The following is a 57,142-nucleotide window of genomic DNA, read 5'->3' on the forward strand; positions in this document are numbered from 1 at the left end:
CAGCGCTGGCTCGCCACGCTGGCCGCCAATCAGGCGCAGGGCCGATCCTGCCCCGCGATCCTCTCGGCCATCGCCGCCTGGATCAAACACCTGCGCGGCCAAAACGGCCCACTCGATGACCCAAGGGCTGCCGAATTGAGCGAAGTGGCAAAGGGCGACGATCCCGTCCCCGGACTCTTCGCGCCGAAGGGGGCGATGGCCGGGCCGTGGCGCCCGACCGATCAGGATGCGGGCACGATCAGGAGCGCTCTCAGCCTTTGACCACCTCGGCATCGGATTGCCGCAGGATCAGCGTGAAATCCAGCCATTCATGGGCCGGAGCCAGTTTCTTGCTGCGCACCATGCGGGCAAGCATCTCCACCGCCGCTCGCGCCATATCGCTGATCGGTTGGTGGATGGTGGTCAATTCGGGCCAGATCGTCGTGGCCAGCGGCGTATCGTCAAAACCGCAGACCGACAGATCGCCCGGCACATCCAGCCGCTTCGCATGGGCCATGGCGACCGTCGCGGCGGCCATATCGTCATTGCTGGCAAAGATCGCGCTAGGCGGCTGGGGCGCGGCCAGGATCGCGGCGGCGGCCTCCAGCCCGGAGCGATAGGTGAAATAGCCTTGGGCTATGATGGCCGGGTCGGGGGCCAATCCGGCCTCGGCCAGAGCGGCGAGATAGCCCTGATAGCGGCGCTCGCTGGCGCTTTGGTCAGGGTTGCCCTTGATAAAACCGATCCGGCGATGGCCGCGCGCGATCAGGTGGCTGGTCATGGCGCGCCCCGCCGCGAAATCGTCGATGCACACCGAGGCGACATCCTCGCGCGGGACTCCCGGCGCCACCGCCACCACCGGAATGCTCTCTGCGGCCAAGGCCGTCAGCATTGCCTCGGATTCACACAGAGGCGGGGGCAGGATGATCCCGCTGATCCGTCCGCGCCGCAAATGGGCGACCATCTCGGACACGCTGGCCTCTTCGCCGAATTTTTCGACCATCAATTGCACATTGAGGCTGCTGGCGCGGTCGAGGCTGCCCATCAGAAATTCGGAGAGATAGGCCGAGGAAGGGTTTGAATAAACAAGGGCAATGCGCGTATCCTCGCCCCCGGCCAATTGCCGCGCGGCGGCCGATGGCGCGTAATCCAGCGCCGCAATCGAGGCCTCCACCTTTTCGCGCGTGGCCGGGCGCACCGCCGCTTCACCATTGATAACGCGCGAAACCGTCATCGGCGAAACACCGGCATGGCGGGCGACATCGGCAATCGTGGGCGCATTACGCTGGCTGCGGGAACGGGTCATGATCCTTGGTAGCGCATATCATCGCCCCGCGGCAACCATGCGCTTATCCCCCGCGCGCGGCTTTGCCTTTGTCGTTCAGAGCCTTCATCTCGGCGGCGGTGATGACATTGTCATGATTGGCATCGGCCACATCAAAGCTGCGCGCCGGTCCGTTGACGAATTCCTCGCGGCTGATCCGTCCATCATGGTTGGCGTCGAATTGCTGGAGCATTGCCTGCAACCGGGGCGCGAAATGGCCGGCCAGCAGGCGCGGCACATCATCGCCCGACACAAACCCGTCGCCATTGCGGTCAAACCGCGCGAATTGCCCGGCGCGATAGGCGAGGAATTCAGCCCGCGTCACCTGGCCATTGCCATCGGCATCGGCCTGCGAAAGGCGCTGGGCCAGATCGGCACGATCACCCCCCATGCCTTGCGCCATAGCGGGCGCGGCAATCAACAGACCAAGACAAAGACCGATGGTTTTCATGGCACACCCCGCCATCAAGAGTTGCGTATCGGATTCGCTCCGTCCGCAACCATCGACGCGTCGGGCTCAATTGGCAATAATGTGAAAGTACTCCATCGCCGCCGGAGTGAAATCGGGCGCCCGCACCGCCTCGCCAATCAGCAGAAGGGTTGGGTCATCATCGCTGATCGTGGCGACCAGGAAAGCCAGCGTCGAGAGCTTGCCCCGGATCAGGCGTTCATCGGGGCGCGAGACATTGACCGCCACCATCACCGGAGTTTCCGGATCGCGCCCCGCCGCGATCAGCCCACGCGCGATCTCGCCCGCCGCCGCGCGGCCCATATAGACGCCAACGGTCTGGCTCTCGCTTGCCAGCGTCGCCCAATCCAGCTTCAATGGTTCGCCTGCGCGCAGATGGGCCGTGACATAGGTGATGCCCCGCGCCGATCCGCGCAGCGTCAGCGAGGCGCCCGCGCTGGCCGCCGCCGCGCTGGCCGTGGTGATGCCGGGGCAGACCTTGGCCACCACGCCGCCCTTTGCCAGATGCTCGATCTCCTCGGCGCTGCGGCCAAAGACCGAAGGGTCGCCGCCCTTCAGGCGCACCACGCGCTGGCCCGCCAATGCGGCCTCCAGCAACAGATCGTTGATCGAACCCTGCGCCTTGCTGTGGCGGCCCGAACGCTTGCCCACGCTGACCATCCGTGTGCCCGGACGGACCAGCGCCAGCACGCCTTCGCCCACCAGCGCATCATAGAACACCACATCGGCGGCGCGGATCAGCCTTTCGGCCTTGCGCGTCAGCAATTCCGGATCGCCGGGGCCTGCGCCCACCAGCCAGACCATACCTGCGGGAAAATCGTGGCTCATTCCGCCGCCTCCATCATCTTTGCCAACATGCGCGCCAAGGCAGGGCGGCAAGAGCCGCAATTCGTGCCCGCACGCGTTTCTTCGCCAATAGCCGCCACGCTGCACGCACCCGCGCAGATGGCTTCCTCAATATCCTTTTCGCCCACCCCGTGACAGACGCAAACAATCGCGCCGCGATCAGGGGCCGGGGTGCTGGGCCGCGCGGCCAGCCATTCGGTGGCCTCGCCATCCGCGCCCAATTGCTCGGCAATCCATGCACGGGCGGGCAAGGTGCCATCGCGCGTCACGAACAAGGCCCCGGCAAGAGCGCCATCATCGCCGCGCACCGCGATGCGCCGCATACCGCGCACATGGTCGGCCACCTCCAGCCTTTCACCGGCGGGCAACAGGCCAACCACCTCGACCGAGCCCATCCCGGCCAGTTCATAAAGCCAGCCACCCTTGACCCGCGACCGGCTCCAGAACAAAAGCCCTTCAGGCGCCGCCGGTTCCTTGAGCAGAAGAAATCCGCGCCATTCGGGGGCCACCGGTTCCACTCTTGCGGGCGTGTTCTTGAAGGCGGGCTGGCCCGAAACCGGGTCCACACGCTGGGCGGGCAGGAGATTGGCGCGCGCGCCGCCCGCCATCACATCGGTCCAGTGCATCGGCACGAATATGTCGCCGCGTCGCTGGCCATCGCTGATCCCAACGCGGAACACCGAGGCGCCATTGGCCGTGGCCACTCGGGCCAAACCGCCATCGTCCAGCCCATAGAGCATCGCGTCATCGGGGTGGATTTCGAGCAGAGCCTCGCGCCGGTGCTGGGCCAGCGTGGGGGCATAGCCGGTGCGGGTCATCGTGTGCCACTGGTCGCGATAGCGCCCGGTGTTGAGGCGCAGCGGATAGGCCGGATCAATCGCCGCCATTGCGGGCGGGCGCACCGAAATCAGCCGCGCACGGCCATCGCTCGTGCTGTAGCCATCGGCCAGCGGATAATCGCCGCCCCATTGAAAGGGCATCATCGTATCATAACCGGCATCGGAAATCTGGGCATGATCGCGCAGATCCAGCCGCCGACCATAACGCACCGCCAGTTCCGTCATCGCGGCATATTCGCGCCAGATTTGCGCCGGGCGATCATAGGCAAAGGCATCGCCCCAGCCCATGCGCGCCGCCACTTGCCCCATGATCCACCAGTCGGCCTTGGCCTCGCCGGGGGCGGGGAAAAGGGTGCGCTGGCGGCTGATGCGGCGTTCGGAATTGGTGACGGTGCCGTCCTTTTCGCCCCAAGCATGAGCGGGCAGGCGGATATGGGCAAAGCGGCCTGTGTCGGTATCGGCAATCGCCTCGGACACCACCACCGTGGGGCAGCGCTCCAGCGCCTCGCGCACGAAACCGGCGTCGGGCATGGAGGCCGCCGGGTTGGTGGCCATCACCCAGAGGAACTTGATCGACCCGTCATGAATGGCGCGGAACATGTCCACCGCCTTCTTGCCGGGGCCGGAGCAGATGTTGGCGGTGTTCCAGAAACCGGCCACATCGCGCAATTCCGCGTCGGAAAAACCCAGATGGCAGGCCAGCATATTGGCCAGCCCGCCCACCTCGCGGCCGCCCATTGCATTGGGCTGGCCGGTCATGCTGAAAGGTGCGGCGCCGGGCTGGTTGATGCGGCCCATGGCAAGGTGCAGATTGGTGATCGCATTGCCCTTGTCGGTGCCGCTGGAGGACTGGTTGGCCCCCATCGAGAACAGCGTGACCATACGCGGATGGGCAGCGACCAGATCGGCCAGAGCGGCGAATTGTTCGGCCGGAACGCCAGGATCGCAGGGCAGGCCCGCCCAGAAACCAAGCGGCACATTCAGCCCCGCATCATCGGTCAGTCCGCGCGCATGCATCTCGGCCAGCAGCGCGTTGAACAAAGCCACATCGCCATCTGGGGCCAGCGCCACATGCAGGTCGGCCTGCTCGGCGGTTTCGGTGCGGCGCGGGTCGATCACGACGATCTTGGTGCCGCGCGCGGCGCGGGCCGCTTCCATCCGCTGCCAGATCACCGGGTGGCACCATGCGGTGTTGCTGCCCACCAGCAGGATCAGATCGGCCTCTTCAAGGTCGCTGTAGCTGCCGGGCACAATGTCTTCGCCAAAGGCGCGATTGTGGGCGGCAACGGCGCTGGCCATGCAGAGGCGCGAATTGGTGTCGATATTGGCGCTGCCGATAAAGCCTTTCATCAGCTTGTTCGCCACGTAATAGTCTTCGGTCAGCAATTGGCCCGAGACATAGAAGGCGACCGCATCGGGGCCATGGGCCTCGATCGTCTCGCGCATCCGGTCGGCCACTTCATCCAGCGCAGCGTCCCAGCCGACCGTCTGATCGCCGATCATGGGTGCGAGCAGGCGCCCGTCCAGCGCTACCGTCTCACCCAGATGTGTGCCCTTGGAGCAGAGGCGGCCGTGATTGGCGGGGTGCTGACCGTCGCCCTGGATGGTGACGGCGCGCTCCCCCGGCACTCCTGCCTGCAGGGGGGCGGCCGCCACCTGAGCGGCGATGCCACAGCCAACGCCGCAATAGGCGCAAGTGGTGCGGATCGCCGCCTTGTTCATGCCATGGCCTCCGGAGCTTTGGCCGAAACCAGCGCGTCGCGCTTGAGATACAGCCGCCCGGCGTCCTCGCGGATGGGGATGGTGGGCACGCAGCCCTTGTCATCGCCCAGCGCCTCGCCGGTTTTCAGGCTGATGTTCCAGCTGTGCAGGGGGCAGGTCACGACATTGCCATGCACGATGCCTTGGCTGAGGGGGCCGTGCTTGTGCGGGCATTTGTTGACCAGCGCGTAGAACTGATTGTCCAGCGTGTGGAAGATGGCGATCTCCTCGCCACCCTGCACCGGCAGGGTGCGGGCATTGCCGGGGCTGATCTGCGTGGTAGGCCCGATATCGATCCAGTCACCAATCATTCTGCGGCCTCCTTCATCTGCATGGTGGGAAAGGGACGGAACTCGGCCAGATGCTGGTGGAGTTCGCTGTCTTCGCCGGCGGCGCGGCGGGCCCATGGGTCGTCCTGCATGAACTGTTGCGAGTAATGGAAACGCTCGGCCAGCTTGGCGACCGCCTCGGGATCGTCGAACAATTGCGCCTTCACGTAATCGAGGCCAACACGTTCGATCCACGGCGCGGTGCGCTCCAGATACCATGCCTGTTCGCGGTAAAGCTGGATAAAGGCGGCGCAGACATCGAGCGCTTCCTGCTCGGTCGTCACCTTGGACAGCAGATCGGTGGCGCGGACATGGATGCCGCCATTGCCGCCGACATGCAGTTCATAGCCCGAGTCCACGCAGATCACGCCAAAGTCCTTGATCGTGGCCTCGGCGCAATTGCGCGGGCAGCCCGATACGGCGATCTTGAACTTGTGGGGCATCCACGATCCCCAGGTCATCTGCTCGGCCTTGATGCCAAGGCCGGTCGAGTCCTGCGTGCCGAAGCGGCACCATTCCGAACCGACGCAGGTTTTGACCGTGCGCAGCGACTTGCCATAGGCATGGCCCGACACCATCCCGGCGGCATTCAGATCGCCCCAGATCGCGGGCAGGTCTTCCTTCTTGATGCCGAACAGGTCGATGCGCTGGCCGCCGGTCACCTTGACCAGACGGGCCTGATACTTGTCGGCGGCGTCGGCAATGGCGCGCAATTCGTCGGGGGTGGTAACACCGCCCCACATGCGCGGGACCACCGAGTAGGTGCCGTCCTTTTGGATATTGGCATGCATGCGCTCGTTGACGAAGCGGCTCTGCTGATCGTCCACATACTCGCCCGGCCATGCGCAGAGCAGGTAATAGTTGAGGGCAGGGCGGCAGGACGCGCAGCCATCGGGCGTTTTCCACGTCAGCTCCTGCATGACCTGCGGAATGGCCTTCAGCTCTTTTTCCACGATCAGGCGGCGCACATCGTCATGGCTGAAGGTAGTGCACTTGCAGAGCGTTTTCGGCCCCGACTTCACATCGTCGCCCAGCGTCAGTTTCAGCAGGCTTTCCACAAGGCCCGTGCACGAGCCGCAGGAGGCCGAGGCCTTGCATTGGCTGCGCACAGCGTCGAGGCTGCAGGCGCCGCCCTTGATGGTCGATACAACGGTTCCCTTGGTCACGCCGTTGCAGCCACACACTTCGGCATCGTCCGAAAGGGCGGCAACGGCGGCATTAGGGTCCGCGAGGGCGCCTCCGCCCTGGGCAAAGGCCTGACCGAAGATCAGGGCTTCGCGGATGTCGGAAACATCTTCCTCGCGCTTGAGCAGGTCGAAATACCATGATCCGTCGGCGGTATCGCCGTAAAGCACCGCGCCGACCAGCTTGTTGTCCTTGACGATCACGCGCTTGTACACGCCGCGCGCCGCATCGCGCATGACGATGTCTTCGCAATCGGCCCCGCCCGAAAAATCACCGGCCGAGAACAGGTCGATCCCCGAAACCTTGAGCTTGGTCGAGGTGACCGAGCCGGTATAGCCCGTGGGCGCGGCCACCGCCGCATCGGCCAGCGAACGGCACATTTCCCACAAAGGGGCGACCAGACCATAGCAGATCCCGCGATGCTGAACGCATTCGCCCACCGCCATCACGGCCGGATCGCTGGTGACCATGTGATCGTCGACCATGATGCCGCGTTCGACTTCGAGCCCAGCCTGACGCGCCAGCGCGGTCGAAGGGCGGATGCCCACGGCCATCACCACGATGCTGGCGGGGATCTCTCGGCCATCCTTCAGCTTGACGCCGACGACCTTGCCGTCCTTGCCCAGAATTTCGGCGGTATCGGCCCCGGTCAGGATCGTCTGGCCCCGGCGTTCCAGCTCGCTCTTCAGCAACCAGCCGGCGGCCTCGTCGAGCTGACGCTCCATCAGCGTGGGCATCAGGTGCAGCACGGTCACGTCCATGCCGCGCAGTGACAGACCATGGGCCGCCTCCAGCCCGAGCAGGCCCCCGCCGATCACCACCGCATGGCCGCCATTGGCCGCCGCGGCCAGCATCTTGTCCACGTCATCCAGATCGCGGAAAGACACCACGCCTGACAGATCCTTGCCCGGCACCGGGATGATGAAAGGTTCAGAGCCCGTGGCGATCAACAGGCGGTCATAAGCCTCGATGCGACCCGAAGCGCTCGTGACCGTCTGTGCGGCGCGATCAATCGCCACCACCGGATCGCCCGAGATCAGCGTAATGTCGTTTTCGACATACCACTCGGCCGTGTTGATCACGATGTCGTCAAACTGCTTTTCACCGGCCAGAACCGGCGAGAGCATGATGCGGTTATAGTTCACCCGCGGTTCGGCGCCAAAGATCGTGATGGCAAAGCGGTCTGCATCGCGGGCGAGAATTTCCTCCACCGCGCGGCAACCGGCCATGCCGTTGCCGACCACAACAAGCCTTTCGCGCAAATCGCCTTCGGGGATTTTCACAAGGTTGGGGGCATTCACCTCGGGCACTCCTGGGTTTTGCGCGCCAAACAGAAAAAAGCCGCAACGAAGCCATCCGTTGGGACGGTTCGATGCGGCTTCATTGCCACGCATATGTTGGATGGTATGCGATGGTTCCGGTCAATCCGCCCGACGCTGGGCGAGGAACCAATGCATGTATGGATGTATCTTACCGCATCGCGTTTCATCTGCAAGAGGTTTTGTGCGGATGCGAAAGATTATGGTCAGTGATATGATTTAAAAGGAATATTCTGCTTGCAGCCAGAACTTTTTGGTGTCCGCGCCAAAGCCCTTGGCCTGATAGTCGGCATATTTGACCAACCATGTGACCTTGCTGATCTTGAAGCCGATCTGGGCGTCCAGTTCATCGCCATATTTCAGGCTGTTCACCGCGCTGCCGAACCAGTGATAGGTCACGCCATAGTTGAGGCCGGGCAGGGCCTTGACCTTGGGAAACTTGCCCGCAACGCCCACATAGGTGTCGGCAAGGCCATTGGCGGGCGTGGTCAGAAAGAGATCCGCCGTGCCGTTGAACTTGTGCAGCGTGGCCATCGGCGTCTGGAATGACCATGTGCCGCCTGCAGCGCCGCGATCCGCGCCCAGCTCTTCATAACCGCCGGTGAAAGTGGTGTTCATGACATTTAGCGCAGCTTCGCCAAAGTAATAGTCGGCATTATAGGTCTTGGCGTTGCGATCGTAATTGCGCTGGTTGGCATAGCTGCCTGTCAGCACGAAATTGATGTTTTTGGCCAGTTTGATCGGCGCCGTATTGCCGCGAATGCCATAGGTCTGCGAGCTATCCAGCGCGCTGCGCGCCGCCGCATTCGAGAAGGCGGTTTTGTCGTAATCAAGGATATAGGCAAAGCCCTTGATCACCCCCAGCGCGTTCCTCAGCCCGCCGTTGAGGAAGATGAAGTGGCCGTTATAGGCTTTGCGCGGGCCGCCATCATTGCCGAAAATCGAACGCTGGCTGATCGCATAGGTGGCGTCCAGCAAAATCGGGCCGCCATTGACGGTGCCGCGCACTGCGTCAAACGTCTGCTCGTTCTGGCGCCAGGCCACCGAGCCGACAAAGCGTTGATCGTCCAGATTGATCCGCTGGCGGCCGACGGTCAGGCCGATGCCCTGCTTTTGATAGGCGATCTGAAAACGGTTGAAGGCGGCGTTCTGCGGATCGGGGATCACGGCCTGCGCGGTGCGATACTGGCTGCTGGCGGGGTTGGCATAGGGGAAGGCGCTGTAATGGTCGTCGAGCGCCACTGTCCCCGTACCCTCAACCAGCGCCGAGAGGCCCGAAGCCTTGTGCTTGATTTCCGCCCCGGCCCGAACGCGCAGCGTGACAGCGTCCGCGCTTTTGGTGGTGGCATCCACATCTTCCCAGCGCAGGCGCGCATCGACAATCGGGTCAAACCTCATCGCGCCATCGGCAAAAGGCACCGGATCCCCAAACTTGGGCGCAGGCGCGGCGGCATAAGCAGTCGTGGCGGCAGTCGTGGCGATTAACGCGACCGGCGCGGCGGTCAGCAGATAACGGATCATGGCTCGTCCCCTCATGGAAAATCTGCCTTTTCGAAGGCAAAGCTCTCCCGTTCCCGCCCGGGCGGGTTGCTGTTCTGTTGGCTGTTTTGTCACGCGCCAGCGCGGGCTCTGTGGGGCAGGGCGTAAAACGCAAAAAGCCGCCTCGGCCTGCTTCCCCCTCCTTGGGGAACAGACCGGGCGGCGCCATTGCCACGAAACTTTTGCTGGCGTTTCGCCTCCGTTGGCCAATCCCGTCTTTGGGTTCGGCCTATCGAAACGCGTGCCGGTTTTACGGCGAGGCGGGAAATTTCGGCAAGCGCTTATTCCCCCTGACGCCCGCGCCTACGCTATTTGGCGTAGGCGTCGCGCGCCAGGTAACCGGCCAGATCGTGCGGATCAAAGATGCGCCCGTCAAAAAACGCATTCTTTTCCAGCGTGATAAGCCCTTGCTGCGTCCCCACCGCCATGGGCTGATGCAGGCTGCCCTCCACCTTGGACGAGGCGCCGGGCAGGGGGGCATCCGTTCCGGTTAGAGCGCTGCGGTAAACATCGGGGCGGAAAACCCGCGCGACCTTGGCCTCATCGTCCGCATCATAGGGCGTGCGATCCCAGCGCAGCATTTGCGAATAGAGCCATTGGGCCTGACTAACCCACGGAAAATTGGCCGCTTCCCGATATTGAAACATGAAATCGGGGAAATGGATCAGCTCGCCGCCCTTGTGCAGCAACAGCCGGTCGCCCAGCGCGCGCTGGATCAGATTGACATCGGCGTTGAGATATTCGGGCCGCGCCAAAATCGCCGCATTGGTGACCAGCGCCTCGGGATCGACGAATTGCCGCGCGGCGCGATGCAGCGCGCGGATCAGAGCTTCAACCTCCCCGCGCCGCGATTCCATCACCGACTCGCGCATGGCCAGCACCTTTTCCACGCCGCGCCGCCACACCTGCGCCGTGGCCAGCACGATCGTGCCCGCGCCCCGTTCCACCGCCACGCTGTTCCACGGTTCGCCCACGCAAATGCCGTCAACATCGCCCGCCTCCAGCGCATCGGCGCAGAAGGGCGGGGGCACGGTGGTGATCTCCACATCCTCATCGGGGCGAATGCCGCAACCGGCCAGCCAGTAGCGCAGCATGTAATTATGGCTGGAATAGCGATGCACCACGCCAAAGCAGAAAGGATGGCCCGCCGCCTTGCGCTCCATCGCAATCTCGCGCAGCGCCGCGCCCACCGCCACCGGATCGCCCAAGGCGCCTTCGGGCGCAACACGCTGCGCAAGATCGGATTTCAGCGTGATCGCATTGCCGTTCAGCCCTAGCACAAAGGGCGCCGACAAAGGCTGGGCAGGGCGCCCGCGCCCCAGCGTCGTGGCAATTGCCAGCGGAGCCACCATATGCGCCGCATCGGTATGGCCATAAAGCAGCCGGTCCAGCACCGTGGCCCAACTGACATCCTTCACCAGTTCGAGGCTGAGCCCTTCCTCGGCGGCAAAGCCATGGACATGGGCCAGAATGGGCAGCGCCGCATCGACCAGAGGCAGAAAACCGATGGAGAATTTGGTCGTCATGCTGCTCCTCCGATCAATTTATGGGCGGTGACCACCGCGTCGGCGATTTCGGCAATGCGCTTGCCCTGGTTCATCGCGGTCTTACGCAATTCGGCGTATGCCTCCGGCTCGCCCAGTCCGCGCGTCTGCATCAGGATGCGCTTGGCCTTGTCCACGGCCTCACGCTCGGCCAATTTGCTTTGCGCAACAGAGAGTTCTGTTTGCAGGCGCGAAAAAGCGTGGAAGCGCCGGATGGCCAGATCGAGGATCGAGCGGATGCGGTGCGGGGCAAAGCCGTCGACCACATAGGCCGAGACCCCGGCATCAATGCTGGCGCCGATGGATTCCTCGTCGGAGTCATCGACAAACATGGCGATCGGGCGGGCCAGAACGCGGCTGACGGCGAAATATTCCTCCAGCACGTCGCGGCTGGGATTCCCCAAGTCCATCAAGACGATATCGGCGTCAATTTCCGAAATCCGGCGCACCAGCCCGCGCCTTTCGGTGATCACGAAGATCTCGCAATCGCCAAGCTGGGCAAGACCTTCCTGCATCACGCTGGCCCGGACCGCGCTTTCATCGATGATGGCTATTCGCATGGATTCTCGATGGCGGCGGACGGGCCGCAACGCAAGGGGCTTTGCGTGATTTTCAATTTGCACTTGCATAAGCGAGACGAATCCGGCATTTTTATTTCGCAGCTGCCGCAAAGGCGCGGTCGGCTATTTGCAAAATCATTTCCACCACCATAGTCGGCAATGGCGCCGCCCCTTTTCAGCAAGGTGCAGCGCCATGTCGAATCGACTTTTATTTCCAGATCAACACCGCAACCAGCGCCGCAAAGAGCAGCGCGGATACGCCTTTCCAAAAGGCGACCGGATGTCGCTCGATCAGCGCGGGTTTGCGCAGGGGCGTGCGCTCGACCGCCGCGCCGCCTTCCAGCGCGCGCAGCAATTCAACCACATCGCCGAACCGGTCCTGAGGCTGGATCGCCACAGCGCGCAGCAGGACAGCGTCGAGCCAACCGGGCAACTCGGGCCGCGTGCGGCTGGGCGGGGCGGCTTCGCGGAAACGCGGGCGGCTGAAGGCTTCGGCCTCGCCATAGGGCCAGACGCGGGCGAACAGGCGCCACAGCGTCACGCCCAGCGCGAATTGATCGCTTTCCTCGCTGCCCGCCTCGCCGGAAAACATTTCGGGGGCCAGATAGGAGGGCGTGCCGGGGATCTCGTCGCCGGTGAAATCCTCGATGCGAGGCAGGCGCGCCACGCCAAGGTCCACCAGTTTCAACCCGCCCTCACGCGGCAGGATGACATTCTCGGGCTTGATGTCGCGGTGAATGATGCCCTGTCTGTGCAGCGCGGCTACCGCGCGGGTCAGGCCGACGGCAATGCCCAGCGCCTCGTCCAGCGCAATGGGGGCTTTCATCCGCTCTTCCAGCGTTTGCCCGTCATAGAAAGGCTGGACCCCGTAAAGGCGCGTCTGGCGTTCGAGCGAAACGGGAATGGCGCCGCCGACGAAGGGGCTGTTCACCCGGCTGCCGATCAGCAATTCCCGAGTGAAGGCCGAGCGGGCGCCGCTTTCGGACAGCAGGGTCGGCTTGGGAAATTTGATAACCACTTCGGCACCATCGGCCGTATCGGTGGCGCGGAACAATCGCGTGTATCGCCCATCGGACAACACGCTTTCCAGCCGAAACCCATCGACGCTTTCGCCCGCCTCGGGCGGTGGCAGGATGGGCAGGCGGGCCAGATCGCCCGCAATCGCATCATGGCCCACAGCGGGCAGGCTGACCACATCGAGCACCAGCGCGCTGGCATTATCCTGTCCGCCCGCATTCAGTGCGGCGGTGGCCAGAGCCTGCGCATCCGCCTCGGCGGATTGCCGCTGACTCAGGATTTTCTCGATTTTTCGCGCCGACAAAACGCCATGCACACCGTCGCTGGTCAACAGCAAACGGTCATGCTCGGCCAGCGCGATCTCGTGATGGTCCAGCCGCAACTCCTCCTCCAGCCCCAGCGCGCGCAAGAGGATATGGCGCCGGTCGGGATGGGAATGGGTGTGATCCTTGGTGATCTGACTCAAGTGTCCATCGCGCAGCAGCCATGCCCGGCTGTCGCCCACATGGCAGACATGCGCACGACGCCCACGCAGAACCAATGTGGTAAACGTGGTCGCGCAATGTGCCATCGTCTCGCTGCGCCCCATCGCGGAGAGCCAGCGGTTATACGGCGCCATCACCCGGTTGACGGCCGCCGCCACGCCGATCGTGTCGCTTTGCGTGAAATATCCATCGAGCAGGCTGGCCACGGCCAGTTCCGCCGCGATCCTTCCGCCCTTGCCGCCCGACACCCCATCGGCCAGCGCGGCCACCATTCCGCGCCCCGCGCGCTCGATTTCCGTGCCGAGGTAAACTCCGGCAAAGTCCTGATTTTCCGCGCGAGGCCCGCATTCGCTGGCCACGCCCGCGCTTACCCACAACCTGCCTTCATCGCGCATGCTCAGCCATCCCTCTCACGTACACACGCGATTGGCAGGCTGGCAAAGGCGCCCGTCAAGCCCTTAAATCCTTTCACCGTGGAGACCCTTTGCGATGACTGACAAATCCTTCTGGCAATCGGGCCATCGGCCCACGCTGATCATGGCCTTCCTCTATTTCGACGTCGCCTTCATGGTGTGGAACCTGCTTGGCCCGCTGGCGCCGATCTTTTCCAAGGCGCTGGCGCTGTCCCCTGCGCAAAAGGGTTTTATCGTGGCTGTCCCCACGCTGGCGGGCGCAGTGCTGCGTCTGGTCAACGGCTTTCTGGTGGATCGCATCGGCCAGAAAGTGACCGGCACGATCGGCCAGATCATCGTCATCGCAGGCCTGATCGCGGCATGGCATTTTGGCGTTTCCTCGATGAACGGCCTGATTGCGGTGGGCATCATCCTTGGCTTTGCCGGGGCCAGCTTTGCCGTGGCGCTGCCGCTGGCGAGCCGCTGGTATCCGCCCCAGCATCAGGGCAAGGCGATGGGCATTGCCGGCATGGGCAATTCGGGCACGGTGCTGGCCGCGATCTTCGCGCCGCTGCTGGCCAAGGCCTATGGTTGGGAAAATGTGCTGGGTCTGGCCGCCATTCCCGTTGCGATCATCTTCGTCGCCTATCTGGTCTTCGTTAAGGACAGCCCGCATCAGCCCCCCGCCAAATCGACCGGCGACTATGTGAAGGGCTATTTCAAAATGCTGGCCGATGGCGATGCATGGTGGTTTATCCTGTTCTACGGCGTGACCTTTGGCGGTTTCGTCGGCCTGTCGGGCTCGCTGCCAAGCTGGTACACGGGCGAACTGGGCTTTACCCCGGTTCAGGCGGGCTATGCCACGGCGGCCTGCGTGTTTGCCGGTTCGCTGGTGCGCCCGATGGGCGGCGCTTTGGCCGACCGTATCGGCGGGATCAAGACGCTCTCGGCCGTCTATGCGCTGGCCGCCGTGCTGCTGGTGGTGATCTCGCAATCCCCGGCCAGTTTCACCGTGATGTTCCCGCTGTTCTTCCTGACCATGGCGACGCTGGGCGTGGGGAATGGCGCGGTGTTTCAATTGGTGCCCCAGCGCTTCCGTCATGAAATCGGCGTGATGACCGGCCTTGTCGGCTTTGGTGGCGGCGTGGGCGGTTTTTACCTCGCCTCTTCGCTCGGCCTTGCCAAGCAGTGGACCGGTTCGATGAGCAGCGGCTTCCTCATCTTTGCCGCCCTTTCGGTGGTAGCTCTGGCGGGGCTGACCGGTGTGAAGAAGCGCTGGCGCACGACCTGGGGTGCGGCGATCAGCGGCGTTCGCATCTAACCTGCGAATTTAACTTTCGGCCAGCCTTCGGGCCAGTTTGAAATCGGCATGGAGCCATGTCCCGAAATCCTGAGGCTTCAGGATCACAGGCATGGCTTCCACCGTCAGCATCGCAAAGCTGGGAATTTCGGAATCGCGCCAGATGCCCGCAGCGGCCAGAACCGGCCTGGCGCGATCCTCCATCCAGCCGCCACGCGCATGAAACGCCGTCATCGGCACAAGACAGCGAAACTGGGTATGGCGCAGAGTGCCAATCCAGAACGGGCTGTCCAGATTGCGGACATGGGTGACGATATGCTCTCCGCGCGGTGGGGGCGGCACGCCCCACAGGCGCGGGACCAGAATGCGCCCGCGCTCTTTATCTCGTATGGCCACGGGCGCATAACCGCCCGGCGCCACCGGCCCGCCCATCCAGACATCGCCCGCCGCATCCGCGCCCAGAACCGCAGCAATCTGCGCGGCATCGGCATCAAGGCGATAGGCGGACGCCAAAAATCAGCCCAGCTTCAGCCCCAGTTCGGCCAGCAATTGTGCGGCTTGCGCGCGCGAAATCGTCGCCCCGCGAAACAGCGCCGCATCGGTCAACCGCAAACCGCCCAGATCCGCCCCGCGCAGATCGGCCTTGTCAAAACGCGCGCCGACAAGGTTGGCATCGCGCAGGCTGCAATCCTCAAAGCTCACATCGCGGAAATCGCATTTGCGCAGGTCGGCCTGCGAAAAATCCACCCGCGCAAAGTGCTGCTTGCGGAAATCCAGCCCGGCCAGCTTGGCCCCCGCCATCAGCGTTTCCTCAAAATGGGCGTCAATAATCCGCGCATCGCCAAGATCCGCCCCGGTCAGCTTGCCCCCGATAAAGCGCAAGCTGGTCATGCGGGCATGGCGCAGATTGGCGTTATTCAGATCGCAGGAGCGGAACACTGCATCGGTCAGATCGGCGTTGAAAAAACTGGCCATGGGCGCGCGGCAGGATTGCCATTGCGTGCGCTCCAACCGCGCCTTGGCCAATTCGGCGCGACGCAGCGTGCAGCGCTCAAACCTCCACCCGGCCAGATCAAGCTCCCCCAGTTCGGCGCCATCCAGATCGCAAGCGACCAGATGGACGCCGCCCTTGTGCGCCCGCGCCAAAGCGGCCACATCATCGCGGCCCAATGGGCGATTTTCGATCATCTCCGACATTTTCTCACTCATGATTTTTGGCGCAGGGCCGCGATGGCATCCATCATCTCGCCATAGGCATCGACCGTGGGATCGACCAGCGATTGCAGTTGCAGGCCATCGGACAAGGCGATCAATTGCCGCGCCCTTGAGGCGGGGTTGACGCTTGCCGGAATGGTCCCCTCGGCCTGTTCCAGCCTTATATGGTGCTCCAGCCTGGCCGAGACGGCTTCAAAGCGTTTCAGAAAGAAATCATGCGCGGGGTGCTGCGCCTCCACCGCTTCGGCGGCAAAGGTCAGATAGAGATGCATGATGCCTGGAATGGTCATGTTGCGCCGGATATGGCGGGCAAAATCGTCCAGCGTGTCGCCTCCTTCGGGCGCCGCGCGGCGGGCATCCTCGTCCCAGCGGATGATGACCTGTTGCAGCAATTCCTCGCGGCTGGAAAAGTAATAGAGGATATGGGCCGGTTCGATCCCCAGCGCCCGCCCGATCTCGCGCAGCGAAGGGTTGCGCAATTCCTGACGGCTCAGCCGGTCCATCAGACCGGTGAGGATCTCCTCGCGCCGCGCCATGCCCTTGGCCGAGGCGCCTGCCGATGATTTTGGCACCGATGATTTTGGCGCCGATCCGGTCGCGCGCTTTTTCGCGCCGGTGCGGGGCGGGGAAGTGGGCAGGCTCATGCCATTCCTTTCGCACACAATGGCGCGGGGCAACAAGGCTAAATGGCGGGAGGAATTAATCCAGCAAGATCAAGGACAGAGCGAGGTTCGTCCCTCGCTGGCCAGCACCACGGCGGCCAGATCCGGCATCGGGATCGCCATGCCGCAATGCGAGAGGAGCGCTCGACAGGGCCCGAAAGCCTGCTGCAGCCCGATCAGCGCGCGCGGCATGGTTCATGCCCTTGTTATAATTTCACGCCGCAGGCGGTCTGCGGCAAAGAAAAGTCTTGGTTGTTCAAAAACTTATCATCGGTTAAGGCGTTCAGAAAGACCTTGATTGCACGCGTCTTGTCCGGCGTGAGGTTCAGCCCGTGGCGTCCGATGGCATCATCAAGGGTCGGGGCCGAACCATCGTGCCAATAAGGCCCGGTGACCGCCACATTGCGCAGGGAAGGGGTGCGGATGCGGCCTCGATCGGCCTGCCTGCCGGTGGTTTCATACAGCCCCTGATCGGGCGCGGCCGGGTCCGGTGGGCTCAGCCGGTGAAAGGTCATGTCGGTAAAATCGGGGCCTTTGTGACACGAGGCGCAGGACCGGCGAAAGGCAGCCCATCCCACGGTGGCCTCGGGCGAGAGCCAGCGGCGGTCAAAGGGCGCATCGCGCGAAATCAGGCTCCGCTCGAAATCGGCCAGCGCGCGGGATATTTTGGCAAAATCCAGTTTCTGATCATGGCCCGGAAAGGCGGCAGCGAACATCTGGCGGTAACAGGGATCGCGCCCCAGCCGCTTGGGGATTTCCTCCTGCATCCCGGCCATGCCCATTTCCACAGGATGCGTCCCGAAAACCGGCACGGCAGCCTGCTTTTCCAGCGTGGTTTGGCGCGGATCGGCCCATGTCAGCGGCGAAAAGCGCCCGACATTGGCAAGGCCGGGGACATTGCGCCGCCCCGGTTCGTCCGTCACGCCGGGGTGGACCCGGTTGCCGTCGCTAAAGCCGTGGCGTTGTTCGTGGCATGTGGCGCAGGACATCGTGCCGTCGCGCGAGAGGTCGGCGTCGTAAAACAACCGCCTTCCCAGAGCCACCCGCGCATCATGGCGATTCTGCGCCAGCACCTGTGGCGGGATAGCCAAGGTCATTAATGCCGTAAATGCAAAGATAGGCTTCATGGGCTGGGCAGGGCCATCACCGTTATCTCGTCGGCGCCATTGGCCGCAATCTGGAGCGTGTAGCGGCCCGGCTGGAGCGGAAATTCCACCACTTTGCGAATGCCGGTACAATCGGGCCCATGCCCATGCGCGGTTGAACGCAAGGCGCCGTCCTTGCCGATGACATCAAGCCACGCCGCCGAGCTGAGTGCAATGCGATAGGGACCATTCTTGGTAATATCCAATATCAGAATACCACCATAGCTGACGGTTCCACCGGGCTTTTCTGGTCTGACTTCATACTTCACCTTAGGCGTTGCGATCAGCGTAACGTGCGCCGCTGTGGCCAACGGCAAAAGGGGCGCCGCGGCCGGATCGCCGCCCGCCTTTATCGCCACCGGATTGGTCCATGGCGCATATTCTCCGCTGGGCGCGACGGGCACTGCGCAGGCAGGGGCAGCGGGTGTCTGGGCCCAAACCTGCCCCGCCCAAAGGGCCAGCGCCGCAGCCAAAAACCCCGCCATGATTACGCCATTTTTCGGCATGATTACGCCCCCGGCATTGCATCTATATCTTCATGGATATAGCTAATGGCGCGAATCACAAGCCATAATCGTGGCGTCCATGAGGGAATTTTCCATGCTTCCGGCCCGTATCCTCCCGCTTCTGGCGGCCACCACGCTTGCCACGCCCGCCCTTGCGCAGGACCAGAGCGCCAGCTTTGCGCTGGGTCAGATTGTGGTAAGCGCCCAGCCGCCCAAGGATCTGGAAATCACCAGTGAACGCCTGAGCGCCAAGGCGATTGAGACTTTCGGCCGCGTCACGCTGGACGATGCGATGGCGCTGGCACCGGGGGTATCGGCGGGCAACAGCGGGGGCACGCGCAATGAACGGCTGATCTTCGTGCGCGGGTTCAACCGTTTTCAGGTGCCGCTCAGCGTCGACGGCATCCGGGTCTATCTTCCCGCCGATAACCGGCTGGATTTCGGCCGTTTCCTGACCAATGACATTGCCGAGGTGCAGATCGCCAAGGGCTATGTCTCGGTGCTGAACGGCCCGGACGGGATGGGCGGGGCGATCAACCTTGTCACCGCCAAGCCGACCAGGGAACTGGAAGCCGAGGTGGGGGCCTCGCTCAATCTGGGGCGGCAGGGCGAATATGCGGGCTATTCGGCCAATGCGCTGATCGGCACGCGGCATGACAAATGGTATGCGCAAGGAAGCTTTGGCCGCAATTATACCGATCACTGGGATCTGGCGGGCGGCTATGCGAGCACGGCCAATCAGCCTGCGGGCCGCCGCAACCTCTCGCAATCGGGCGATTGGCGGGTGAATGTGAAGGCCGGTTTCACCCCCAATGCCACGGATGAATATGTGATCGCCTATACGCGGCAGGAAGGGCAGAAACTGGCCCCGCTGCATATCACCGATCCGGTGTCGTCTCAGCGTTTCTGGACCTGGCCCGCATGGAATACCGAGAGCCTCTATTTCCTCTCGAATACCGCACTGGGCGAGATCGGAACGCTGAAAACGCGGCTTTATCGCAACAATTTCTATAACATGCTGCGCGCATGGGATAATGCGAATGAGAACACCCAGACGCTGGGCCGCGCCTTCAACAGCCCCTATTGGGACGAGGCGCTGGGCGGATCGGGCGAATTGACGCTGCGCCCTTCGGCCCGCGAAAGGATCAGCATCGCGTTCCAGATGCGCTCCGACCGCCACCGTGAGGCGCAGACCAGTTTCCCCAGCGGCGCTGTCGAACCGGTCCAGACCACCCTTGAGAACACCTATAGTCTCGCGCTCGAACACGCCTATCAATTCACCCCGGCGCTGAGCCTGACGCTGGGCGGCGGTTATGACTGGCGCGATCTGAAGCGGGCCGAAGAATATGGCGCGCCGCTGGGCACATCGGGCGCCAGCGTCCTGTATAACTACCCGATGCGCAACACCAGTGCGTGGAGCGGGCAGGGGCGGCTCGACTGGGCGGTCAATGCCGACACGCGCCTGCATGTCAGCCTGTCCTCACGCGCGCGTTTTCCCACGATCTTTGAACGTTTCAGCCAGCGCTTCGGCACCTCGATCCCCAATCCCGGCCTGAAGCCCGAACGCGCGCGCCAGATCGAGGTCGGCGGCTCGACCCGTCTGGGGGCTGTCAAGCTGGAGGCCGCCGCCTTCCACGCGTTGCTCTCCAATGCCATCGTCTCGGAAAGCGTGCTGGGCTATGCCTGCACCGCCAGCACCACGCCGGGCAATTGCGCGCAGAGCGTGATGACCCAATCACTGAACGTCGCGCGGGGCAAATATTACGGCGTCGAACTCGCGGCCAGCGCACAGGTTCTGCCCAGCCTTGCCCTTGGCGGCAATTACACATGGGTGCATCGCGATCTGGTCGATCCGGGCAATGCCGTCTTTCGCCCCACCGACGTGCCCAGCCACAAGGCTTTCGCCTATGCCGACTGGACGCCCATCTCGCGCTTCCACCTGATCCCCAGCGCCGACATCGCCTCCAGCCGCTGGACTGTGACCAGCGCAGCGCCGATCCGCTATTATCGCACCGGCGCCTATGTGAATGCCGCGATCAAGGCCGAGGTGGAATTACGCAAGGGGATCAGCATTGCAGCCTCGGCGCGCAATCTTTTCGACGCCAATTATCAACTGGTCGACGGTTTCCCCGAGGCAGGGCGCAGCTATCAGCTCTCGCTGCGCGCCAGCTACTGATCGCGGGCCTGTTTGATCAGGCGGAAGGCATCGCCCATCAGCGCGGTGACTTCCGCCTCGGTCAATACATGCTCGGGCAAATAGCGCAGCCCGACCCGGCGCGTCATCGACCAGTGATCGACATAGAGCGCTTTGTTCGGCCCAAAGGCCAGATCGACATGCTTGGCCAGCAACGCGGGGGCGTCTGCCGAATAGGCGAGGCGGAACAGGGCGATATCCACCACATAAGGCCCCACCATCAGCCAGCCATAGTCAGGCCCCAGAACCGGTCGGCCTTCCACCGTCAGATGGCCGCGCATGACATGGACCGGGGCGGAAATTGCGCGCTCCACGCTGACGGCCAGCGCGGCGCTCATCATCAGGCTGGCATCGGGCGCGGGCGGAAAGATCGCCAGCAGATCGACCGCGCAGCGTGAAATGGCCGCGCGGTCGGCATCGCTCATCACATAAGATTTAAAGACCTTGGCGGCGGCCCAGCCGTGGCTGGCGGCCACGCGCTTGCTCAATTGCAGAATGTCCTGGCTTGTCGTCATGGCCGCGCCTTAGAGCCTATTTTACCGGCGGGGAAGGGCAAAGGCCGAGTAGCCCGACCCGGCCTGCGCCTTGGCATCGCGCGCATTGCTGGTGGCGATGACCACGAATTGGCGCCCTCCGGCCATATAGGTGATTGGGGTGGCCACGCCCGCCTGCGGCAGGGTGGTCTGCCACAGGACCTTGCCCGTTGCCGCGTCAAAGGCGCGCAATTGGCGGTCATAGACGGTGGCGCCGATGAACAGCAGTCCGCTGGCCGTGACGATAGGGCCGCCGTAATTCTCGCTGCCCGTTGGCTCCATGCCCGATTTCGTCAACTCCGGATATTCGCCCAAAGGCACGCGCCAGAGATAGCGCCCGCTGTTCATGTCGATCGCGCTCAGCGTCCCCCATGGCGGGGCCACGGCAGGATAGCCCTCGCTGTCGAGGAATTTGCGATAGCCGGTAAAGATGAAACGCTGGGTCGAGGGAGTCTTGCCGGCCATTTCCGCGCGGTCGGATTTTGGCGCATCGCCATGGCGCAGATAGTCCATCAGCGCGGTCATCTGCGGCGCCAGATGGCCAAAGGCGGGCATCCGGCCCTTGCCTTGCAGGATCGTGGTCGCCACTTCGCCTTCGAGGCGGCGCGTCATCACCCCTTCCAGCGATGGAAAGGCGCCCGGCGATCCCTTGCGGTCCATGCCATGACAGGCGGCGCAATTCTGCTGATAGGTGGCCTCGCCCTGCGCTCCGGATGCCTGGGCCAGAGAGCCGGTCCATGCGATGTCATTGGCATTGATATAGAGAATGCCGCGACCGCGCCCGATGGCCTGACCGCCCCATTCGGCCCCGCCGTCAAAGCCGGGAAAAACCACCGTGGGTTTGCCCACCTGCATCGGGGCAAAGGGGCCGTTGCTGGTATAGTCGGCAAAGGCCTTGGCGGCTTCATCATGGGCCTGCGGCGTGCGCTGGGTCAGCATGTCAGCGGTCAGGCGCTGGCGTGCATAGGGCGCGGGAAGGGTGGGCATTGGCTGGGTCGGGGAACTCGCCTCGCCCGGTACATTGCTTTGCGGAACAGGCGTTTCCTGAATGGGAAACAAGGGCTTGCCCGTCACCCGGTCAAACAGGAACAGCACGCCATGCTTGGTCGCCTGCGCCACGGCATCGACCTTGCGCCCGTCATGGTCAACGGTCAACAGGACCGGCGGGCTGGGCGGATCGCGGTCAAGCAGGTCGTGGTGGACAAGCTGATAATGCCAGAGCAGCCGCCCGCTTCTGGCATCGATCGCTACCAGCGAATTGGCGTAAAGATTGTTGCCCTTGCGGTCGGCGCCATAGAAATCGCTGACCGCTGAACCCATCGGCGCAAAGACGATCCCGCGCGCGGCATCCACCACCATGCCCGCCCAGTTGTTCGCGCCGCCAGCGGTTTTCCAGGCGTCGGCGGGCCATGTCTCGGCGCCGGGCTGGCCAGTGCGGGGAATCGCGTGGAAGGTCCAGCGAAGGCGGCCTGTGCGCACGTCATAGGCGCGGATGGCTCCGGGCGCGGCGGGCGTGGATTCGGCGGTGCGAAAGCCGACAATCGCCAAATCGCCCCAGATTGCGGGCGGCGAGGTAAGGGCGAGGGCCACCGAGGCCAGCGGGCGGTCAAGCCCGGCGCGCAGATCGATCCGGCCATGCGCCCCGAAAGTGGCAATGGAAGCCCCGGTTTTCATGTTCAGCGCATGCAGATAGGACCCTGCGCCCACCAGCAGGCGGCGCTCCTTGCCCGACGACCAACAGCTGAGGCCGCGCACAGGCTGGAGATTGCTGTCGGGCAATTTGCGCTGCCAGAGTTTGCGCCCGGTTGCGCCGTCGAGCGCCATGACCTGTTGATCGGGCGTCATCGCATAGAGAATGCCGTCAATCACCAGAGGCGTTGTTTGCAAGCCACCGGCGCCTGTGTCGATTCGCCAGGCCGGTTGCAGCGCGGCGACATTGGCCGGGGTGATCTGGCCGAGCGGAGAAAAGTGATCGCCGCCGGGATTGGCATGATAGCTGGCCCAGTTCTTGCCACCCTGCGCGTCCAGCGGTGCGCCGCTGAGCAGGCCGAGCGCGGCGGTGGCGGCGTAAAGCTTTGTCGCGCCGATGCGCATCCTCATCCTCCTTGGGGCTGTTGAGGATGAATTTAACGATATTAAAAAATAAAGCCAGTGGGGAAATCAGGCGCAATTTCAAGGGCCGAAAACCGGGTTTCTGGGCGGGTTATAGATTTACCGATAATGCAGATTATATAAATACTCATACCAAAGCAATCAGTCGTGCCCACTTCCATACTGGTTCCCTCGGACAAAGCAGTCTGTTTAGGGCATTGAATGCAGAGTGTTGAGTAGCGCCGAGAATTGATGGGGTCGTCTAGGGCGTAAACTCATAAACCGTGTTGAGTTTGCGGCCATTGCGTGATTCAGGCGCTACCCAGAAAGGGTAGGCAGGTGGCGCGGCGGCGATACGAACTGACGGACAAGGAACGGGCGATCATAGAGCCCCTGCTGCCTAACAAGCCACGCGGCGTGTCTCGAGTTGATGACCGCCGCGTTTTGAACGGGATCCTCTGGCGGTTTCGATCCGGCTTGCCTTGGGCGGAAGTGCCCGAGCGCTACGGCTCTTCGACTACCTGCTACAACCGGTTCGTGCGCTGGCGGCGGTTTCTGCGGGCTTCAACGGCGAATTGGTGATGATCGATTCCACCTGCGTGCGCGTCCACCAGCATGGTGCACCGCTAAAATGGGGGGCATCCGATCATGGCATGGGAGCGCAGACGCGCAGCCCATCCGGGGGATGGGCGAGCACCGAGCCCCGGGGCGGCCTTACCAGCAAGCTCCATGCTCTTGTCGACGCTGAGGGACGTCCTGTCGGCCTGCGATTGACCGGCGGGCAGGTTCACGATGTCTGCGAAGCCGAAGCCCTGATTGCAGACATTCCCGAGGGTGCCACGCTGCTGGGAGACAAGGGCTATGACAGCAACGCCATCCGCGAGGCCGCCGCGGCGCGAGGCGTGTGGGCCAATATTCCCAACCGCTCCAATCGCAAGCAGCGCTACGGCTTCTCGTCATGGCTCTACCGCCAGCGCAACCTCGTCGAACGCTTCTTCAATCGGATCAAACAGTTCCGAGGCATCGCAACCCGCTACGACAAGCATCACCGATCAAGCGCCGGGTCAACTCGGCGGCGCGTAATCGAATGCTGCACCAGGCATCTAGCAGCGGCATAATGATGGTCGCCAACTCGGAGTTCTCGCTTAGCCTTGCACGGACATTGGCTTCGAACGTGCTGCCTTTGCCTGCAGGGATCACGAGGCCGAACGTCTTCATCAAGCCGCGGATCTGATTTGAGATCTCGGTCTTGATTCTGACCAACTTGGTTCGGCCAGCCACGAGCGTGCGCGTCAGCATGCTGTCAAAGCCCTTTACCCGAACTTCGCGGTAGAAGCCGACCTCGGCCAGATGCGCCAATCCATCGGCATCGTTGGCGTCAGTCTTGTTGGCGGCCATATCCAACGCCGCCTTGGCATGGCGCGCATCAACGCAGATCGCCGGTGATCTTTCACTCTGAAGGGCGTGGTAAAACCAGACTGACAAAGGTCCCGTCTCGAAGATGACCCGCTCTGAGTTTGGCGCATGTTTGCGGATCGTCCGGGCAATCACCTCCGGGTCTGAGGCGCACTTGCCCCGCCAGATCCGCTTGCCTTCTCGCCGAACCGAGATCGCCGTGTCTTTCATCGAAACGTCGAGACCGATATATTCTCCCATGGCTGTTCTCCATCAGATGCCTAGGCCCGGCGTCCTACCGTGAGCCCGTATCTCCATCTTATCGGGGAACAGCCACTTCCATCCATGTCCTACTGACTGGGGCGACTCGCTTCCCGCGATTACCCCATGTGGATGCCCCCTCCCGACGGCATCGAATGTGCCAAAATGATGTTTCCAAAACTTCACTACAGAGGAGAAGGCATCCATGGGCGAAGTTAGCATTATCGGCCTAGATTTGGCAAAGCGGGTTTTCCAGGCGCATGGGAAGTGCTCGAAGGGCAGCGCTGTGTTTCGCAAGAAACTCTCGCGTTCTCAGGTGCTTACGTTTCTGGCTCAGCAGCCGCGTTGCATTGTTGCCATGGAAGCGTGTGGCAGCGCTCATTTTTGGGGTCGTGCCATCAGGGAACTCGGCCATGAGATCCGCCTTATCCCGCCCGTTTATGTGAAGCCGTTCGTCAAGCGGCAAAAGAACGACGCTGCGGACGCAGAGGCGATCGCCGAAGCGGCTGCTCGGCCCAATATGCGCTTTGTTGCGCTCAAATCATCGGGCCAACAGGCCGGCGCGATGGTCTTTCGAACACGGGATCTGTTGGTTCGCCAGCGAACGCAGCTGGTCAATGCGCTTCGTGGTCACCTTGCCGAACATGGCGTAGTCGCGCCGCAGGGCATGACCAACGTACGCGTCCTCGAAGCCGCTATTGAGGACGCTGAGACATCGCTCGATTTGCTCGTTGTCGAGATGGCTAGGCTTTATCTGCAACAAATCGCGTCATTGGCCGAGCAGATCGCGAAGCTGGAAAAAGTTCTCCAGCACGAAGCTGCAAATGCTCCCACCACAGCCCGACTGTTGACGGTTCCGGGGATTGGGCACGTCACCGCCATGGCGATGGAGACATTTGCCCCCTCAATGGAAACGTTTCGTCGCGGGAGGGACTTTGCTGCGTGGCTTGGGCTTGTCCCACTCCAACACTCGACCGGCGGCAAGCAGGTACTTGGCAAGACGGCGAAGATGGGACAGCGAGACATTCGCCGACTGCTGATCGCGGGCGCGATGACAGTTGTGCGTTGGGCTTCGCGCAAATCGCCACCAGAGGGATCTTGGTTGTTCCCCATGCTTGGGCGCAAGCCGAGAATGCTGGTTGCCATCGCGTTGGCCAACAAGATGGCACGGGCTGTTTGGGCCATGCTGACCAAGGGTGAGGATTACAGAAATCCGGCAACCGCTGCGGCCTGATCACACGATCACGCGAGCAGTTCCCGGTACGTCGGGCGGGTGAGAAGTTCGAGGAGCAGTAAGGGCAAAGTGATCGGCCAGATCCGGGTTTGGAAAAGCATTCTGAGTCATGGGGCTTCGAGCCCGCAGAATTGATTTGCACCAACCCCGCGCATCTCCATACCGGCCAGCGGTCGTCAGTCCGCACAACAGGCCTGATACATGACCGCATCCGATCACACCCCGACCCGCTTCAACAACACTTGCACATATGGGGGCATCCATACATGGCGCCTTGCGGTAGCCGGCCACGCGGTCGGCTGCCGTTATGGGGAGTGGCGTCATGTCAGGGAATAGTCCATCCTGACAGCTTGGGGTAGATGGCATCAACGGTCAACGTATCGGCCATGTCAGGGCCACCTTTCAATGGCCTGTTGATCACACCGGCGCTGAGGGCAGGATCAGGAATTTGCTGCCGGTTGCGCGTCTGGTGTAATCTTCGACGGCCTCGCGCGACAGCGCATCTACGAGCGACAATTCGCCCTTGTAATGGCATGCGAAGGTGGTCGTCAGTTCCGTTGCGACGCGGCCATGCATCCGCGCCCGCGCCTCGGGGCCAAGCCGCTCCATCATCGGGGCCAGCAGCCAGCCCGACACATCCCACACAAAGCCCAACGTGCGCGGCAGGGTGATCGGCGCCATATCGAGCGCGCCATAGACATAGCCGCGCTTGGCCTGCGTCGAGCCATAGCGCGAATAGGCGCCGTCTGCGTTGGCGACTTTTTCCATCGTGGTCAGGATCGTGCCCAGCAAAGGCCCGCCGCCGATGGCATCGAAGACCACCCGCGCGCCCGTCTCGCTCAGCGCCTGCGCCAGTTCCTCGGGGAAAGCGGGGCTGGTGCTGTCGAGCACATAGTGGGCGCCAATGCCGCGCAGCAGCGCGACCTGATCGGGACTGCGCACGATGTTGATCAGCGGGATGCCATCGGCCAGACAAAGCTTCACCAGCATCTGTCCCAGATTGGAGGCCGCCGCTGTGTGGAGCATCGCCGACATGCCATCGGCGCGCATGGTCTCGATAAAGCCCAGCGCGGTCAGCGGGTTGACGAAGGCCGCTGCGCCTTCACGCGCGGACACGCCTTCGGGCAGCACCATGCAGCCGGCTGCGGGAATGACGCGATACTGGCTGTACATCGCGCCCGCAAAGGCGGCCACGCGGCACCCCACCAGCGCCCGCGCGTCAGACCCGGCGGCCACCACCAGCCCGGCGCCCTCGTTGCCGATGCCCAGTTGCTGCCCGATGCGATTGGCCAGCGCCTTCATGGCGGCGGGGGGCACCGGGGCGGAAACGCGCCCCTCTTCATAGCTGGCCTGGGCCGTCAGCGCGGGGCCGAACATCAGCCCAAGGTCCGATGGATTGATGGGGGCTGCCTCAACCTGCACCACCACCTCGTCCGGGCCGGGGGCGGGCAGGGCAGATCGGCCAGTTCGACCACCATGCGGGCATCGTCATAAAGGGTGGTCACAAGCGAGCGGGTGGTGGAGGGCAGCATCGAATTTCTCCGAAAAAACGGCGAGATCGGGCGGAATCTAGCACGGGGCTGGCGGGCCGAGGCACCTGAGACACTTGAGAGGTTCGGGCGTGTCGGGATTTGGCTATCATCGCGCAGGAGGCGCCACAACACAAAGCGTCCGAAGCGGGAGAAATGGCGATGGCGCAGGCCGAATATGACCTGATCGTGCTGGGTTCGGGGGCGGCGGGGCTGACGGCCGCCTTGACGGCGGCGGAGGAGGGCCTGCGCGTTCTCGTGGTCGAAAAGGGCGAGAAGATCGGCGGCACCAGCGCTTGGTCAGGCGGGCAGATCTGGATCCCCTGCAACCCCCACCAACAGGCCTATGGCAAGGAGGACAGCCGGGACAAGGCACTGACCTATCTGGAGAGCATGTCGAACGGGTTGATCGATCCGGATATGGCGGCGGCCTATATCGACGGCGGCTTGGCCATGGTGCAGTTCCTTGAAGAGCGCACCCCGGTCAAATTCAGCGTGGTGCCCCATTTCCCCGATTATCACCCCGAACAGCCCGGCGCGGCATCGCGCGGGGGGCGGACGCTGGAATGCCCGGTCTATCCCTATGGCGAATTGGGGGAATGGGCGGAGAAGGTGGAGAAATCGCCCTATTACTGGCCCCATGTCTATTTCACCGTGGGCGAAACTTCGCTGGCGCAGGCGGTGCCGGATCCCTTGCCTGTGGAAGAAGCCGAGCGTCGCGCGGCCAATGATGAGCGCGGGCTGGGTCACTCGCTGGTGGGGCGGTTGCTGCGCGGATGCCTCGACCGGGGGGTGGAATTCCTGCTGGGCGTCGGGGGCAAGGATCTGTTGCTGGAGGAGGGGCGCGTCGCGGGCGTTGAACTGGCCGATGGACAGGTGTTGCGGGCGCGCAATGTGATGCTGGCCACGGGCGGGTTTGAGCATAATGAGGCGTTCAAGAAAGCCTTTCTGCGCGGGCCTTTGCAAAATGCCGTCTCGATCGACACCAACACCGGCGACGGGCAAAAGATGGCGATGCGCGCGGGCGCGATGATGGGTTCGATGCGCGAGGCATGGTGGATGCCGATTGTCGAGGCCCCGCTCAACGCCAAGGGGATGATGCTGTTCACCGGCGAGCGGACCTTGCCCGGTACGATCATGGTCAACCGCAAGGGCCGGCGCTTTTGCAACGAAGCGGCCAATTACAACGCCTTTGGCAGCGCCTTTCACGAGATTGACCAGAACAGCAGCACCTATCGCAACCTGCCGTGCTGGTGCGTGTTCAATCAGGCGTTTTACGACAAATGGGGTTTCCTTGATGCGCAATTGATCGGCACCGGCGATGGCCATCGCAAGGAACCGGCGGACTGGATCGCGCGGGGCGAGACGCTGGGCGAACTGGCCGGGGTGCTGGGGATTCCGGGCGATGCGCTGGCGGCCACGGTCGAGCGTTGGAACGCGATGGTGGACCGTGGTGCCGATGAAGATTTCGGGCGCGGCGAGAGCTATTACGACCTCTATTGGGGCGATCCGGCGCATAAGGGCCGCAAAGCCGCCACGCTGGGCCGGATCGACGGCGGGCCTTACTATGCCGCCGAGGTGAAAAGCGGCGCATTGGGCACCAAGGGCGGGGCGCAGACCGACAGGCTGGGCCGGGTGCTGGATCTCGATATGGTGCCTATCCCCGGCCTCTATGCCGCCGGCAATGCCATGGCCAGCATGATGGGCATGACCTATGGCGGGGGCGGGGGCACGCTGGGGCCGGGGATGGTGTTTGCCTATCTGGCGGGGCGGCACATGGTGGGGCGCAATTGACAGGCTACCGGGTGAGATAGCCCGCCTCGACCCCCAGCGCGTGGCCGGTGACATAGCTGGCCGCATCGGAACATAGCCACGCGCTGGCCTCGGCCACTTCTTCTGGGCGGCCAAACCGGCCGAACAGGCTGAGCGCGGGGGCGAAATCGGCCTCGCTATAGCCGGTGTCGGCGAGCGATTGGCGCAGCATCGGCGTGTCAATGGCGCCGGGCATCACCGCATTCACGCGGATGCCCTTGGGCGCCACTTCGACGCTGCCGGTCTTGGTCAGGCCGATCACGCCATGCTTGGCCGCGACATAGGCCGAATTGCCGGGCAGGGGCCGCACCGAACTGACCGAGGCAATGTTGACGATGGCGCCCGCGTCTCCTTGAGCAAGCATCTGGCGGATCTCATATTTCATGCACAGCATGACCGAGCGCAGATTGACCCGGATCACCCGGTCCCACACCTCCATATCGGCATCGGCAATCGGCAGCAGATCGGGGGCAATCGCGGCATTGTTGACCGCGCAATCCAGGCGGCCAAAGGCGGCGACACAGGCCGCGATCATCTCGGCCACCTGCGCTTCTTCGGCGACATCGCAGGATTGCGCCACCGCCGTCCCGCCCGCGTCAAGAATGGCCTGCACCGTCTCTTGCGCCGCCGCCATATTGCGGTCGGCCACCATCACGCTGGCGCCATAGCCGGCCATCACCTGCGCCGTGGCCGCGCCCATGCCCATCCCGCCGCCGGTCACCAGCGCCACCTTGCCATCGAGCCTGTTACGCATCGCCATTCTCCCGTTTCGCCATCTGCGTGGCCGGGGCCATATTTGCATGGCGCGGCCCGCTTGCCGCCTATCTTTTCAGGCAGTCTTGGCCGGCGGCATCAGCTCGCTACTTCCAGATCAGGGGAAGGCTGGTCAACGTGCCGACATTGCCCGCCTTCATCGTCACAGGCCGCGCCGGATCTATGGTGAATTCAGGCAGCGCCCCCAGCCATTCCTCAAGGAAAACGATCATCTCCATCCGCGCCAGCCCCGCGCCGACACAGCGGTGCGCGCCTGCGCCAAAGGTGGTGTGGTGGATGGGATTGAGCCCGCGATCAAATCGCGCCTCCTCGGGCCGGTCAAAACAGGCCGGGTCGAGATTGTGCAGCATACTGGGCAGATAGACGATGTCGCCCGCCTTGATGATGACGCCGTTGACATCCATATCCGCCACCGCATTGCGCGACACCGAGGCCGAAGGATAGCGCCGCATCAATTCATCCGCCGCCGCCGGGATCAGGTCAGGCTGGCCGCGCAGCAGGCGCTGATCGTCGGGGTAGCGGGCCAGATGCATCGCCACCATGCCGACCATCGCCGCCACCGTATCCAGCCCGGCAAACAGCACATTGCGCGCCATACGCAGCGCCTCGTCCAGCGTCCATGCGCGGCCCTGCACCGGCTCGGCCAGAATACGGCTGAGCAGATCCTCGCCCGGCGCGGCCAGTCTCTGTCGGACATGGGGGCGCAGATAATCGTCCACCGCATCGCGCAATTCGACAACGCTCATCGTGCCGTCGGGCCGGGTCAATTGCGCACCCAGCGGGCGCAGCCTTTCGCGATCCTCCACCGGAACGCCCAGCATCGAGAGGAAGATATGCACCGGGAAGATCTCGGCAAAATCGGGCATGAAATCGCAGGCGCCGCTCGGCGCCAGCCCTGAGATCAACTCCTGCGCCAGCGCGCGCACCGCCGGTTCCAGCGCGGCGATATGACGCCCGGCAAAGCCCTTCATGATCGGGGTGCGAAAGGCCTTATGCTCGGCCCCGTCATTTTGCAGCGGGATGAGCTGCATCACCTCGCCAAGGCCCGGCACCACGGCCAGAACCTGGCTGGACAGGTTGGCGGTATCGGCCCAAAGGCGGCGGATCACCGCGCCATCGGTGGCGATCCAGTGGCCGCCAAAGGCCGGTGTCCACACCAGACCCGGCCCATCGGGGCGCCGCAGAGCCTGCCATGCCGCGATATAGTCCGCGTCGGCGCCGGGCGGATCAAAGATGTTGAAATCAACGACCAGTTCGGCGGGAACATGAGCAGGTATCACGAGGGCAGCTTCCTATATAAAGGAGTGGGCGAGCCGCGCCAGCCTTGGAAAGGCCTGCGCCCTTTGGGCGGCCTGCGCATTGCTGGCATTGCCGCGCAGCACGCGGCCCTTGATGCCATGAAAAATCGCGGCCAGACGGAAGTAGTTGAAGGCCAGATAGAAATTCCAATTCTCGATGCCGCTGCGCCCGGTGCGCCGGCAATAGGCGGCGATGTAATCCTCAAGCGGGGGCAGGCCCAGCGCCACCGGATCGGCCCCGCCCAGCCCGGCGACAATGTCGGGCGGCATCGAATAGACCATCGCGTGATAGGCAAAATCGGCCAAAGGATGGCCCAGCGTTGAAAGCTCCCAATCCAGCACCGCCAGAATGCGCGGCTCGGTGGGATGAAAGATGGCATTGTCGATGCGGAAATCACCGTGGACGATGCTGGTTTCATCGCCATCGGGAATGGCGCCGGGCAGCCATGCCACCAATTCGTCCATCACCGGATCGCGCCCGGCCCGCTCGTCGGCCAGATATTGCCCGCTCCACCGTTTGATCTGGCGGGCGAAATAATTGCCGGGGCGCCCGTAATCGCCAAGCCCCACCGCGCGGTAATCCACCGCATGCAGCGCGGCGATGACGCGATTGGTCTCATCATAACAGGCCGCCCGCTGGGCCATCGGCAAATCGGCAAGGCTCGCGCCCCAGAACACCCGGCCCTCGACCATGTCCATGATGTAGAACGCACTGCCGATGATGCTGTCATCCTCGCACACGGCATGGATGCGCGCGACCGGCACATCGCTGCCCGCCAGCGCCTGCTGGACCCGCGCCTCACGCAATACATCATGCGCACCTTTGAGCACCGGTCCGGCAGGCTTGCGCCGCAGCACATAGCGCGCGCCGGGCGTGGTCAGCCGATAGGTCGGGTTCGATTGCCCGCCCTTGAACTGCTCCACCGTGACCGGCCCGGCAAATCCGTCGAGATGGGCGCCAAGCCAGCCCTCCAGCGCGCCCACATCGAACAGGGTCCGCATCGCGCCCACCCCGCTGTTGGCGGCGACGATATCGGCTCTATCCGCCATGGGCGTGTTTCCACTCGCGCTTGATCTTCTTGGCAAGGCTCCATTTGTGAACCTCGGTGGGGCCGTCATAGATGCGGAAGGCGCGCACCTCGCGGAAGATCTGTTCGACGATGGTGCGGTCGGTCACGCCCGTCCCGCCCATCACCTGAACGCAGCGGTCCGCAATCCGCATCAGCGCCTCGGATACGGCCACCTTGGCCATGCTGCTCTCCACCGTGCCAAGGCTGCCGGTGTCCAGCACGCCCGCACACCAGTCGATCATCACTTCGGCCTGTTTGAGGTCAATCATGTTTTCGGCCAGCATGAAGCCGACGCCCTCGTGGTCGATCAACGGCTTGCCGAAGGCCATGCGGCGGTTGGCATAATCGCCGGCGATCTCCTGCGCCCGGATGCAGCCCCCCAGCCAGCGCATGCAATGCGAGAGCCGGGCAGGGGACAGGCGCACCTGCGCATATTTGAACCCATCGCCCGCATGGCCCAGCAATTGATCGGCGGGCACGCGCAGATTGTCGATGGTCACATCGGCATGGCTGCCGGGCATCGAGGTGTCGATGGTGTTGGGTACATCGTCAATGCGGATCGCCGGATCGGGCAGATCGACAAGGAACATGCAGGCCCCGCCCTTGCTGTCCTCCTCCTCGGATTTGGCCATGACGATGCCGACGCTGGCTCCGTCCGCCCCGGTGATAAAGCGCTTCTTGCCGTTGATGACCCAATGGTTGCCGTCGCGCCGACAGGTGGTGATCATCATCGAAGGGTCGGACCCGGCCCCGCCCAGTTCGGCCGGTTCGGTCATGAAAAAGGCCGAACGCGCCCGCCCCTCGACCAGCGGCGTCAGGAAGCGCGCCTTCAGATCGGCATTGGCGACATGGCCGATCAGATACATATTGCCCTCATCAGGCGCCATCGTGTTGCAGGCCAGAGGCCCCAGCGGCGACAGGCCCGACGCGATCAGCACGGCCGCCGTTTCGCGCTGGGTCAAATGCGTCCCATCGGGCAGGATATGCGGCGTCAGCACCCCGGCGGCGCGGGCCAGATCGCGCATTTCATAGACAAGTTCGTCCAGCGGCGCCCCATGATGGTCGCGTCGCGGGTCGGTTTCAAAAGGAATGATGCGGGTGCGGACGAAATCCTCAACCCTGGCGGCGATGGCGGCGGCGCGCGGGGTCACCATGATCTTCAACCCAGCCTGCGCAGCGGTTCGCTGCCGTCCCAGTCGCGTGCGGCCTCGCGCATCATCGCGAACAATTCCGCCCCGCCTTCCATCAGCTTGACATATTCGATAACATTGCCCGGCCCGCCGCCCGCATCGGCATAGATGACCGCGCCGCTTTCCCCCACCTTGCCCTCGATCAGGATGGTCGCGCCTGCCTCTTTCAACGCCGCGCGGGCCGCATCGATGTCCTCCACCGCCACACAGACATGGTGCAGCCGGTCCTTGACCGCAAAGTCGCCGGTATAGATCGAGGGGGCGTCATTTTCCGCGCGGATCAGCTCGATCTGCATATCGCCCCAATAGCCCCAGGCGGCCGAGATCACCGCATCGGTGGGCTGGCCCAGATAGGTCATCTCGGCGATCCGGATATTTTCCATGATGAAGAAGGGACCGGCGCCAATTACTTCTGTCCAATGGCGCAGGGCGGCGTCAAAATCGGATGGCAGATAGGCCATCTGAAAAATCGGGCCGATATCGGTCAGCGGGCCACGCTTGGCCATGGTCATGGTCCTTTCAGGCAAACAGGGCTTCAGGCGCTTCGATCAGCCCCTTGAGCGTTGCGAGGAATTGGGCCGCCGCCGCGCCGTCAATGGCGCGATGATCGACCGAGAGCGTCAGGGCGAGGCGGGTTTCAAACCCCGCGCTGCCGTCGGGTCTTTCGCACACCGCGCGCGCTGCCGCGCCCACGGCGAGGATCGCGGCCTGCGGCGGGTTGATGATGGCGGTAAATTCCTCCACCCCGAACATGCCAAGGTTCGAAATCGAGAAGGTCCCGCCCTCCATATCGCCCAGCGAGAGGCGCCCGGCCTTGGCCTTGTCGATCAGCGCGGCGGTGGCTTGCGCAATCTGGGTCACGCTCTGGCGGTCGGCCTGACGGACGACGGGCGTGACAAGGCCATTGGGGCTGGCCACGGCGATCGCGACGTCGGCATGGGCAAAGCGGTGGATGGTGGCGCCGTGAACCTGCACATTGACATCAGGGTGGCGGGCCAGCGCAAGGGCTGCCGCGCGCACCAGATAGTCATTGATCGAGGCCCGCGCCCCCAGCACGAGATTGGCCGTTTTTCGCAGGGCCAGCAGTTCATCGAGCCGCGCGCTGGAGCGCAGATAGAAATGCGGGATCTCCTGCTTGGCCTGGGTCAGGCGCTGGGCCACCACCTTGCGCACCCGGTCAAACGGGACGATGGCGGGCGGGTTGGGCACGGGGGCAAAAGCCGCGCCCTGCATGGGCGCAGGCGTGGCCACCAGCGCCAGCACATCGGCCTTGGAAATGCGCCCGCGCGGCCCGGTGCCCTTGACGCCGGACAGGTCGATCCCGTGCTGGGCCGCGATCCGGCGGGCCAACGGCGAGGCAAAGGCCTTGCCTTCCTCGGCCAGCGCCAGCGTACCGACCAGCACCGGGCGGGCGGGCGCGTTCAAGGCCTGCTGGACGTCCTGCAAGGTGATGCGGCCATGGCGGCCCGAACCCTCGATCGGCTCAATGTCCAGCCCGCTCGCCTCGGCCAGCTTGAGCGCTTCGGGGCTGATGGCGCGGTTGGTCTGGATCGGGCGCGGAGCGGGGGCGGGCGCAGGTTCCTCGCGCGTTGCGGCGTTGGGGTTGGTCGGCGCATTGGCGGGGCGGAAGACGGCGATGAAGGCGTCGATTTCCTCGGCGCTGGTCCCGGCCTGTGCGGTCACGGCCAGCAGCGTGCCGACCGGCTGCGCCTCAGCGCCTGCGGGCACCAGCACACGGGCCAGCACCGCGTCATATTCGGCCTCGACCTCATTGGTGATCTTGGAGGTCTCGATCAGGCACAGCAATTGCCCCTTGGCGAACGTGTCACCCTCGGCCACTTTCCAGTCGGCCAGCGTGCCTTCGGTCATTTCGATGCCCCACTTGGGCATGCAGAACGGGCGGATGTCCGGCATCATCGCCTCCCTTATCGCCATGCCAGCACGCGGCGCACCGCCGCCTCGATCTTGTCGACCGAAGGCAGATAGGCGCTTTCCAATTCGCGGGCGAAAGGAATGGGCGTATGCGGCGGGGTGACTTGCAGCGGCGGCGCCTTGAGGCTGGAGAACGCCTTTTCCGCCACCAGCGCGCAAAGATCGGCGCCAAGCCCGCAGCGCGGCGGGGCTTCATCGACCACCACCACCCGGCCCGTCACCTCGACACTGTCGAGAATGGTCTCTTCATCGAGCGGACTTGTGGTGCGCAGGTCAATCACATCGCAGCCGATGCCTTCGCCTTTCAGCTTGTCGGCCACCGCCTCGCACATGCCCAGCAAAAGGCCCGAAGAGATGATCGTGACATCGCCCCCGGCGCGCGACAGGCGCGCATGGCCAAAGGGGATCATGAAATCGCGATCATCGGGCACTTCGCCGGTGGTGGCGTAAAGCGCCTTGTGCTCAAGAAAAATCACCGGATCATCGTCGCGGATCGCGGTGCGCAGCAAGCCCTTCACATCGGCGGGCGTGGTGGGCATCACCACCTTCAGCCCCGGCATGCCCGTCAGGATCTGATGCACCGATTGGCTGTGCTGGGCTGCGGCATTGTATCCCGCGCCATAGGCCATGCGGATCACCGCCGGACAGCGCGTCTTGCCGCCGAACATATAGCGGAACTTGGCAATCTGGTTCCAGATCTGGTCGAGCGAGACACCGATGAAATCGGCAAACATCAATTCGGCAATCGGCCTTTTGCCCGACAGGGCAAGCCCCGCCGCCGCGCCGACAATCGCGCTTTCCGAAATCGGCGTGTCGATCACGCGGGTTGCGCCAAAGCGGTCATACAGCCCGGTCGAGGTTGACCAGATGCCGCCAATGGCCTCCGGTCCGCCTTCGGTCCCCATGCCGCCCACCACATCTTCGCCCAGCACCACCACATTGGGGTCGCGCTCCATTTCTTCCATGATGGTGGAGAGGACGGCGGCGCGGTACATCATATTGCTCATCAAACTTCTCCCGCGCTTAATAGGCGATATAGACGTCGGCCAGAACGTCTTCGGGTGTTGGCCTTGCGGCGGCGCGGGCGGCGGCCACGGCCCCTTCGATGGCGGCCATCACATCATCGTCCACCGCGTCCAGATCGGCGTCCGAGAGCAGGCCGGCGCCTTTTACCGAGGCGCGGAACCGGGTGAGGCAATCGCGCGTGGCCCGGATACGGTCGAGTTCGCCGGGGCCGCGATAGCGCTGGGGGTCGCCCTCGAAATGGCCGAAAAAGCGCTCGGTGTCGAATTCGACCGCCGCCGGGCCATGGCCCGCGCGCACATAATCCAGCACCTCGCGCATCGTGTCATGGACGGCAAAGAAATCGGTGCCGTCCGCGCGCCATGCCTTCATGCCGAAGGCTTCGGCGCGACTGGCGATGTCCTGATTGGTGCCCACCGCATAGGATACGCCGGTATGTTCGGAATAGTGGTTGTTTTCGAAAACAAAAATGCACGGCGCTTTGGTCACGGCGGCAAGGTTCATCGCCTCAAAGGTCGTGCCCTGATTGCAGGCGCCGTCGCCGGAAAAGGCGATGGCGATTTTCAAGCCGTCCGGCCCCGGTCCATCGACGCGCGAGGCCAGCGCCGCCCCGACCGCAATCGGCGCGCCCGCCCCCACAATGCCATTGGCCCCCAACATGCCCTTGGTCACATCGGCAATGTGCATCGACCCGCCCTTGCCCTTGCAAAGGCCCTCGCGGCTGCCCCAGATTTCCTTCATCATGTCATTCACATCGCATCCCTTGGCCAGACAATGGCCATGGCCGCGATGGGTCGAAACGATCTTGTCGGCGGGCGAGAGATGTTCGCATACGCCCACCGCCACGGCCTCCTGACCGCAATAAAGGTGAGTGAAACCGGCAATCTCGCCGGTCTGGATTTCGACATGCAGCCGCTCTTCAAATTCGCGGATGATCTTCATCTGGCGATAGGCGGCCAGCAGGGCTTCTCGGCTCAATTGCATTTCCGGCTCCCGGCGTTTTGTTGTTCTGTTCGGCAGGCTAGAGGTTGAGCACCGTCTTGGCGATGATGCTGGCCTGCACCTCGTTGGTGCCGCCAAAAATGGTCCATGCCCGGCTGTTGAGATAGCGGGCGGCGGCAACCTGGGTCTGGCGATTGTGGACGGGCGTCGGGGCGTCGGGGCCATAGAGCGGACGACGCATGTCCAGTTCCAGCCCCGCCAAGCCCAGCAGATCCATCGCCAGAAGGTCGATTTCCTGCCGCAGGTTTGACGCCAGCAGCTTGACCAGCGAGGTCTGCGGCCCCGGCGCCTGACCCTGCGCGATTTCGGACAGGATTTTCAGCTCGATCATCTCCAGCGATTCAACCCCCAGCCGCGCGCGCGCCACCCGGCGGCGCCAGTCGGCATTATGGGCCATCACGCCGCCCGCCCCATCGGGTTGATCGGCCGCATCGGTGCAAATCCGGCGCAGGTCATAGGCCAGCTTGGGCGCATGGCACGACCCGCCCCGCTCGTTTTCCAGCAGAAACTTGGCCAGCTTCCACCCATCGCCTTCTTCGCCGACAAGGTCGGTAACGGGAACGACGACATCCTCCAGAAACACCTGATTGACCTCATGGTCGCCCGCCAGCGTCAGGATCGGGCGCACCGAAATCCCCGGCTGGTTCATATCGACCAGCAGGAAGGAAATGCCGGTGCTTTTGTGCCCGCTGGCATCGGTGCGGGCCAGACAGAACATCCGGTTGGCCCAATGGGCATGCGTGGTCCAGATCTTGGACCCGTTGAGGATATACTTGTCGCCATCGCGCACCGCGCGGCATTGCAGGCTGGCCAGATCCGACCCGCTGGCCGGTTCCGAAAAGCCCTGACACCAATAATCCTCGCCCGACAGGATGCGGGGCAGATAATGGGCCTTTTGCTCGGCCGTGCCGAACGTATAGATGACCGGCGCCACCAGCTTCAGCCCCAGCACGGTCAGATTGGGCGCGCCCGCCTCGGCGCATTCCTTTTCAAAGATATAGCGCTGTACCGGGCTCCAGCCCGTGCCGCCATATTCCTTGGGCCATTGATAGGCCAGCCAACCCTGCTTGTGCAGAATGGCATTCCACGCCTGACCGATGTCGGGCTCGACAAAAACCGACGGGGTGGCCTCCGCGCCTTCGCGGATTTGCGTCGTCAGATGCGCGGCCAGAAACGCGCGGACCTCTTCGCGGAAACGCAGTTCTTCGGGGGTGAGTTCAAGGTTCATGGCGGCTCTATGTGTGCAAAATGGTGACGGCCGAGACGCCGGGGGCGCCATAGACGTGGCTGTAGGCGGTGCGCGGGGCGCCGGGGACTTGTCGCCCCCCGCCAAGCCCCCGCAATTGGACGGCATTTTCATAGACCTGCCGCAGGCCCGACGCGCCGATCGGTTCGCCGCAGGCAAGGCAGCCGCCGTCGGTGTTGACCGGCAGGCCGCCGCCGATGGCGGTGCGCCCCTCGGCGATCCATTGCTCCTGATCGCCATCGGCGCAAAAGCCGTTTTCGGCCATGTGCATGATTTCGGCGCCTGCCTCGGTGTCCTGCAATTGGGCCAGATCGATCTCGCCGGGGCCAATGCCTGCCTTTTCAAACGCGGCGGCGGCGGCAAGGCGGGTGGCGGTGTTGACCCCGCCGCCGATCTCGATGCTGGGGGCAAAGACCTCAAAGCTGGCCGGGGGGCGGGTGCGCATGGTGGCCGCGGCCAGATGGATCGGGCGAATGCCCAATTCGCGCGCCTTCTTCTCGCTGGCCAAAACCAGCGCCACCCCGCCTTCGCCCGGCGAGCAGAACATATATTTGGTGAAAGGGTCCGAGACCATCGGCGCGTTCAGGATGGTGTCGAGCGCCACCTCTTCGCGCCGCCAGGCATGGGGGGCATGCACCCCATTGGCAAAGGCCTTTTGCGCCACCAGCCCCAGCGTCCGGCGGCTGATGCCATAAAGGTGCATATAGCGCATGATCTTGGCCGCGAAGAATTGCGTTGTGACCATATAGCCCGCCGCGCCATACCATTCGGGCAGATTATATTCGGCGGGCAGCGCGTTGAAAGCGCCGCGCGGATGCTTGTCAAAGCCGACCGCCAGCCCCAGTTCAAATTCGCCGGAGCGAATGGCCATTTGCGCGGAAAACAGCGCCGATCCGCCCGTGGCGCAGCCATTCCTGACGTTGATGAACTGCATCCCGGTCAACCCGAGCCGGTCTACCATCGTGTCGGGATTGCCCGCCGCATCCGATCCGCCATAGGCAAATTGGACATCGCCCCACGCCACGCCCGCATCGGCCAGCGCGGCGCGTACCGCATGGGCGCCCTGATCCAGCCCCGATACACCATCGGTGCGGCCAAAGGGGTGGATGCCGATGCCGATGATGCAGACATTGGTGGCCGCGCTCATTGTGCGGCCTCCGGGCAAAAGGCGGGGAGCCAGAACGGGTCCTGCGCGGCCGGGTCAAGCGCCACGCGGGTCAGCTCGACCGCCATGCCGATGCGGATCGCGTCCAGATCAACGCCCACCAGACGCGCCTCGACAATCACCGCGCCGGGCAATTCGACATAGGCCAGCGCCCATGGTTCAAAGGCCTCCGGCCCGGCATAGGGCGGGGTTTTGGGGCGAAACCGCTGGATCGTATAGGACCAGACTGTGCCGCGCGTGGGCAGGGCCACCGGATCGAACTCGGCGCCGGGCCCATCGCCGGGATAGGGAAAGGTCACGCGCCCGGTCTGCCGATGGCGTCCGCCCATCAGATGCAGCGGGGCATCAGGCATAAACAGGGGTGCGTCGGCTGACAGGGTGGCTCTCCTCTTGGTTTCCGTTGATTCCTTATGTCCGGATAAAGCGCCCCGATGCGCCCGCTGGCGACTCTTCAAAACGCTAGGCTGAGACAATTTTCAGGCCTGTTGGGCCGAGCCTCCATGGCGACACAGCCAGCGGCCCCAGCACCGATGCGGTGTGGGGCCAACAAGATTGCCAAGTCGGCGCCGCGATCATTTATGCAGCGAGATATAACCCAGTTGCGCCGCCTTGAAGACAGTCTGGCTGCGGTTGACGGCGTCCAGCTTGATCGAGGCATTGTGGATGTGGAAACGCACCGTGGCCCGGCTGCGGCCGATGATCATGCTGATTTCCAGATCAGTCTTGCCGATCGCGGCCCAGCGCAGGCATTCCACCTCGCGCTTGGACAGGCGCGATTTGGCGGGCAGCGCCTGAGCCAGCCCCATCGTGTTGACATAGCTGGCGATGAAGGTGCGGCTCAGCAGGCCGAAAATGTCGCCATAGCGTTCAAACATGTCGCCAAGATCGGTGATCGATTGGTCCAGCGGGTTGAACGACACCGCGCCGATCTGGCCAAAGGGCAGATGAACCGGGACGACAATGGCGGCCCTGGTCATGGCGCGCGCTTCGAAATTGCTCAGATCAATGCCGCTCAGATAGCGGTTGGCCTGCCTTGTGTGAAAGCCTTTTTCATTGAGCCAGAACGGCTCGCTTTCAAAGCGGCAGGCCGAGGTGATCGGCGAATCCAGCGCGATGCGCGGGTTGCGCCACCATGCCTTGTCGCTGGTCCAGCCAAACACGTCGCGGGCCAGCACATTGCCCTCGGTGTCCACAGGGGTGCGCTTGTCGGCAATGTTGTGGGCCGGGGCGACCTGCATCCCGCAATCCAGCGCGATGCGGTTGAGGGCCTCGGCTGCAGGGCGGATCTGGTCGGGCGATGCGATTCGCACGGCGTCAACCCATTCAAGGCTTGGGGCATCCATCTCCAGTACCATTTCGCTTTGCCTTCTTTTGTTCGGGCGTTGAGGCATCCTAGCCTTTTTCGCAGCGTTTTTGGCCTGTCGGTAGTGCTAGATTATTGTCCAAGGGAGCAAAACCGTGAATTTCAATCTCAGCGAAGAAGAGATGATGCTTGAGGCTCTGGCCGACCGCTTTGCGGCCGAGCGCTATGACATTGAGCGCCGCCGCGCCTATCAGGCGCAACCCCATGGTTTCAGTCAGGAAAACTGGGATATGCTGGCCGAATTCGGCTTGATGGCGGCGCCCGTTTCGACCGAACATGGCGGGCTGGGATTGACGGCGGGGGCGATGGTCACGCTGTTCATGGCGCTGGGCCGGGGGCTGGTGGTCGAGCCTTTGTGCGAAAGCGTGCTGGTGGGCGCGCGGCTGCTGCTGGCGGGGGCCGATGAGTCGCTGGCCGGGCCATGGGCCGAGGATCTCTGCGCCGGTCGCCGCCGCGTCGCGCTGGCCCATGCCGAGGCCGCGCGCACCGTGGCCACCACGGCCAGGGACATGCGCATCAGCGGCGAAAAGCATTGCGTGCCCGCCGCCATTGGCGCCGACGCCTTCATCGTCAGCGCCGCCGACGAGCAGGGGGTAGGGCTTTATCTGGTAGCGGCTGATGCGCCGGGCCTGTCGATCACGCCGTGGCGGATGATCGACGGCAGTGTGGCCGGATTGCTGCGCTTTGATGATGCGCCCGCCGGCCATCGGCTGAATGGCGGTCTGGAACTCCTCGATGCGATCATGCCTCTGGCCGATCTGGCCCGCGCGGCCGAGGCGGTGGGCGTGATGCAGCGCATCTTTGATGAATCGCTCGAATATCTGCGCACACGCAGCCAGTTCAACACCGCGCTGGGCCGGTTTCAGGCGATCCAGCACCGGATGGTCGCCCATTATGCCGCGCTGGAGCAGAGCAAGGCGCTGATCAATTCGGCACTGGTGGCCGAGGGGCAGGATGGGTTTGCGCAGGCCGTCCACGGCGCGCGGGCTTTTATCAGCCAGGTCTCGGTCGAATTGGGCCATGACATGATCCAGTTCCACGGCGGCATGGGCGTGACCGACGAACTCTCGATTGGTCATGGCCACAAACGGCTGGTGCTGCTCTCGCGCTGGCCGGAAAGTCCGCTGGCCCAGCTTGACCGCTATGCGCAGGAGGCGGCCTGAAACAAAGGGCCGGTGAGGATGCTCACCGGCCCTTGGATTTTATGCGGCCAGCGGTTCTTTGAGCCAGCCCAGCCCCCGGCGCAGCAGATCATAAAACACCGGCAGATCCCACGCGCAGCGATCGACACTGGGCCACCAGTCGAGCATGGGTTGCAGGTCATAATGGCCCCGGCAATGGCCCAACGTCAGATAAAGCACCGCGCCCCGGCCATGATCCTTGATATAAAACACCGGATGGCGCCCCGGCGCGCCATCGGCCTCGACAAAGCCCGTGCCCGGCTCGGTGCAGGCGGTGTCGAGCAGGACATGCAGATCGCCGTGGGTTTCGAGATGGTACAGCTCGTCGGTAGTCTCAAAAGGTTCGACCCCCGCGACCAACGGATGCCGGGGATCGGCCACCTCGACAAGGTAGGGGGCGATGGGCGGGTGGCTGATGAACTGGCTGCCCAGCAGATCCATGAACAGCGGCGCCCAGCGCGGTGCGTCCCACAGGCCCGCATTCGGCCCATCGGAGAGCAGCCGCAGCACCGAATTGGTGCCGTGCAGCGCATACCACCGCCCGCCCCGCTCCAGCCAGCCTTTCAGCGCCTCCTGCGCCGCGAGAGACGGGGTGACGTCGCAGGTGTAGGTGATGAGGATGTCGGCCGCCTCGATGGCGGCGATGTTCTCATAATCCTCGAACACGCGGGTGCGGATGGCCGGATCCTCGCCCAGCAGCTTGAGCAGTTCAAGCCGGGCAAAGTCCATGTCATGCCACACACCGCCGCAGATCAGCACGCAATTGATGCGTCTGGGATGCGCCTCGCTGATGCCCTCGCTCATGCCTGCTTCCCGTCGCTGCCCTCGGGAATGTCCAGATAGCGGTCGAGCGTCTGTTGAAACTGGCGCAGGCGGATTTCCTGATAATTGCCCAGATTGACGATGCCGTTTTTCGAGGCATGCAGCCCTTCCTGCACAAAGGGCAGATTGTCCATATCCTGTTCGAACACATCGCCCAGAATGCCCAGTTCGGGCGCCTCGGTCCATTTCTGGTCCAGCCGCAGGAATTTCATCGGCACGCCGCGGGGATGCTTTTCGCCCTTCTTCACGCGCATCAGGATGCGGACCTCCATGATGCAGGTGTCGGGCGTTTTGCCGGGCCGCCAGCGATAGACGATGTTGGGCATGAACCCGCCCCAGGGCGCGAAATTGGGGAACACATTATAGACCAGCGCGTCGAGCAGTTCGGCGTCGGTGGCGTCCTCATGGTCATAGCCGGTCTGGGCGGTGTAGGCGGCGCGCATCTTGGCGCCCAGCGCCGCACGCGCGGTCATGCCCTCGGGCACAGAGACGTAATAGGGATCGCTGCCCCCTTCGTAATTGTCGCCGCTGCGGCCGTTATATTTGACAAATTCGTCCACGATCCACTGCTGGTTGTGGGCGGCGGGGTCAAGGTGGGGCGACATGATGCCAAAGGGCACCAGATTGACGTTCACATGATCGCCCCATGTCCAATAGGCGCTGTTGCAATCGCCGGTGAAGGGCAGAAGCTGGGGATGGGTGACGATGGTGTGCCATGCCTCCATAAAGGCCTCGGCGGTCACTTTCCAATTGGCGGGCACCTCTTTGCCCACCCACATGACGGTGGTGCATTCCTCGTGCCGCCAGCGTTTGAAATGTTCGGGCAGGGGGGCGAGGTATTCCTCAAGCGTCTGTCCGCCCGGCTCCTCGCGCAGGAAGATATAGCCGCCCCACTGGCCGACCTCGACCGGGGGCAGCGAGAGGTTAGCCTCCTCCAGATGGGCGAAATCCCATTTGCAGGGCATGTGGTTGAAACTGCCGTCCTTGTTCCAGGCAAAGCCGTGGAAGGGGCAGACGAAGCGGTCGGCATGGCCATCCTCGGTGCGCAATTTGCGCCCGCGATGCAGGCAGACATTATGCATGGCCCGCACCGAACCATCATCCTGACGCGAGATCAGGAAGGATCGGCCCGCGTTTTCATAAACGACATAATCCCCCGCTTCGGGCAGGTCTTCTTCGCGCGCGGCAAATTGCCAGACGCGGGGCCACATGCGCTCGCGCTCCAGCCTTGCAAAATCCTCGCTGGTATAGCGCGCGGCGGCCAAAGGCCTGCTGCCCCGGTTCTGATAGGAGGGCGTGGTCAGCACATCGGGGGCGGGGCGCGAATCCTGCGCCATCAGTTCCAGCCAGCTGATGCCCTCGGACACCGGCAGGCCGCAGCTTTCAGGAGTGGGTTTGATACGGGTGGTGGTGGGGTCGCTGTCCGCCATGGTGGTTTGCCGTCCTGTCCTCTCGTGCCGGGTCGCGCGCGCCCGGCTGTTGTGCCGATCATGGTCTATTATGGCCAAAGGGGGCAAGTCACCTTGCCGAAAGCATAGGTTTCGCCCGCGCGTTAATCGGGCATGATGGGCCCAAGAGCATAATCCAAGGAGAGCGATCAGTGGCCAGCAGGCTGGAAGGAAAAGTTGCGCTTGTGACGGGCGGAACCAGCGGGATCGGCGCGGGCGCGGTGCGGCGTCTGGCCGCCGAAGGGGCCAAAGTGGTCTTTACCGGATCGAAGGCGGACATTGGCGAGGTGCTGGCCGCGCAGGTCGGCGGATTGTTCGTCAGCCACCGCGTCGAGGATGCCGCGGCTTGGCCCGCGCTGATCGAGCGGGTGATCGAGGCCTATGGCCGGCTCGACATCGCCTTTGCCAATGCGGGCACCGAACAGGGCGACGCCAGCATCGAGGATGTGTCCATCGAGGCATGGAGCAGGCTGGTTGGTATCAACCAGACCGGGGTGATGCTGACCGTGCAGCATGCGATCCGCGCCATGGCCAGAAACGAGGGCGCGACCGGCTCGATCATCATCAATTCCAGCATGAATGCCGCAAGGCCGCTGGGCAATTATGTCACCTATTCGACCACCAAGGCGGCGGTGGTGGCGCTTGCCAAATCGGCGGCGGTCTATTGCGGGCAAAAGAAATATCGCATCCGCGTCAATGCCATTCTGCCCGGCGTCGTGGAAACCGACCTTATCCGCAACATCATGGAAAGCATGCCCGATCCGGCGGCGGTCCGCGCCATCTACGAAGGCATGGCGCCGCTCAACCGCATGGCGCGGGTCGAGGAAGTGGCGGGGCTTGTGGCCTATCTGGCCAGCGATGAGGCGGCTTTTGTGTCGGGCGCGGAAATCACAATCGACGGTGCCACCACCGCCGGCATGATGGGAGTTTGACGATGGCAAGACTGGAAGGGCGGGTGGCGCTGGTCACCGGCGGTTTGCGGGGCATCGGCCTGGCCATTGCGAGGCGGTTTGTCGAGGAGGGCGCGCAGGTTCTGATCGCCGATCTGGACGCGGCAGGCAGCGAGGCGGTGGGCGAGACCATCGCCGCTCTGGGCGAGAAGGCCGCCTATATCAGCGCCAATGTCACCGACGAGGCGTCGTGGCAGGGCATTGCCGACCATATGCGCGACACCTATGGCGCGGCGCATATTCTGGTCAACAATGCCGGTATCGACCTGACGGGCGCGGTGGAGACGCTGAGCCTTGAGGCGTGGCGGCGGATCATGGCGGTCAATGTCGACGGGGTGTTTCTGGGCACGCGGGCGCTGGTGCCGTTGATGGCGCAGAGCGGGGCCGGTGTCGCGGGCGGGGCCAGTATTATCAACATCAGTTCGATCATGGGGTTGGTCGGCTATTCCGAAGTCTCAGCCTATAATGCCAGCAAGGGCGCGGTGCGCCTGTTTACCAAGGGCATCGCCATCGAATTTGCCAGCAAGCGTATGCCGATCCGCGCCAATTCGCTCCACCCCGGCTTTGTCAAAACGCCGCTGCTCAACGCCGGGTTTCAGCGTTGGGTGGACAAGGGTTTTGCCCAGAAGACGGAGGACCTGGTGGCCGCGATGGAGAAGGCAACACCCATCGGCCGCCTTGCCGAACCGTCCGAACTGGCCGGACCGGCCGCGTTTCTGGCCAGCGCGGACGCCAGCTATGTCACCGGGGCCGAACTGGTGGTCGATGGCGGCTGGACCGCGCAATAGGAGTTGGGTCGATGAGCATTTCGCTGAACAATGTGGTGGCGGTGGTCACCGGCGCGCGGGGCGGGATCGGGCGTGAGGTCGTGCGCGCGATGAAGGAGGCCGGGGCAACCGTCGTGGCCACCGACATGGTGGCGCCCGGCGATGTCGGGGCCGATCACGCGCTGGCCCATGATGTCACCGATGTGGGCGACTGGCAGGCGGTGGCCGATCTGGTGGCGCGCGAATATGGTCGTCTCGATGCTCTGGTCAATGTGGCCGCGATCAGCATCGTGGCCAGCATCGAGGAAACCCCGCTGGAGGAATGGCGCCGCATCCATCAGGTCAATGTCGAAAGCGTGATCGTGGGCGTGCAGACCCTGCTGCCCATGTTGAAAGAGGGCGGCAAGGCGCGGGCGAGCGGCGCCTCGATCGTCAATTTTTCCAGCGTGGGCGGGATCAAGGGCGCGCCGTTCAACGGGGCCTATTGCACCAGCAAGGCGGCGGTCAAAATGCTGTCCAAATGCATGGGCGCCGAATTTGCCGCGTTGGGCTATAATATCCGCGCCAACAGCGTCCATCCCGGCGGGATCGACACGCCGATGCTGCAATCCATCATGCAGCGCTATGTCGATCTGGGCGCGGTGCCTTCGATTGAGGCTTCGATGCAGGGCGTGGTGGCGGCCCATCCCATCGGGCGGCTGGGGCGGCCCGAGGAAATGGCGGGTGGGGTGGTTTACCTGTGTTCGGATGCGGCCAGCTTTGTCACATGCAGCGAGTTTATGATGGATGGCGGTTATTGCATGAGCTGAAAGGAAAAGGCCCGGCGGGATGATCCTGCCGGGCCTTTTTGGTCAACCTTGCGGCGTGACCACCGGGGGCAGGAGCATCGCCATGCCAAGCCGCGCGATCAGCCAGCCATCGCCCCGCCGCACCAGATCAAAGGCATAGCGCGCTTTGACCTCCAGCAGATTGCCATCCTTGCCGAGGCTGAAGGCATGGCCATGGGCCTGGACCTGCGCGGACCCGGCCGGGTCATAGGCCGACACCGACAGGTTGCTAATGAAATGGGCATTTTGCGCCATGCCCGCAAAGGCATCGACAAAAAACGCACGCACCCCCTCGCGCCCGGCGATTTCTCCCATGCCCAATGCCGAGAGGTCATAGACGCCATCGTGAGCAAACAGCGCGGCCACCCCATCGGCATCGCCGATCCGGTCCACCGCCAGCGCATAGGCGGTAACCAGATCAGCAATGGCGAAGCGTTCGGAGGGCGGGCAGGTCATCGGTGCCCCTCGACATAATCGTTGAGCAATTCGTGAAACCGCTGGATGCGCTTTTCCTGCGCGGGCAGGAAGCAGCCCTTGAAGCCGCGCGAATTGAGCCCCTGTTGCTGGGTCGTGCCGATCGAAAGATCCTGATCGGCGACAAAGCCCAGCGAGACGCCGTCACCATATTTGCTGTGGCGCACCACCGCGTCATGGCGGAGAGGCACATTGCCGATGGGCGTGGCCACTTCCTTCATCCCCTTGATCGGCGGCATCAGCACCCAATGCTGGAAAATGCACTTTTCCGGGTCGGTGGGATGCGGTTCGGTGCGCAAAACCTGCAACTGTTCGGGCGACATGGTCAGCGTGAGATTGGGGAACAGCGTGCAGTGGAAATAGTCCACCAATTGCTGGTCGGTCATATCGGCATACATCGTATAGCCGCGCTCCGGACCCAGGCGGCGCTTGGCCTCGATCACGGCGGCGCGGATGTCGCCGGTGTGGCCGTTGTAATCGGCCGGGTCGATCCCCCATGCGCGGGCAATGTCATCCAGCGGCGCGGGCACTTCGGCGCTGTGATAATCGACGCGGGTGGTGGCCTGATGGCCGATCATCCACATCGAATTATGCCCGCTCTCATACATCTCGAACAAGGTGGTGGGCAGGCCATCGTTGATAAAGGTGGCCAGTTCGGGATGGATGGTGGGCAGGTGATAACTCTCGTTGAAATTGTCGCGGATGATCTTCCAGTTGAAATCGGCATCGCATGAAAGTTTGAGCACCCGCACCCAATTGTCGAGGCCGTAATTGGCCAGACGGTCCTGCAGCGGCGCCATCCATTCGCGTAAGGGAGGGACATCATCGTCCATGCACCAGAACACGAAAGGCCCCCATGTCTCGCAGCGCAAAGATGAGAGATGGACCTTGCCGCAGGGATTGCCATCGGGGAAATCATCCGGATCCTGCACCTTGGCCAGCACGCCGTCGGGGGTGAATTGCCACCCGTGATAGCCGCAGGTGATGCGCGGCATATGGCCCGCATCGCCCAGCACCAGCCGGTTGCCGCGATGCGGACAGGAGTTGTAGAAAGCGCGGATCGTATCATCGCCCTGGCGGACCATGATGACCGATTCCTTGCCGAAATCATGGCGGATAAAGTCGCCCTCCTCCTCCAGCTCGGCGAGCATGCCGCCAAGATGCCAGACCTTGGGCCAGAGATTGGCGTGTTCCTTCTTCATCCATTCGGGCGAGATATAACGGTCCGCCGTGATCGTGTCGCCGCGCATGGCCACATCGAATTCGGGCGAATAGCGCGATTTGTTGTCTTGCAGCGTCATGGGATGCTTTGTTCCGTTTGCTTGGCCGGGCGGTGAGGGGCGTGGTTCACATGACCGGTTCGGGCAGGGTCGGATCGTCCTGCAGATACCAGTTGAGCCATTCGTGGAAATATTGGTTGCCCCGCTCGTTGCGGCCAAAGGTCAGATTGTCATGGGCGCCGCTTTCCAGCCCTTTCTGGATCTCCATACCGATGACGTAATCTTCCTGATAGGTCACATCGCGGAAGAAATTCATCATGCTTTCCACGCTTTCGCGGTCGGCATCATCGCGGATCGGGTCGCGGCGCAGATAATGCAGCACGGTGCGGTTTTTGTCCGGTGTCGGCCCGGGGAAAAGCTGGGCGACCTGGGTGATTTCGGGCGCAAGAAAGGCCGAGACATTGGGAAAGAGAATCCGCACGAAATCAAAGCCGTTGTTTTCCTGATCGCCCCATTGGTCGCGCGGAATGTCCTTCAGCGCCTCGGCAATGCGATGCTGGGGAAAGCCGATGCGCATCGAAGGGCCGAAACCTTCATAGAAGGTGCGGTTGGAGGGCGTGCGCGGCTCGATGGTGTTGGGGTGCAGCGAGGCGAAGTGATAGCCTTCGAGATAGCCGTCAAAGGCGATCTTCCAATTGGCCCCCTCGATCACCCGGCTGCCCAGATAGGCCCAATTGGCAAAATCAACCGCCTCGAAATCTTCCAGAAAGCCCTGAAAATAGTGATCGAGATCCATCGGCGCATTGGGCGTAAGGCAGACGAAGATCATGCCGCCCCGTTCCTCGCAAGGCAGCGCGCGCAGCGCCAGACCCGCCCGGTCCACATCGCCAAAGGTCGCCGCTTCCGACAGGCCGATAAGCTTGCCGTCCTGCGCATAGGTCCAGCCGTGATATTTGCAGATGAAGCGCGCGCAATTGCCCCGCCCCTCGGCGGCCACCGGCGCCCCGCGATGCGAGCAGACGTTGAGAAAGGCGCGCACCTGCCCGCTCTTGTCGCGGCTGATCAGCACGGGCAGGCCCATGGCCTCCATCGCCTTGAAATCGCCTGGATGGGGCATTTCGGCGGTAAAGCCCAGCATCAGCGGCACGCGGCGAAAGATCAGCTCGATCTCCGCCTTCCACTGGTCGGGGTCGGTATAGCTGGCGGTGCGCACCCTGGCGGTCGTTTGGGCCTGATAGGTGGTTTTGTGTTCCACGTAATCCAGCATGATTTCCGCGACATCGCCAATGCGCTGGCGGCGGTCCACCTTATGGGTGCTCATCAATCCTCTCCTCCCTCAAACGGGGTTTTCGGCTGACAGACTGCCGCAGGCGCAAGGGGCTGCCAAGCTGGGACAGGTGACAGGTTCCTCACTCTTTTGCCCTCACCCTTTTGCCAAGTGGACAGGGCCGCCACCCCGCCCCACAATGGCGCCGATAACGAGAGAGGTTCATGGGCAACTGCAACAAAACTCCCCGGCTCTGGCCAGAGGTGCCGGCCCCTCATCAGCGCGCCTTTGCCGCCGACGGCCTGTGGCCGGACCGCACGATTGCCGACCGCGCGCAGGACTGGGCGCAGAGCCGCAGCGATGATCTGTGCCTGATCGACCCGCAGGGCGCGATGACCATGGCCGAGGTCTGGGGCGAGGCGATGGCGCTGGCCTCGGCGCTGCGCGCGCGCGGGCTGGTGCGCGGCGATGTGGTGGCGTTCCAATTGCCCAACTGGCGCGAGGCGGCGGTGCTCAATATGGCGGCGGCGCTTTCCGGGCTGGTGCTCAACCCCATCGTGCCGATCTATCGCGATACCGAAATGCGTATCATGCTGGGCGATTGCGGGGCGACGGCGATTTTTGTGCCGCATGTTTTCCGCAAGATCGACTATCTGGCCATGGCGCGCCGGGTTCAGGCCGATCTGCCCGAACTGACGCATATTTTCACCGTGCGGGGGCAGGGGGCCGATGATTATGGCGCCTTGATCGCGGCGGGGGCGGCCTTGCCTGCGGCCCGCGAGAGCGTTGATCCGCAAAGCATCAGCATGGTTTTGTACACATCGGGCACCACCGGGCGGCCCAAGGGCGTGCTGCACAGCCACGCCACGCTGGGCCGCATCATCGAACAGAGCGCGGCCTATTGGGGGTTGGGGCGGGGCGATGCGGTGTTGATGCCCTCGCCCGTGACGCATGTTTCGGGCTATGCCAATGGCTTGGCCATGCCCTTTGTGGCGGGCACGCAGACGGTGCTGATGGAAAGCTGGAATGCCGAGGAGGCCCTTGCCCTGATCCATCGGCATCAGGTGGTGGGGACCGTGGCGGCGACGCCCTTTCTGGTCGAATTGGCCCATGCGGCGCTGGCGGCGGGCGATGGTCTGCCCTCCTTGCGCTTCTTTGCCTGCGGCGGAGCGGCGGTGGCGCCCGAAGTCATCGCCAAGGCGCGCAAGGCCTTTGCCCATTGCGCCCCCTTTCGCGTTTTCGGCAGCTCCGAAGTGCCGCTGGTCACCTTTGGCTGGCCCGATGCCCCCGAACTGGCGGCGGCGACCGATGGGCGCATCGTCGATTATCAGGTGCGGATCGTCGATGAGGCGGGCCACGATCTGCCCGACGGGCAGGAGGGCGAGATTCTGGCGCGGGGTCCGGCGATGATGGTGGGCTATGCCGATCCGGCCCAGACCGCTGAGGTCATTGATGATCAAGGATATTTTCTCACCGGTGATCTGGGACGGCGCGATGCGCGCGGCGGTTTGACCATCACCGGGCGCAAAAAGGACCTGATTATCCGGGGCGGCGAAAACATTTCCGCCACCGAGATCGAGCAGGTCCTGCTGACCCATCCTGCCGTGGCCGATTGCGCGGTGGTGGCCATGCCCCATCCGCGTCTGGGCGAGGGGGTCTGCGCCTTTGTGGTGGGGCAAGGCGGGGCGCAGGCGGCAGACCTGGCCGCTCATGTGGCGCAGAGCGGGCTGGCCAAACAGAAGATTCCCGAACGCTTTGAATGGGTCGAGAGCCTGCCCCGCACCGCTTCGGGCAAGATCCGCAAGGACCGCCTGCGCGCCGACATTGCCGAGCGCATAAAAGCTGAGGCTGGGGGCTGAAAAGAGCCCCCGGCGTTCGGCCTTATCCCCCCGTGGCGGCGGCGATCGCGGCGCCCATTTCCTCGCGCGTGGGGTTGCGGCGCAGGGTCAGGCCGCCGTTCACCTGAAGGTTCTCTCCGGTCATAAAGCATTCGTCGCTGGCCAGAAACACAGCGGCGGCGGCAATATCATCGCTGGTGCCGATCCGGCCCAGCGGATAGCCCGCGACAAAACAGTCGAACAGGCCCGGCACCGTTTTGGCATCGGCCGTCATCGGCGTTTCGGTCAGGCCCGGCGAAATCGAATTGGCGCGTATCCCCTCGGCGCCGAACTCATGGGCGACACAGCGGATGACATGGTCGGTTCCCGCCTTGGTGCCCATATAGGCGGCGTGATCGTTGAGCATGATCGTGGCGGTGGCGCTGCTGATCTGGATGATCGATCCGCCCTGGCCGCCCATGCTGCGGGCCATCTTGCGGATCATCGCCTGAAAAAACTGATAGGGGCCGATATATTGCAGATCGGTCATCGCATCCAATTCTTCGCGCGTGGTGTCGAGGAACGGCTTGAGCAGGCCCCAGCCGGTGGCGTTGACGGCAATGTCCACGCCCCCCATCGCCGCCACGGCCGCATCGGCCATCGCGGCCAGGCTCTGCGCGCTGGTGATGTCGCAAGCCGCCCAGTGGCAGGCGTTGGCCCCGGCAAATTCGGCCAGCACGCTTTCCTTGCGGCCCGCCACGGTGACCTGGGCGCCTTCGTCCAAAAAGCGGCGGGCGATATGCTGCCCCATGTTGCCCTTGTTGCCCGCGCCCAGAACGATGGCGCGCTTGCCAGTCAATCGGCCCATAATACCCTCTCGTTTTATCGTGCTTGCCCCTTGCTATCACACCGGCCCGCCTGCCATTCCTCTCCAAAAGGCGAGTGGCCGCGGCGGGAGGGGATGCGCAAGGTCATCCCATCACCGGCGCTGGTGTGGCGCGGCAAAGAGGATGTGCAAAATGGATCTGGGACTGAAGGGCAAAAAGGTCATTCTGACCGGGGGCAGCCGGGGTATCGGCCGCGCCAGCGTCGAATTGTTCGCCGCCGAGGGGGCCGATGTCGCCTTCTGTTCGCGCAACCCCGATCAGGTGGCCGAAACTGTGGCGGCTCTTGAAAAGCATGGCGGCAAGGTGTTCGGCTCGGCCTTTGACATGGAGGCGGGTCATGATGCCTATCGTGCGTGGCTGACAGGTGCGGCTGATGCGTTGGGCGGCTGCGACATCTTTGTGCCGATGATTTCGACCAGCGGCGCGGGCGCGACCGGCGATTGGCAAAAGGGCCTTGATTACGACATCATGGGCGCGGTCATCGGGGTCGAGGTGTTCGAAGACCATCTGGCCGCATCGGGCGCGGGCAGCATTGTCATCACCGCCAGCACGGCGGGGCTGGAAACCTTTATCGTGCCGCAGGGGTATAATGCGCTCAAAGGGGCATTGATCGTCTATGCCGGACAGCTCAGTCAGGCGCTGGGGCCAAAGGGCATCCGGGTGAATGCCGTTTCGCCCGGCCCGATCAAATTCCCCGGCGGCAATTGGGAGGCGATCGAAGGGGCGATGCCCGAACTTTACGATGCCACCCAGGCGCAATTTGCGCTCGGCCGCTGGGGCGGGCCCGAAGACGTGGCGCGCACCGTGGTCTTTCTGGCCAGCGACGCCTCGTCCTATACCACGGGCACCAACATCGTGGTCGATGGCGGCTATACCAAACGGGTGCAGTTCTGAGCGGGCCAGTTTGACAGAGGGCGGGGCGATCACATCCGCGTCATCGCCCCGCCGTCCACCATCCATCCCTGCCCGGTGACAAAGCGCGCGTCATCGCTCAGCAAAAAGGCGATGACATCGGCAATATCCTCTGGCTGGCCCAACCGGCCCAGCGCGGCCTTTTGCTCCCAATGGGTGCGATATTCGGGCATGGCGGCAAAGGCGGGCGCGGTCATGGGCGTGTCGATGGCGCCGGGCATCACGCAATTGGCGGTGACGCCATGGGGCCCAAGCTCGCCGGCCAGCGCGCGGGTCATGCCCAGCACCGCGTGTTTGGATGTGCCATAAGCCACCAGCCCCGCATCGCCAAAGGCCGAAGTGACCGAGCCGATGGTGACGATCCGCCCCGCCGGGCTGGCGCACAAATGGGGCGCGGCGTCGCGGATCAGCCGGAAGACGGCGGTGACATTGACCGCCATGACCTGCTCGAAATAGTCGTCGCTGTGCCCTGCAAGCGGGCAAAAAGCACTGACACCGGCGCAGGGGACGACGAAATCGAGGCGGCCAAAGCGGGCCATCGCCGCCTCGATCAGGGCCTTGCCCGCATCGCGCGCGGTCACATCGAGCAGCAGGTCAACCTCGCCCCGCAGATCCGCCGTCAGCACCTGCGCGCCGTCCTGTCGCAGGCGCCGGGCGGTGGCCGCCCCAATGCCCGACCCCGCGCCCGTGACAAGGCCGCAGCGCCCGTCGAGCCGCCCCGCCATCAATCGACCTCCAGCACCAGTTTGCCGGTGTTGGCCCCCGAAAACAGCCGCATGAAGGCGTCATAGGCATTGTCCAGTCCATGCTGGACATCCTCGTCGACGCGCAATTTGCCCTCGGCGATCCATTGGGCGATCCGGGCGCCGCCTTCGGCAAAGCGGGGGACATAGGCGGCGATCAGAAAGCCCTTGATGGTGGCCTGTTTGACAATCACCTGCCACAGGTTGCGCATGCCCACCTTTTGCGCGCTGTTATATTCGCTGATGAGGCCGCACAGCACCACGCGGGCGTGCAGGGCCAGATTGAGCATGGCCGCATCCATCACCGCGCCGCCGACATTTTCGAACAGAATGTTAATGCCCTGGGGCGCCGCTGCGGCGATTTCGGCGGCGATGGCATCCTGTGATTTGCCCTTGTAGTCGATGGCCGCATCAAAGCCGTAATCCTGAACCAGGCGGCGGCATTTCTCGGCGCCCCCGGCAATGCCGATCACCCGCATCCCCATGATCTTGCCGATCTGGCCCACCATCGAGCCGACCGCGCCTGCCGCCCCTGTCACCAGCACCGTCTCGCCCGGTTGGGGCGCTCCGGCGTCGAGCAGGCCGAAATAGGCGGTCAGCCCCACCGCGCCCACCGCCGAGAGATAGCGCGAGGGCCGGTCAACGATCCCCACATCGATCCGGCTGGTGAAGCCGCCGGGCAACGCTACCGAGAAATCTTCGATGGCGTTCAGCCCCAGCACCCAGTCACCGGGCTGAAAATCAGGATTGCGCGAGGACTCGACCACGCCCACCGTTGTGGCGCGCACCGGATCGCCCAGCGCGATCGGCGGCATATAGCTGGGCGCGTCATCCATCCATCCGCGCTGGGCCGGATCGAGCGAAATGAAGCGGTTACGCACCACCATGCCGCCATCGGGCGCATCGGGCACGGCCTCGCGCACCAGTTGAAAATCATCGCGCAAGGGCGTGCCAACGGGGCGTTTCACCAAGAGAAATCGGCGGTTTTCAGGTTGGGGCATAAGCTCTCCTCTCGTTGGGCGGAATGTGGACCAAACCTGTCTGCATGCACCTATGATTTGTTGCAGTAGGTTCGTTTGCCTTACCGAGCTTAGGTTGCCGTGGACGGAAAGGGGCATACCCCTTCGCGATAATCCACGGAGAGGAAGGACATGCAGAGCATCTTTGCAAAGCGCGCCATGAGCGGCTTATTGATTGGTTCGTGTCTGGCCGGGGCGCCCATGGCGGCGTCGGCGCAACAGGCCGGAACAGCGCAGGCCGCCGCGCAGATGCCGGTCGATTCCAACGCCATCATCGTGACCGCACGCCGCCGGTCCGAAACTCTGCAGACCACCCCCGTAGCGATCACCGCGATCAATGCGGGCATGCTGGAAAACAAGGCTTCGGCCAATATCGGCGATTTGACCGGGGCGGCGCCCGGCCTTTTGATCACCCAGCAGAATTCGGGCGGCCAGGCGGCCAATCTTTCGATCCGCGGCCTGACCTATGCCGACATCGAAAAGAGCCAGACCCCGACGGTGGGCGTGGTGGTGGATGGCGTGACCATCGGCACCAGTACGGGCCAGTTGCAGGATGCTTTCGACATCGAACAGCTCGAAGTGCTGCGCGGGCCGCAGGGCACGCTGTTTGGCGCCAACACTATCGGTGGGGTCATCAACATTCGCCGCACCAAGCCGACGATGAAGAACGGCGTCAAGGTCGAAGGCTCATATGGCCAGTGGAACACATGGAACGCCAAGGCGGTGGTCAATGTCGGCAATGGTTCATCTTTGGGCGCCAAGTTCTGGTATTTCCACAATCAGACCGACGGCTTTTACAATAACGTCACCACCAAACAGCCCAGCGGGTGGAGCAAGAGCGACAATTTCGGCGCGGCCCTGCGCTATCGCCCTGAAAATTCCAGCTTTGACGCGATCCTGACGCTGGAAAACACCACGCAGAATTTCGACCCTGTGGTGGCCAATATCGCGAACAGCAGCGAGCTGTTCTGTTCCTATGAACCGGCCAACCAATGCAACCGCAACACCACCACCGATATTTACACCACCTTTGGCCAGAGCGCGACCAGCAATTACCAAGCCCCCGCTGCCACGCTGGAAATGAATTATGATGTCGGCGGGATCAAACTGACCTCGATCACGGGTTGGCGCCATACCAAGGAATATCAGACGCAGGACTTCGATGGTTCCTCGACCGATCTTTATTACGTTGACCGCCGCCAGCGTTATACGCAAATCAGCCAGGAATTGCGCGGCGCGGGCAAATTGTTTGATGGCTTCGATTATGTCGCCGGGGTCTA

50 protein-coding genes and 3 pseudogenes (1 of these 53 cut by a window edge) are annotated in these 57,142 nt (G+C 63.6%); 13 read left to right on the top strand and 40 right to left on the bottom strand.

The features are described from left to right. A pseudogene (locus FHW92_RS23845) lies at nt 1–261 on the top strand (mannitol dehydrogenase family protein); the annotation flags it as partial. Here FHW92_RS23845 and FHW92_RS23850 read toward each other — a convergent pair. The 10 genes from FHW92_RS23850 to FHW92_RS23895 all read right to left on the bottom strand — a co-directional run bounded on the left by FHW92_RS23850 (nt 251) and on the right by FHW92_RS23895 (nt 13,591). Then, nucleotides 251–1,285 carry a LacI family DNA-binding transcriptional regulator gene (locus tag FHW92_RS23850; RefSeq protein WP_168605796.1) on the bottom strand — a complete coding sequence of 345 codons (1,035 nt, stop codon included), beginning with the start codon at nt 1,283–1,285 and terminating at the stop codon, nt 251–253. The pseudogene FHW92_RS23845 and the gene FHW92_RS23850 overlap by 11 nt on opposite strands. A gap of 43 nt (nt 1,286–1,328) precedes the next feature. Next, entirely contained in the window at nt 1,329–1,754 is a 426-nt protein-coding gene (locus tag FHW92_RS23855; protein ID WP_246870403.1) for an EF-hand domain-containing protein, read from the bottom strand. A gap of 66 nt (nt 1,755–1,820) precedes the next feature. After that, a complete protein-coding gene (gene cobA, locus FHW92_RS23860; protein ID WP_168605797.1) occupies nt 1,821–2,600 on the bottom strand; it encodes a uroporphyrinogen-III C-methyltransferase in 780 nt (259 codons plus the stop codon). Beyond that, the gene (locus tag FHW92_RS23865) at nt 2,597–5,179 is read right to left on the bottom strand and encodes a molybdopterin-dependent oxidoreductase (RefSeq protein WP_168605798.1); all 2,583 of its coding nucleotides are present in this window, start codon (nt 5,177–5,179) and stop codon (nt 2,597–2,599) included. The genes cobA and FHW92_RS23865 overlap by 4 nt, the downstream gene beginning before the upstream one ends. Next, a complete protein-coding gene (gene nirD / locus FHW92_RS23870) occupies nt 5,176–5,529 on the bottom strand; it encodes a nitrite reductase small subunit NirD (RefSeq protein ID WP_168605799.1) in 354 nt (117 codons plus the stop codon). The genes FHW92_RS23865 and nirD overlap by 4 nt, the downstream gene beginning before the upstream one ends. Next, nucleotides 5,526–8,033 (bottom strand): nitrite reductase large subunit NirB, encoded by a 2,508-nt coding sequence (gene nirB / locus FHW92_RS23875; protein WP_349237746.1) that lies wholly within the window; start codon nt 8,031–8,033, stop codon nt 5,526–5,528. Before nirB ends, nirD begins: the two co-directional genes overlap by 4 nt. A gap of 237 nt (nt 8,034–8,270) precedes the next feature. Continuing rightward, a complete protein-coding gene (locus FHW92_RS23880) occupies nt 8,271–9,572 on the bottom strand; it encodes an alginate export family protein (protein WP_168605801.1) in 1,302 nt (433 codons plus the stop codon). Between the two features lie 326 nt (nt 9,573–9,898). Next, nucleotides 9,899–11,116 carry a CmpA/NrtA family ABC transporter substrate-binding protein gene (locus tag FHW92_RS23885; protein WP_168605802.1) on the bottom strand — a complete coding sequence of 406 codons (1,218 nt, stop codon included), beginning with the start codon at nt 11,114–11,116 and terminating at the stop codon, nt 9,899–9,901. Next, nucleotides 11,113–11,694 (bottom strand): ANTAR domain-containing protein, encoded by a 582-nt coding sequence (locus tag FHW92_RS23890; RefSeq protein ID WP_168605803.1) that lies wholly within the window; start codon nt 11,692–11,694, stop codon nt 11,113–11,115. Before FHW92_RS23890 ends, FHW92_RS23885 begins: the two co-directional genes overlap by 4 nt. Nucleotides 11,695–11,902: 208 nt before the next feature. Next, the gene (locus FHW92_RS23895; protein ID WP_168605804.1) at nt 11,903–13,591 is read right to left on the bottom strand and encodes a bifunctional protein-serine/threonine kinase/phosphatase; all 1,689 of its coding nucleotides are present in this window, start codon (nt 13,589–13,591) and stop codon (nt 11,903–11,905) included. Nucleotides 13,592–13,685: 94 nt separating this feature from the next. Between FHW92_RS23895 and FHW92_RS23900 the strand changes: the two genes are divergently transcribed. Further along, nucleotides 13,686–14,909 (top strand): nitrate/nitrite transporter, encoded by a 1,224-nt coding sequence (locus FHW92_RS23900; protein WP_168605805.1) that lies wholly within the window; start codon nt 13,686–13,688, stop codon nt 14,907–14,909. A 9-nt stretch (nt 14,910–14,918) separates the two neighbouring features. Here the strand turns inward: FHW92_RS23900 and FHW92_RS23905 are convergent, their stop codons facing one another. From FHW92_RS23905 to FHW92_RS23930, 6 genes are all read right to left on the bottom strand, one after another. Then, nucleotides 14,919–15,401 carry an SOS response-associated peptidase gene (locus tag FHW92_RS23905; RefSeq protein ID WP_168605806.1) on the bottom strand — a complete coding sequence of 161 codons (483 nt, stop codon included), beginning with the start codon at nt 15,399–15,401 and terminating at the stop codon, nt 14,919–14,921. A gap of 3 nt (nt 15,402–15,404) precedes the next feature. Beyond that, a complete protein-coding gene (locus tag FHW92_RS23910; RefSeq protein ID WP_246870404.1) occupies nt 15,405–16,097 on the bottom strand; it encodes a pentapeptide repeat-containing protein in 693 nt (230 codons plus the stop codon). Beyond that, entirely contained in the window at nt 16,094–16,747 is a 654-nt protein-coding gene (locus FHW92_RS23915) for a TetR/AcrR family transcriptional regulator (RefSeq protein ID WP_168605807.1), read from the bottom strand. The genes FHW92_RS23910 and FHW92_RS23915 overlap by 4 nt, the downstream gene beginning before the upstream one ends. 69 nt (nt 16,748–16,816) lie before the next feature. Further along, nucleotides 16,817–16,957, bottom strand: a complete 141-nt coding sequence (locus tag FHW92_RS23920) for a hypothetical protein (RefSeq protein ID WP_168605808.1) — start codon at nt 16,955–16,957, stop codon at nt 16,817–16,819. 14 nt (nt 16,958–16,971) lie between these two features. After that, nucleotides 16,972–17,862: a cytochrome-c peroxidase gene (locus tag FHW92_RS23925; protein ID WP_246870405.1), complete on the bottom strand. Its 891-nt coding sequence runs from the start codon at nt 17,860–17,862 to the stop codon at nt 16,972–16,974. A gap of 26 nt (nt 17,863–17,888) precedes the next feature. Further along, nucleotides 17,889–18,395: a hypothetical protein gene (locus FHW92_RS23930; RefSeq protein WP_210428675.1), complete on the bottom strand. Its 507-nt coding sequence runs from the start codon at nt 18,393–18,395 to the stop codon at nt 17,889–17,891. 115 nt (nt 18,396–18,510) lie between these two features. Here FHW92_RS23930 and FHW92_RS23935 point away from each other — a divergent pair, with 115 nt between their 5' ends. Further along, complete coding sequence (locus FHW92_RS23935; RefSeq protein ID WP_168605811.1) at nt 18,511–20,592, top strand: TonB-dependent receptor; 2,082 nt, start codon at nt 18,511–18,513, stop codon at nt 20,590–20,592. On the opposite strand, the gene FHW92_RS23940 is transcribed toward FHW92_RS23935, so the two are convergent. Both FHW92_RS23940 and FHW92_RS23945 read right to left on the bottom strand, forming a co-directional pair. Next, nucleotides 20,586–21,125, bottom strand: a complete 540-nt coding sequence (locus FHW92_RS23940; RefSeq protein ID WP_168605812.1) for a hypothetical protein — start codon at nt 21,123–21,125, stop codon at nt 20,586–20,588. The genes FHW92_RS23935 and FHW92_RS23940 overlap by 7 nt on opposite strands. Before the next feature lie 21 nt (nt 21,126–21,146). Beyond that, nucleotides 21,147–23,237 carry a PQQ-binding-like beta-propeller repeat protein gene (locus FHW92_RS23945; protein WP_168605813.1) on the bottom strand — a complete coding sequence of 697 codons (2,091 nt, stop codon included), beginning with the start codon at nt 23,235–23,237 and terminating at the stop codon, nt 21,147–21,149. Nucleotides 23,238–23,573: 336 nt separating this feature from the next. On the opposite strand from FHW92_RS23945, the pseudogene FHW92_RS23950 reads away from it, so the two are divergent. Then, nucleotides 23,574–24,352 (top strand): annotated as a pseudogene (locus FHW92_RS23950) (IS5 family transposase). On the opposite strand, the pseudogene FHW92_RS23955 reads toward FHW92_RS23950, so the two are convergent. Then, a pseudogene (locus tag FHW92_RS23955) lies at nt 24,285–24,890 on the bottom strand (transposase); the annotation flags it as partial. The pseudogenes FHW92_RS23950 and FHW92_RS23955 sit on opposite strands and share 68 nt — an antisense overlap. Nucleotides 24,891–25,095: 205 nt before the next feature. On the opposite strand from FHW92_RS23955, the gene FHW92_RS23960 reads away from it, so the two are divergent. Next, nucleotides 25,096–26,124 carry an IS110 family transposase gene (locus FHW92_RS23960; protein ID WP_168605814.1) on the top strand — a complete coding sequence of 343 codons (1,029 nt, stop codon included), beginning with the start codon at nt 25,096–25,098 and terminating at the stop codon, nt 26,122–26,124. A gap of 417 nt (nt 26,125–26,541) precedes the next feature. On the opposite strand, the gene FHW92_RS23965 is transcribed toward FHW92_RS23960, so the two are convergent. Continuing rightward, on the bottom strand, nt 26,542–27,552 hold the full coding sequence (locus FHW92_RS23965; RefSeq protein WP_349237747.1) for a zinc-binding dehydrogenase: 1,011 nt from the start codon (nt 27,550–27,552) through the stop codon (nt 26,542–26,544). A 263-nt stretch (nt 27,553–27,815) separates the two neighbouring features. Here FHW92_RS23965 and FHW92_RS23970 point away from each other — a divergent pair, with 263 nt between their 5' ends. Continuing rightward, nucleotides 27,816–29,447, top strand: a complete 1,632-nt coding sequence (locus FHW92_RS23970) for an FAD-dependent oxidoreductase (RefSeq protein WP_168605815.1) — start codon at nt 27,816–27,818, stop codon at nt 29,445–29,447. A 4-nt stretch (nt 29,448–29,451) separates the two neighbouring features. Here FHW92_RS23970 and FHW92_RS23975 read toward each other — a convergent pair whose 3' ends face one another. From FHW92_RS23975 to FHW92_RS24030, 12 genes are all read right to left on the bottom strand, one after another. Then, nucleotides 29,452–30,219: a glucose 1-dehydrogenase gene (locus FHW92_RS23975; RefSeq protein ID WP_168605816.1), complete on the bottom strand. Its 768-nt coding sequence runs from the start codon at nt 30,217–30,219 to the stop codon at nt 29,452–29,454. Between the two features lie 106 nt (nt 30,220–30,325). Continuing rightward, nucleotides 30,326–31,519, bottom strand: coding sequence for a cytochrome P450 (locus FHW92_RS23980; RefSeq protein WP_168605817.1), 1,194 nt, complete (start codon nt 31,517–31,519; stop codon nt 30,326–30,328). A gap of 12 nt (nt 31,520–31,531) precedes the next feature. Beyond that, nucleotides 31,532–32,587 (bottom strand): phosphotransferase family protein, encoded by a 1,056-nt coding sequence (locus FHW92_RS23985; RefSeq protein ID WP_168605818.1) that lies wholly within the window; start codon nt 32,585–32,587, stop codon nt 31,532–31,534. Continuing rightward, on the bottom strand, nt 32,577–33,761 hold the full coding sequence (locus tag FHW92_RS23990) for an acyl-CoA dehydrogenase (RefSeq protein ID WP_168605819.1): 1,185 nt from the start codon (nt 33,759–33,761) through the stop codon (nt 32,577–32,579). The genes FHW92_RS23985 and FHW92_RS23990 overlap by 11 nt, the downstream gene beginning before the upstream one ends. 5 nt (nt 33,762–33,766) lie before the next feature. Further along, a complete protein-coding gene (locus FHW92_RS23995; protein ID WP_168605820.1) occupies nt 33,767–34,303 on the bottom strand; it encodes a VOC family protein in 537 nt (178 codons plus the stop codon). A 13-nt stretch (nt 34,304–34,316) separates the two neighbouring features. Further along, a complete protein-coding gene (locus FHW92_RS24000; protein WP_168605821.1) occupies nt 34,317–35,711 on the bottom strand; it encodes a 2-oxo acid dehydrogenase subunit E2 in 1,395 nt (464 codons plus the stop codon). A gap of 11 nt (nt 35,712–35,722) precedes the next feature. Beyond that, nucleotides 35,723–36,736 (bottom strand): pyruvate dehydrogenase complex E1 component subunit beta, encoded by a 1,014-nt coding sequence (locus FHW92_RS24005; protein WP_168605822.1) that lies wholly within the window; start codon nt 36,734–36,736, stop codon nt 35,723–35,725. 16 nt (nt 36,737–36,752) lie between these two features. Next, nucleotides 36,753–37,736 carry a thiamine pyrophosphate-dependent dehydrogenase E1 component subunit alpha gene (locus FHW92_RS24010; RefSeq protein ID WP_168605823.1) on the bottom strand — a complete coding sequence of 328 codons (984 nt, stop codon included), beginning with the start codon at nt 37,734–37,736 and terminating at the stop codon, nt 36,753–36,755. Between the two features lie 37 nt (nt 37,737–37,773). Continuing rightward, on the bottom strand, nt 37,774–38,982 hold the full coding sequence (locus tag FHW92_RS24015; RefSeq protein ID WP_168605824.1) for an acyl-CoA dehydrogenase family protein: 1,209 nt from the start codon (nt 38,980–38,982) through the stop codon (nt 37,774–37,776). 7 nt (nt 38,983–38,989) lie between these two features. Continuing rightward, entirely contained in the window at nt 38,990–40,147 is a 1,158-nt protein-coding gene (locus tag FHW92_RS24020; RefSeq protein ID WP_168605825.1) for a thiolase family protein, read from the bottom strand. Then, entirely contained in the window at nt 40,144–40,518 is a 375-nt protein-coding gene (locus FHW92_RS24025) for an OB-fold domain-containing protein (RefSeq protein WP_168605826.1), read from the bottom strand. Before FHW92_RS24025 ends, FHW92_RS24020 begins: the two co-directional genes overlap by 4 nt. Before the next feature lie 219 nt (nt 40,519–40,737). After that, entirely contained in the window at nt 40,738–41,508 is a 771-nt protein-coding gene (locus tag FHW92_RS24030) for a LuxR C-terminal-related transcriptional regulator (protein ID WP_168605850.1), read from the bottom strand. 115 nt (nt 41,509–41,623) lie between these two features. On the opposite strand from FHW92_RS24030, the gene FHW92_RS24035 reads away from it, so the two are divergent. Beyond that, complete coding sequence (locus FHW92_RS24035; protein WP_168605827.1) at nt 41,624–42,691, top strand: acyl-CoA dehydrogenase family protein; 1,068 nt, start codon at nt 41,624–41,626, stop codon at nt 42,689–42,691. Nucleotides 42,692–42,730: 39 nt separating this feature from the next. Here the strand turns inward: FHW92_RS24035 and FHW92_RS24040 are convergent, their stop codons facing one another. Both FHW92_RS24040 and FHW92_RS24045 read right to left on the bottom strand, forming a co-directional pair. Beyond that, on the bottom strand, nt 42,731–43,513 hold the full coding sequence (locus FHW92_RS24040) for a ThuA domain-containing protein (RefSeq protein ID WP_168605828.1): 783 nt from the start codon (nt 43,511–43,513) through the stop codon (nt 42,731–42,733). Next, nucleotides 43,510–44,961: an aromatic ring-hydroxylating dioxygenase subunit alpha gene (locus FHW92_RS24045; protein WP_168605829.1), complete on the bottom strand. Its 1,452-nt coding sequence runs from the start codon at nt 44,959–44,961 to the stop codon at nt 43,510–43,512. Before FHW92_RS24045 ends, FHW92_RS24040 begins: the two co-directional genes overlap by 4 nt. Before the next feature lie 170 nt (nt 44,962–45,131). Between FHW92_RS24045 and FHW92_RS24050 the strand changes: the two genes are divergently transcribed. Genes FHW92_RS24050 through FHW92_RS24060 form a run of 3 tightly spaced genes read left to right on the top strand, consistent with a single transcriptional unit; the run spans nt 45,132 to nt 47,505 of the window. Then, nucleotides 45,132–45,911, top strand: coding sequence for an SDR family oxidoreductase (locus tag FHW92_RS24050; RefSeq protein ID WP_168605830.1), 780 nt, complete (start codon nt 45,132–45,134; stop codon nt 45,909–45,911). A gap of 2 nt (nt 45,912–45,913) precedes the next feature. Beyond that, entirely contained in the window at nt 45,914–46,717 is an 804-nt protein-coding gene (locus FHW92_RS24055; RefSeq protein ID WP_168605831.1) for a glucose 1-dehydrogenase, read from the top strand. 11 nt (nt 46,718–46,728) lie between these two features. Next, nucleotides 46,729–47,505 (top strand): SDR family oxidoreductase, encoded by a 777-nt coding sequence (locus FHW92_RS24060; protein WP_168605832.1) that lies wholly within the window; start codon nt 46,729–46,731, stop codon nt 47,503–47,505. Nucleotides 47,506–47,547: 42 nt separating this feature from the next. Here FHW92_RS24060 and FHW92_RS24065 read toward each other — a convergent pair whose 3' ends face one another. From FHW92_RS24065 to FHW92_RS24075, 3 genes are read right to left on the bottom strand one after another with little or no spacing between them, the layout of a single operon-like run. After that, the gene (locus FHW92_RS24065; RefSeq protein WP_168605833.1) at nt 47,548–47,979 is read right to left on the bottom strand and encodes a nuclear transport factor 2 family protein; all 432 of its coding nucleotides are present in this window, start codon (nt 47,977–47,979) and stop codon (nt 47,548–47,550) included. Next, nucleotides 47,976–49,298 (bottom strand): aromatic ring-hydroxylating dioxygenase subunit alpha, encoded by a 1,323-nt coding sequence (locus tag FHW92_RS24070; RefSeq protein WP_168605834.1) that lies wholly within the window; start codon nt 49,296–49,298, stop codon nt 47,976–47,978. The genes FHW92_RS24065 and FHW92_RS24070 overlap by 4 nt, the downstream gene beginning before the upstream one ends. A gap of 46 nt (nt 49,299–49,344) precedes the next feature. Continuing rightward, on the bottom strand, nt 49,345–50,538 hold the full coding sequence (locus FHW92_RS24075) for an SRPBCC family protein (RefSeq protein ID WP_168605835.1): 1,194 nt from the start codon (nt 50,536–50,538) through the stop codon (nt 49,345–49,347). Between the two features lie 209 nt (nt 50,539–50,747). Here FHW92_RS24075 and FHW92_RS24080 point away from each other — a divergent pair, with 209 nt between their 5' ends. Next, nucleotides 50,748–52,343: an AMP-binding protein gene (locus FHW92_RS24080; protein WP_349237748.1), complete on the top strand. Its 1,596-nt coding sequence runs from the start codon at nt 50,748–50,750 to the stop codon at nt 52,341–52,343. 22 nt (nt 52,344–52,365) lie between these two features. Here FHW92_RS24080 and FHW92_RS24085 read toward each other — a convergent pair whose 3' ends face one another. Next, complete coding sequence (locus FHW92_RS24085; RefSeq protein WP_168605837.1) at nt 52,366–53,169, bottom strand: SDR family oxidoreductase; 804 nt, start codon at nt 53,167–53,169, stop codon at nt 52,366–52,368. Nucleotides 53,170–53,320: 151 nt separating this feature from the next. Here FHW92_RS24085 and FHW92_RS24090 point away from each other — a divergent pair, with 151 nt between their 5' ends. After that, the gene (locus FHW92_RS24090; protein WP_168605838.1) at nt 53,321–54,082 is read left to right on the top strand and encodes an SDR family oxidoreductase; all 762 of its coding nucleotides are present in this window, start codon (nt 53,321–53,323) and stop codon (nt 54,080–54,082) included. A gap of 29 nt (nt 54,083–54,111) precedes the next feature. On the opposite strand, the gene FHW92_RS24095 is transcribed toward FHW92_RS24090, so the two are convergent. Both FHW92_RS24095 and FHW92_RS24100 read right to left on the bottom strand, forming a co-directional pair. Next, on the bottom strand, nt 54,112–54,825 hold the full coding sequence (locus FHW92_RS24095) for an SDR family NAD(P)-dependent oxidoreductase (RefSeq protein WP_168605839.1): 714 nt from the start codon (nt 54,823–54,825) through the stop codon (nt 54,112–54,114). Continuing rightward, the gene (locus FHW92_RS24100) at nt 54,825–55,844 is read right to left on the bottom strand and encodes an NADP-dependent oxidoreductase (RefSeq protein WP_168605840.1); all 1,020 of its coding nucleotides are present in this window, start codon (nt 55,842–55,844) and stop codon (nt 54,825–54,827) included. Before FHW92_RS24100 ends, FHW92_RS24095 begins: the two co-directional genes overlap by 1 nt. A gap of 177 nt (nt 55,845–56,021) precedes the next feature. On the opposite strand from FHW92_RS24100, the gene FHW92_RS24105 reads away from it, so the two are divergent. Further along, nucleotides 56,022–57,142: the beginning of a TonB-dependent receptor gene (locus FHW92_RS24105; protein ID WP_246870406.1), read on the top strand. The gene runs 1,129 nt beyond the window's last position; 1,121 of the gene's 2,250 nt are visible here — the first part of the coding sequence; its start codon is at nt 56,022–56,024; its stop codon lies beyond the right edge, outside the window.

The organism is Novosphingobium sp. SG707 (assembly GCF_012275515.1).
Classification (GTDB): domain Bacteria; phylum Pseudomonadota; class Alphaproteobacteria; order Sphingomonadales; family Sphingomonadaceae; genus Novosphingobium.

Bases quoted from the DNA above. Each gene is read 5' to 3' on its own strand.
- FHW92_RS23850 (WP_168605796.1), bottom strand. From the start codon at position 1,285: ATGACCCGTTCCCGCAGCCAGCGTAATGCGCCCACGATTGCCGATGTC.
- FHW92_RS23855 (WP_246870403.1), bottom strand. From the start codon at position 1,754: ATGAAAACCATCGGTCTTTGTCTTGGTCTGTTGATTGCCGCGCCCGCT.
- cobA (WP_168605797.1), bottom strand. From the start codon at position 2,600: ATGAGCCACGATTTTCCCGCAGGTATGGTCTGGCTGGTGGGCGCAGGC.
- FHW92_RS23865 (WP_168605798.1), bottom strand. From the start codon at position 5,179: ATGAACAAGGCGGCGATCCGCACCACTTGCGCCTATTGCGGCGTTGGC.
- nirD (WP_168605799.1), bottom strand. From the start codon at position 5,529: ATGATTGGTGACTGGATCGATATCGGGCCTACCACGCAGATCAGCCCC.
- FHW92_RS23880 (WP_168605801.1), bottom strand. From the start codon at position 9,572: ATGATCCGTTATCTGCTGACCGCCGCGCCGGTCGCGTTAATCGCCACG.
- FHW92_RS23885 (WP_168605802.1), bottom strand. From the start codon at position 11,116: ATGACGACCAAATTCTCCATCGGTTTTCTGCCTCTGGTCGATGCGGCG.
- FHW92_RS23890 (WP_168605803.1), bottom strand. From the start codon at position 11,694: ATGCGAATAGCCATCATCGATGAAAGCGCGGTCCGGGCCAGCGTGATG.
- FHW92_RS23895 (WP_168605804.1), bottom strand. From the start codon at position 13,591: ATGCGCGATGAAGGCAGGTTGTGGGTAAGCGCGGGCGTGGCCAGCGAA.
- FHW92_RS23900 (WP_168605805.1), top strand. From the start codon at position 13,686: ATGACTGACAAATCCTTCTGGCAATCGGGCCATCGGCCCACGCTGATC.
- FHW92_RS23910 (WP_246870404.1), bottom strand. From the start codon at position 16,097: ATGAGTGAGAAAATGTCGGAGATGATCGAAAATCGCCCATTGGGCCGC.
- FHW92_RS23915 (WP_168605807.1), bottom strand. From the start codon at position 16,747: ATGAGCCTGCCCACTTCCCCGCCCCGCACCGGCGCGAAAAAGCGCGCG.
- FHW92_RS23920 (WP_168605808.1), bottom strand. From the start codon at position 16,957: ATGCCGCGCGCGCTGATCGGGCTGCAGCAGGCTTTCGGGCCCTGTCGA.
- FHW92_RS23925 (WP_246870405.1), bottom strand. From the start codon at position 17,862: ATGACCTTGGCTATCCCGCCACAGGTGCTGGCGCAGAATCGCCATGAT.
- FHW92_RS23930 (WP_210428675.1), bottom strand. From the start codon at position 18,395: ATGGCGGGGTTTTTGGCTGCGGCGCTGGCCCTTTGGGCGGGGCAGGTT.
- FHW92_RS23935 (WP_168605811.1), top strand. From the start codon at position 18,511: ATGCTTCCGGCCCGTATCCTCCCGCTTCTGGCGGCCACCACGCTTGCC.
- FHW92_RS23940 (WP_168605812.1), bottom strand. From the start codon at position 21,125: ATGACGACAAGCCAGGACATTCTGCAATTGAGCAAGCGCGTGGCCGCC.
- FHW92_RS23945 (WP_168605813.1), bottom strand. From the start codon at position 23,237: ATGCGCATCGGCGCGACAAAGCTTTACGCCGCCACCGCCGCGCTCGGC.
- FHW92_RS23960 (WP_168605814.1), top strand. From the start codon at position 25,096: ATGGGCGAAGTTAGCATTATCGGCCTAGATTTGGCAAAGCGGGTTTTC.
- FHW92_RS23970 (WP_168605815.1), top strand. From the start codon at position 27,816: ATGGCGCAGGCCGAATATGACCTGATCGTGCTGGGTTCGGGGGCGGCG.
- FHW92_RS23975 (WP_168605816.1), bottom strand. From the start codon at position 30,219: ATGCGTAACAGGCTCGATGGCAAGGTGGCGCTGGTGACCGGCGGCGGG.
- FHW92_RS23985 (WP_168605818.1), bottom strand. From the start codon at position 32,587: ATGGCGGATAGAGCCGATATCGTCGCCGCCAACAGCGGGGTGGGCGCG.
- FHW92_RS23990 (WP_168605819.1), bottom strand. From the start codon at position 33,761: ATGGTGACCCCGCGCGCCGCCGCCATCGCCGCCAGGGTTGAGGATTTC.
- FHW92_RS23995 (WP_168605820.1), bottom strand. From the start codon at position 34,303: ATGGCCAAGCGTGGCCCGCTGACCGATATCGGCCCGATTTTTCAGATG.
- FHW92_RS24000 (WP_168605821.1), bottom strand. From the start codon at position 35,711: ATGCCGGACATCCGCCCGTTCTGCATGCCCAAGTGGGGCATCGAAATG.
- FHW92_RS24005 (WP_168605822.1), bottom strand. From the start codon at position 36,736: ATGAGCAATATGATGTACCGCGCCGCCGTCCTCTCCACCATCATGGAA.
- FHW92_RS24010 (WP_168605823.1), bottom strand. From the start codon at position 37,736: ATGCAATTGAGCCGAGAAGCCCTGCTGGCCGCCTATCGCCAGATGAAG.
- FHW92_RS24015 (WP_168605824.1), bottom strand. From the start codon at position 38,982: ATGAACCTTGAACTCACCCCCGAAGAACTGCGTTTCCGCGAAGAGGTC.
- FHW92_RS24020 (WP_168605825.1), bottom strand. From the start codon at position 40,147: ATGAGCGCGGCCACCAATGTCTGCATCATCGGCATCGGCATCCACCCC.
- FHW92_RS24025 (WP_168605826.1), bottom strand. From the start codon at position 40,518: ATGCCTGATGCCCCGCTGCATCTGATGGGCGGACGCCATCGGCAGACC.
- FHW92_RS24030 (WP_168605850.1), bottom strand. From the start codon at position 41,508: ATGGATGCCCCAAGCCTTGAATGGGTTGACGCCGTGCGAATCGCATCG.
- FHW92_RS24040 (WP_168605828.1), bottom strand. From the start codon at position 43,513: ATGAGCGAGGGCATCAGCGAGGCGCATCCCAGACGCATCAATTGCGTG.
- FHW92_RS24045 (WP_168605829.1), bottom strand. From the start codon at position 44,961: ATGGCGGACAGCGACCCCACCACCACCCGTATCAAACCCACTCCTGAA.
- FHW92_RS24055 (WP_168605831.1), top strand. From the start codon at position 45,914: ATGGCAAGACTGGAAGGGCGGGTGGCGCTGGTCACCGGCGGTTTGCGG.
- FHW92_RS24060 (WP_168605832.1), top strand. From the start codon at position 46,729: ATGAGCATTTCGCTGAACAATGTGGTGGCGGTGGTCACCGGCGCGCGG.
- FHW92_RS24065 (WP_168605833.1), bottom strand. From the start codon at position 47,979: ATGACCTGCCCGCCCTCCGAACGCTTCGCCATTGCTGATCTGGTTACC.
- FHW92_RS24070 (WP_168605834.1), bottom strand. From the start codon at position 49,298: ATGACGCTGCAAGACAACAAATCGCGCTATTCGCCCGAATTCGATGTG.
- FHW92_RS24075 (WP_168605835.1), bottom strand. From the start codon at position 50,538: ATGAGCACCCATAAGGTGGACCGCCGCCAGCGCATTGGCGATGTCGCG.
- FHW92_RS24085 (WP_168605837.1), bottom strand. From the start codon at position 53,169: ATGGGCCGATTGACTGGCAAGCGCGCCATCGTTCTGGGCGCGGGCAAC.
- FHW92_RS24090 (WP_168605838.1), top strand. From the start codon at position 53,321: ATGGATCTGGGACTGAAGGGCAAAAAGGTCATTCTGACCGGGGGCAGC.
- FHW92_RS24095 (WP_168605839.1), bottom strand. From the start codon at position 54,825: ATGGCGGGGCGGCTCGACGGGCGCTGCGGCCTTGTCACGGGCGCGGGG.
- FHW92_RS24100 (WP_168605840.1), bottom strand. From the start codon at position 55,844: ATGCCCCAACCTGAAAACCGCCGATTTCTCTTGGTGAAACGCCCCGTT.